The organism is Glaciibacter superstes DSM 21135 (assembly GCF_000421145.1).
GTDB classification, from domain to species: domain Bacteria; phylum Actinomycetota; class Actinomycetes; order Actinomycetales; family Microbacteriaceae; genus Cryobacterium; species Cryobacterium superstes.
The window spans coordinates 56823-114493 of record NZ_ATWH01000011.1; the positions used below are offsets into that span (position 1 = coordinate 56823).

Genomic DNA, 57671 nt, shown 5'->3' on the forward strand with positions numbered 1-57671 from the left:
CCTCCCGACCGATCAGACCACGCTCGACGTGCGCGTCCTGAACCCCACCGCCTCCATCGAACGAAGCCGCGATGCGCTTGCGGGTTCGGTCTCCTCGGTACTGGGCGACTCTGCTACCTTCACGTCGACCGGCATGGTCCTCACGCAGCTGGGCGACGTCTCCGGGCTCGGCACCGAGCCGGCACTCACCTACTTCGGTGAGCTCGACGACATCTCCGACCACGCCTCCATCGTCGAGGGAGCCTGGGCAGACGCCGTTGCTGTTCAAACGGATGCCGCGCAATCGGATGCCGCGACAACCGATGCCGCGACAACCGATGCCGCGACAACGGATGCCGCGGTGCCCGTTGCGCTGCCCGAGTCGGCCGCACGCGCCGTCGGCCTCACCGTCGGCAGCACGCTCGACGTCGCCTTCGGCACCGGCACGACCACCGCCCAGGTGGTCGGGCTCTACCGCGCAGACGACCCGACGGACGACTTCTGGACCAACGACGTGTTGCACGGCGAGGGCAACGACCCACAGTTTCCGCGGCCAGGCGTGCGTTTCTACGATCCGATGGAGGCATTCGGGCCACTCATCGCCTCGCCGGGAGCAATCGATGCGGCCGATGTCCCGGTGTCGTTCATCGACATCGCCTATGCTCCTGAGTTCGCCGACACCACCGTCGACCAGCTGGCGCCGTTGATCGATCGGCTGCGAACCGCCGGTATCGACATCCCGAGCCAGGCCGGAAGGCTCGGCGAGAGCATCTTCGTCTCCTCTCCGACCGCTGATGCGGTTACTGCCGTCGTGTCTGGTCTCGTGGTCACCCGCTCCACGGTGGTGGTCATCAGCCTGCTCCTCGTCGTACTCGCGCTGGCGGCCATGACCCAGACCGCCCGGGTATTCACCGATGCCCGCGACACTGAACAGCAACTCATGCGGTCGCGCGGGGCGTCTGCCGCCCATGTGCTCGCGCTCGGAGCCGTGGAGGCCTGCGCGATCGGCGCTGTCGCAGTGCTGGCGAGCCCTCCGCTGGCACTACTGGTCTACCGGCTGCTGGCGATACAGCCCCCGATGGTCGCTGCGGGCATGCCGACGGACGTCGCGATCTCGCCGATCACCTGGCTGACGGCATCCGTCATGGCCGTTCTCGTCGTCGTGGTGCTGGTTGCCCCGGTCGCCCCGCTGCCGTGGCGACGCGAACGCACCATCGTCGACGGGGCGCAATCGAAGACCCGCCAGCGCCGGCTCTCCGGCTTCATGAGATCAGGACTCGACCTGGGGCTCATCTTCCTCGCAGCCATCGCCTACTGGCAGCTGTGGTTGTACCGCACCACGATTGGCGGCGGGGCGTCGCTCGCCGTCGATCCGGTGCTCGCTGCGGGGCCGGCGCTGGTGCTCCTGGCCGGCGCACTGCTCTGTGCGCGACTGATCCCGGTGGCTGCACGCCTCATCGAGCGGGCAGGATCCGGTGCGCGCGGGATGGTGCTGCCGCTGGCGTCGTGGGAGATCGGCAGGAGAACGCAGCGGGCGACGGCAGCGGTGCTGCTGCTGAGCCTTGCCCTGGCGGTTGGCACGTTCAGCCTGTCGTTCCTGACGACGTGGCAGAACTCACAGCGCGATCAGGCAGCTCTCGCGGTCGGCGCCCCGGTTCGCGCACTGGCCGATCCGGCCACAGCGAGCGAGCAGGCCGTCGATCTCGCGGCCGGTGCGCAGGGTGAGGCGCAACCGGCGATCCACCGTTCCGCGCGCGTTGCCGGCCCGGACGCAGCGAGCGGCGTGGGCGAGCCCGCCGCTGGTGTTCCGGCGCAGGTGCTGGCCCTCTCCTCTGCCGCCAGGAACATGATCGCCGACGGCCGGGTGGGCGACGAGGGTGGCAGGAAGCTGGCTGAGTCGCTGGCCGGGGATGCGGCGGTGTCCGGCGGTGTTCAATTGCCGGGAGATGTAGACAGGCTCTCTGCAACCGTTCAGATCGGCGACACGGCAACCGCGCTGCCGGGCGTCAATGCCGAAGTGCGGGCGATCCTTGAAGGCGCGAGCGGGCTGCTCACCACGGTGAGCTTCGGCGAGGTCGAAGCCGACGGCGAAGTCCACGCGGTTGAAGCTCTGGTGGGCGTGGGGGCAGAAGACACGGGGGAAGAGAACACGGGGGATGAGACGCCGGATGCGGCTGGATCGACTCGTGCGGAGCAGCTGCGCTTTGTCGGGCTCCAGACCGTCTTCACCGGAACCGACCCAGGGGACGCCGTGCCCGACGAGGCGGAACTGACCGTGCTCTTCGGAGACCTCGGGGTCACGCAGCGGGGATCGATGTCCGTCCAACCGGTGCCGTTCGATGCCGATGCGGCGTCCGATGCCTACCCAGCATGGTTCGGCACCAGCGGAGACGCGGCCGACCGGCCGCCCGTGCCGGGGCAGGCCGGTAGACAGCTGTCGCTCGAAGTGCTGATCCCTTCCACCGTCGATTCGCGACCTGCGTCGTTCGCCATGGTGGGCTGGAAGCCTGTCACCGAGTTGGCCGCCGTTGTGCCAACGGCTTTCGCTTCCACCTTCAACGTCGACACCGGTTCCCAGCTCACGTTGCGGGTGCAGGGCCAGCTGGTGCCGATCCGGCTTGCGGGCACGGTGCCGCTCGTTCCCGGTGCCGCCACGGTCACCGAGCTGGCGACGGCGGGAGCAAACATCCCGGCGGCCGACAGCCGTGACGCAACCGTGGTCGTCGACGAATCCGCCCTGTCGAGGGCGCTTGCCCAGGCTGGGCTCTCCGGGCCGTTCGTCGACGAATGGTGGATCGACGTCGCTGCCGGGCAGGGGCAGGCGTACACGGATGCCTATACGGATGCGCGCAGTGAAGCGCGCCCGGCCGATTCCGCGGCCGGCACGCAGACGACCAACCTGGCGGCGGCATCCGTCGTCAGTCGTGACGGGCTCGCGCGGCAGTTGCAGGAGTCGCCGCTCAGGGTGGCGACCCAGGCGGCGCTCTGGCTCGGAGTGATTGCCGGCGCGCTCCTCGCGGCCGTCGGCTTCATCGTCAATATCATCGCCGCATTGCGCGCTCGTCGCCTCGAACTCGCGCACCTCCAGGCGATCGGTACCTCGCGTGGGGCCCTGTCTGCACTCCTGGCTCTCGAATCGCTTCTGCTGTGCGCACTCGGCACGGTCTTCGGGATCGCCATCGGGCTGCTACTGGTGTGGCTGGTCGGCCCTCTCGTTGCACTCTCACCGGACGGCACGACTCCGGTGCCGGCCGTGGTGATCGACATCCCGTGGGCGCAGCTCGCGCTTCTCGCCCTCGAAGTGGGCGCGGTGCTCGCTGTCGTCGTGGCACTCACCGCCATCGTGCAACGATCCACCCGCCCCGCCGAACTGCTGCGCGAGGGAGGCGAGTCATGAGGCAGGCTGTGACCCTGAGTGCCCGTCGCGCTCGCCGCGATCTGGGACTGGTCGTGGTGTCTGTGCTCCTCATCGGCTTCCTGACTCTTCTCGCGGCAGCACTGCCCCACCTTCTTCAGGACACCCTTGATGACGGTGCGCGGGAAGCCGTGGCGGCCGCGGGCCCGCAGGCGGACATCGTCGTCACCACAACAGTAGGCACGCCGAACGCATCGACACCGGTAGCGACGCCTGAGCAGGTCATTCAGCTGGCGGGCGAGCTGAAGGGCCGGATGCCGCAAGGGCCAGACGGCACAGGTGGGTTGGCGGAAGCTCTCGGCGACCCGACCGTGACGATCCTCAGCCAGGAGACGCAGGCGACAACGCCCGGTGCCGATCCCGCGCTGGCAGGCACGCGACTGTCCATCCAGGTCGGAATGCTGACATCGGCCCAATTGCACGGACTCACCCTCGTGGATGGGGCACTGCCGGCCGATGCTGCAGGCGAACGGGAAGTGGTGCTTTCCTCTGCGGCTGCGGAAGCGGCATCCGTCGGTGTTGGCAGTGTCCTCAGCGTTCCGCAGGCCGTGGAGCCAGGAACTTCCACGCCGAAGACGACCGACCTGACCGTCGTTGGCATCGTTCAGCCGGCGGCCGATGCGCTCGCCGCCGGTGTCGTTGTGGAAGATGCCAGAGAATGGCTGGATATGCCGCGAATGTGGGCGCCCTCCGACCATTCAACATCCGTTGCCGGAACGTCGGCGGGCATCGTGGTGCTGACCTCACCGCTGGGAATGGAGCTGCTCGGCGCCGTGACCACCGATCCGTCGGACGCCACCATCCGCTTGCCGTTCGTGCCCGACGTGTTCACCGCGGCGCTCGAGGCACGGGTGGCTGACGACGTGCGCGCACTCGACCTGGGAAGTGACGAACTGGCCGGTGATTTCACCGCGCCTCTGGGCGTGCGAAGCGGGTTTGCGGATGCGCTCGCCGATTTCCCCGGGCAGGCAAAGGCGGCCATCGCCCAAATGTCGCTGATGATCGCCGGCGTGCTCGGAGTGGCTGTGACGGTCATCGTGCTTCTTTCGCGGCTCCTCGTGCTGCGGCGCACAGGGGATGTCTCGCTGGAACGCGCACGGGGCGCATCCCTGGTGTCTATCGGAATGCGAACGCTTGTTGAATCGATCCTGGTGAGCCTGGTCGGCGGCGGGATCGGCGTTACCGCTGCCGCCGTGTTCATCCCGGGAATGGAATACGACCTTCTGTCGATTGCGGCTGTGCTTCTTGTTGCCGCGCTGACACCCGTTCTGCAGACGCTCGTGGTGGCGCGCGGCAGCTGGAGTGCCAGCCGAAGCCCGGCGAACGCGTCGGCGCGATCCGGCATCGCGCGGGTCGCGCTGGCACGGCGGCTCGCCGGAGAGGTCACCATGCTGGTGCTAGCCGCTGGGGCGCTGTTCGCGGTGCGAAGCCGCGGACTCCTCGGGACTCGAACGGATGGCGTCGACCCACTCCTGGCCGCGGCACCACTGCTGCTCGCACTCGCTGTCGCGCTCATCCTGGTGCGCGTCTATCCGCTGGTTGTGCGCCTTGTCACGCCGTTCGCTCGGCGCACCAGAGGCGCGCTCGGACTTCTGGGGGCGGTGCAGGCCGAGCGCGGTCTCGCGGTGCTCCCGCTCCTCGCACTCACCCTTGCTGTTGCCCTCGCGGTCGGCGGTGGACTGCTGGTCGACACCGTGCGCTCCGGCCAGGTCGACGCCTCCTGGCAGAGCGTCGGCGCAGATGCGCGCGTCACGGCATCCGCCACAGCACCCCTCACAGAAACGGATGTCGCCGCTGTCGCCGCCGAACCCGGCGTCACGGCCGCGGGGTCGATGCAGGCCAGGGGTGCGTTCAACTCAGCAGCGTCCATCTCGCCTGCGTCGTCAGCCGGGTCGTCACCGGTCTTCGTGACCGTGCTCGCCGTCGACCGAAACTACGCCGACGTCGTTGACGAACTCCGCGACGAACCCGGAGGGGGGCCCGGCTCCGATGTGACCGATCTGCGGGAGCTGGCCGCGGCGTCCGTTCCGGAGCCATCGGGGGAAGAAGATTCGCTGCCGGTTCTCGTGGACGAGCGGCTGACGGAGCGACTGGATAGCTCCGAGCTGGTCATGAGCTACGGCGGGCACAACCTGAAGCTGCGCGTGACAGGCACGGTCGACGCCGTTCCGGGTTACCTCGACGGGCCATTCGTATACGCCGATCTCGATTCGCTGTCTGCCGTCAGCACGGTGCCGCTTGTGCCTGACACGCTGCTGGTCATGGGACCGGGAGCCGCGGCCGCTGTGGAGAGTCTCGGTGTTACGGAGGATGATGTCATCCTGCGCACCGCCTGGGTGGACGACCAGCAGGGTGACGCATTGGTCGCCGGAGTGCACAGGATGATGGTGCTGTCTGTCGGGGCCGTATCCCTGCTCGCGATCATTGCGCTCATCGCCAGTGTGCTGGCGAGCGCAGGCGCGCGCGCACGGTCACTGTCGCTGCTGCGCACCCTCGGTCTCCGGGTGCGGCTGGGGTGGTGGCTTGCATTCGCGGAGACAGCGCCGATGGTTCTCGCGGCACTGTTAGGCGGCATCCTGGCCGGGGTGGGGATGGTGGTGATCCTGGGGCCGTCGCTGGGCCTTGGAACACTCGCGGGCGGCCGGGCGCCAGACCCGGTCGTGTCGCCGGTTGTGATCCTCAGCGTGATCGCCGGCGCTGTGCTTGTGCTTCTCATCACGATGGTCGTCGAGGTTGCCGGTCATCGCCGGGATCGATTGAGTGAGGTTCTTCGAGTGGGAGAGACGATATGACGATTGCGAACACGGGTATCGATCCGAGCTACGGTGAGGGTGCCCTGATCGTGTGCGACAACGTCGTGCGCACCTACCAGTCGGAGCAGATCGAGGTGCAGGCGCTGCAGGGCCTCGACCTGCTGGTCTATCCGGGCGAGACGATCGCGATCGTCGGTGCCTCCGGCTCCGGCAAGTCGACGCTCCTGAACATTCTCTCGGGTCTCGATGTGCCGACGGCGGGCCAGGCGAGGGTGGGTGAATGGGACCTGCTGAGGATGTCTGCCGCGGATCGCCTGGTCTACCGGCGCGACGTTGTCGGATTCATCTGGCAGCAGACGGCACGCAATCTGTTCCCGTACCTGAGCGCGGCCGAGAACGTGGCGCTGCCGATGTCGTTCGCTGGCGTGGCGGCCGGTGAACGCCAGCGACGCACCGCCGAACTGCTCGACGTGCTGGGAATGGGGGAGAAGGCCAATCGTCGACCAGGGCAACTCTCCGGCGGCGAGCAGCAGCGGGTGGCGATCGCCGTGGCGCTGGCCAACCATCCGCAGGTCTTGTTCGCCGACGAACCGACCGGCGAACTCGACGTCGCGACCGGGGAGGAGGTGCTGGCCGCATTGCGTTCGGCCAACACCCACCTCGAAACGGCGGTGGTGATCGTGACCCACGACAGGGCGGTGTCAGACCAGGTGCAGCGCACCGTTGCCATTCGTGACGGGCGCACCGCATCCGAAGTCGTGCGGCACACGCACGTTGACGAACAGGGCGTCTCAGCGGTGATCGCGAGGGAGTACGCCGTGCTCGACCGAGCCGGACGCCTGCAGCTGCCCGCAGGCTACCGCCAGTCGCTCGGGCTTCGCGGCCGGGTGCGTCTTGAGCTCGAGGAAGACCATGTGGGCGTCTGGCCGACTGAACGAAAGGAGGGCGGCGCATGAGCGAGATAGCTGAGGATGCTGTGGCCGGCGACGCGCCGACGAGCAGGATGGCACGGCACAGCGCACCGATGGTCGTTGTCGAGCATCTGAGCCGCACCTATGACTCCGGAGCGGATGCCGTCCACGCGTTGCGAGACGTCTCGTTCGAGATTCCGCGCGGGAAGCTGGTGGCGCTGGTCGGCAGGTCAGGGTCTGGCAAGACCACACTGCTCAATTGCATCGGTGGTCTCGACCAACCGACATCCGGCCGCGTGATCGTCAACGGCACCGACGTGACCTCCCTCGATGAAGGTGGGCGCACCCGGCTGCGGCGCGACGATCTGGCGTTCGTGTTCCAGACCTTCGGACTGCTGCCGATGCTGTCGGCGGCAGAGAACGTGGGGCTCCCACTGCGACTGCAGAAGCTCGACAACGCCACACGCGCCGACCGCGTCGCACACCTGCTTGATCTCGTCGGCCTCTCTGGTCAATCGATGCAGCGTCCAGGTGAACTGTCGGGTGGACAGCAGCAGCGAGTGGCAATCGCGCGAGCGCTGGCCAACTCGCCGCGTCTGCTGATCGCCGATGAACCGACGGGGCAACTCGACTCCGACACTGGCGCGGCGATCATGGCGCTGCTGCAGTCGGTGGTGGCGTCAGAGCACACCACAGCCATCATCTCCACGCACGACGAGACACTGCAGGCGATGGCTGGGGCGAGCCTCCACCTCGCGGACGGCGTCTTGATCTGAACTGCTCGTCTGAATTCCGCCAGCACTGAGCGTCGCCAGCACTGGGGCTCGCCGTCACCGGCCCGATAAGCTTGACGGTGGTCGCTGCAGACCCAGCTTGGGGATGCCGACAGCGAGAGTGAGCGGTCGATGAGGTTTCGGTGGAGGCGGCGAAAGCCCGTGCCGATGAAGCTCTTCGATTACTCGACCCTTCCAGACGCGGAACCGGCCGCACTTGAGGAACTCGTCGATGAGGGCATGATGCTCGCCGAGTTCGCGGCGCGTCTTGCGCTGAAGAACCAGATCGTCATTCGCGCGCTCACCGACCCAGAACCGTACGACCCTGAGCACTATGCCGACCTGGCGCGAAGCGTGCTGTCCGAGCGGGCGAGGGAGTCGGAGGGATCTGCGGCGCTCGCCGGTGCGGCCCGCAAGGCGGCCGCAGGCAGGGAGGGCCTCGGCGACCACCACCATGACTACCGGGACGGCGACTACGCGAACCTGCGCAGGAGGGAGAACACCCATGCTGCTGTCGCCGATCGCCTGTCAAGCCGAATGAACGACGCCGACTACCTGGCCGCCTTCGTCGAGCGGGCGCGCGACGATGCCTGGGCCGACGTCAGCGGTGCCATCACCGCGAGGCTCGACCGCGAATGGGTCGCGCCGGTGCTCGATGCGGCCGGAAGGCGAGAACGCGACAGGCGAATGCACCAGCTGCGACGTGAAGTCTCACAACTGGTGCGGGAGCACCACCGCGCGGGGTGACAGGGGCAGCGCGGGATGGCCAGCAAGTGGGTAGCGCCATACTCTGCTAAACTCGTGAGGTTGCCGTCTAACGGCCGCGGATTAAGAGAGCTCAGGCATCCTGCCCCGGGCACCGCGCAATGAGAGATAAGGGGATTCCATCTATGGCACTCGAAGCAAATGTCAAGAAGGCGATCATCGAAGAATACGCTACCCACCCAGGTGACACCGGATCTCCTGAGGTCCAGATCGCGATGATGACTCAGCGCATCAAAGACCTCACCGAGCACCTGAAAGTGCACAAGCACGACCACCACTCACGTCGTGGCCTGCTTCTGCTGGTTGGCCAGCGTCGCCGTCTGCTCGGCTACCTGACTGACGTGGACATCAACCGTTACCGCTCGTTGATCGAGCGCCTCGGACTGCGCCGCTAAGAAAGCGCGCCGCTAAGAATGCGCGCCGCTAAGTCAGCTCGCCGTCAGCGCAGTCTTCGCTGACACCGCGAACTTCTTACAAACGGGTCGTCACCTTTTCGGTGGCGGCCCGTTCTGTGTGTCCCGCCGGAATAAGCCGGGCGAAGCGCGGGTTCGCACAGGGGATGACAACTTCACTCAGCCTCTCGGTGCTCGACCTTATTCCCGTGCGCAGCACTCAGAGTTCGGCGGACGCGCTCGCGGCATCCGTCGCCCTCGCGAAGCGCGCAGACGACCTTGGGTTCACGCGTTACTGGGTCGCTGAGCACCACAACATGCCGTCGGTGGCTTCGACCAACCCGCCCGTGTTGATCGGCATTCTCGCGTCGCAGACCAGCCGAATCCGGGTCGGCTCCGGCGGCGTCATGCTTCCTAACCACGCGCCGCTGGTCATCGCAGAGCAGTTCGGTCTGCTCGAAGCCGCCTTCCCCGGTCGCATCGATCTCGGGCTCGGCCGTGCCCCGGGCAGTGACCCGATCATTACCGCGCTGCTCCGCTCCACCGGCGCGGTGAGCGAGGTCAACGACTTCCCACGCAACATCGGCGACATCACCGCACTGCTGCACCCGGAAGGCGCGGCATTCGAACTGACATCGGGAAAGTCCTACGAGCTGCGCGCCACACCGTCGGCGCAGACCGTGCCAGAGGTGTGGCTCCTCGGATCCAGCGAGTACTCTGCGCACCTGGCCGCCGAGCGGGGGATGCCCTATGTCTTCGCCAATCACTTCTCCGGCGACAGCACCACCCACGCACTGAATGTCTACCGGCGTGAGTTCACCCCGTCGGAAACCCTGGCCGCGCCGCGCACCTTCCTCACTCTGAACGCATCCGTCGCCGATACGGCAGAGGAGGCCATGGCGCTCGCCCTGCCGCAGATGCAGCACATGGCCAAGCTTCGCTCCGGAGTGCCGCTCAGCGCCCTCTCCACTGTCGAAGAGGCGGCGGCGGCCGAGTTGACGCCCGCCCAGCGCGAGATGATCGAACGGATGAGTGCGAACTGGATCATCGGCGACGCCCAAACCGCAGCCTCCCGCATCCGTGATCTCGCCGGGCAGTTCGGCGTCGACGAGGTCATGCTGCAGCCGGTCGCGTCCGCGCACGCCGCCGACGGTCCGACGACGACGCCGGGTCGCATTCGCGCGCTCGAGCTCCTCGCTGCTGAGCTCCTTCCCTGACCGGCGGCGATCTTCAGGCGGATACGGCAGCATAGAGGGGATGCTGCACCGCCACCCGATCCTGTCCGTCGTCACGCTCGTCTACCTGGCGTTCGTGGGCTGGGTCACGCTCAACCCGCAGCCGTCTCAGACATCGAGCAACGGCTGGCTGCTCAGGGCGCTCGGGTTCTTCGCTCGCCATGACTCCACCGACTGGATCACCTACAGCCTCGTCGAGTTCATCGCCAACATCGCCATGTTCATTCCGATCGGCGTCTTCTTCCTTCTGTTGTTCGGGCGACGGAAGTGGTGGCTCGCCATTTTCGTGGGTGTCGTCCTCACCTGCTTCATCGAGTTCGTCCAGCTGTTCCTCCCGGCCAGGTATCCCGATGTGAGTGACCTCGTCGCCAACTCGACCGGCACCGTCATCGGGGTAAGCCTCGCACTCGTCTTGACGTCTTTCACCATTGCGCGCCGCACCTCACGCCGCCGTGATTCATCGGACCGAGCCCCTATGCCGCGCGGCGGAACTGCGCCAGAGTAGAACTATGGGTTCCCAGAGTGGCTTCACAAAACGACTCTCAGACGCGCCACCCCATTTTTTCGAGGCCGAAGTCGCGGGTCTCGCTTGGCTGAGCGTGCCAGGGGGAGTGCGCACGGCATCCGTCATCGGTCTCGAGCCTGGCCACCTGGTGCTTCAGCACGTCGACGAAGTGCAGCCGAATCGGAATGCCGCGCGCGAGTTCGGCGCGCAGCTTGCCATCACCCATCGGGCCGGCGCCTCAGCATTCGGCGCTCCGCCCGATGGCTACGACGGACCGCTCTACATCGGCAACCGCCAGCTGCCGGCCGCTCACGAGGCCACCTGGGGCGCCTTCTATGCACGCGACCGGGTGCTGCCCTATCTCGAGATCGCACGCCGGGTGCGCAACATCTCCGATGAAGGCGCGCGCGCTGTACGCGAGGCGTGTGACCTCGTCTCCTCCGGCGCCTTCAACGACGATGAGCCGCCGGCCCGCCTGCACGGCGACCTGTGGAACGGCAACGTGTTGTGGTCAGCGGACGGTGTTGTACTCATCGACCCAGCCGCGCACGGCGGGCACCGCGAGACGGATCTGGCCATGCTGGCGCTGTTCGGCTGTCCATACCTCGATGACGTGTTCGGCGGTTACGAGTCGAAGGCACACCTGCGCGCGGGGTGGGCGGAACGCATCCCGCTGCACCAGCTGCATCCGCTCGCCGTGCACGCTGCCGGTCACGGCGCGAGCTACGGCCGGGCGCTCCACGAGGCAGCTACTGCGGTACTCGAACTCGCCTAAAACGCCGCCGCCGCACGCGCCGCCCCACGCGCAGCACCCGCGCATCCGTGCTGGAGTGCGAGAGTGGGGCCGATAGCGCTGCTGCGCCGTACCATGGAATGCCCCGGGGAAGACCCCCAACGGGGACGAACGAATGGATGGCACTCACCGATGAGCCTCAGGCGCACAAAGAGCATTGAAGACTCCCTGTCCGACTCGCTGGAGAAGGGACACAACCTCAAACGAACGCTGGGGACCTGGGACCTCATGATCATGGGAGTGGCCGTAGCGGTCGGCGCCGGCATCTTCTCCGTCGGCGCCAAGGCCGCCGGCAGCTACGCCGGCCCGTCGGTCACCCTCGCGTTTGTGCTCGCGGCCGTCACCTGCGCCCTGGCCATCATGTGTTACGCCGAGTTCGCCTCCGCCGTGCCCATCGCCGGCTCGGCATACACCTTCACCTATGCCACCCTCGGCGAACTCCTCGCCTGGATCATCGGCTGGGACCTCATCCTCGAGATGTTGACAGCGGCTGCGGTGATCGCCAAGTACTGGGGCATCTACCTCAGCGAGGTCTTCCGGCTCTGGAACTGGGACATCCCAGACACCGTCAGCGTCGGCGGGGTCGGCATCAGCTGGGGCCCGTTCATCATCGTCGCCATCTTCACCGTTCTGCTGGTGCTCGGGACCAAACTCTCCGCCAGGGTCACCAGCATTTTCACGATCATCAAGATCGCGATCGTGCTCTTTGTCATCATCGTCGGCGCGTTTTTCATCAACGCCGCGAACTACACGCCCTTCATCCCCGCCGAAGTGCCGAAGGAGGGCGGAGCGAGCGATGTCTGGACCCAGTCCCTGTTCTCCTTCATGACCGGCGCAGCCCCAGCGCAGTACGGCATCTTCGGCCTGCTCGCCGGAGCCTCCCTTGTCTTCTTCGCGTTCATCGGGTTCGACGTGGTGGCGACATCCGCTGAAGAGGTGAAGAACCCGCAACGCACACTGCCGCGTGGAATCTTTGCCGGCCTGGCCATCGTCACGGTGCTTTATGTCGGCGTCAGCCTGGTGCTGACCGGCATGGTGCCGTACACCGTGCTGGCCGATGATCCGGATGCCTCGCTCGCCACCGCCTTCATCTCGGTCGGCGCGGACTGGGCGGCGCAGGTGATCTCCGTCGGCATTCTGGTCGGCCTGACCACCGTCATTATGGTGCTGCTGCTCGGCCTCTCCCGGGTGCTCTTCGCCATGAGCCGCGACGGCCTCCTTCCCCGCTGGCTGAGCGTCACCAGCGAAAAGCGTCGCACGCCGGCGCGCATCCAGATCATCTCTGGCACGCTGGTCGCGCTGATCGCCGGGCTGACGGATGTCGGGGTGCTGGAAGAGATGATCAACATCGGTACTCTTTCAGCGTTCGTTCTCGTGAGCATCGCCGTTGTGGTGCTGCGGCACAAGCGGCCAGACCTGAAACGCGCGTTCAAGGTGCCGTTCTCGCCATACCTCCCGATCCTCTCCGCCGTGCTCTGCCTGTGGCTGATGCTGAACCTGACCACCTTGACCTGGGTGCGTTTCCTGGTCTGGCTGGTGCTCGGCTTCATTATCTACTTCAGTTATGGGCGCGGCCATTCGCTCGTCGGGCTCAAGGCGAAGGGCATCTTCGACGAGACGATCAGGGAGGAAGCAGTGCGAGAGGAGCATCCGGGAAAACTCGGGAATAGCTGACGTTACTTCGTCGTTGATGAGGATATGCATGCAAACGCATTGAATGCGTTGCAGTGAGCAAACCAGGAGCGAGAGGCGAGAAATGCAGTTCGGAATCTTTACCGTCGGCGATGTCACGACCGACCCAACGACCGGACGCACCCCGGTCGACGCCGAGCGTATCAAGGCGATGCTGACTATCGGCAAGCATGCCGAGGATGTGGGCCTCGACGTCTTCGCCACCGGTGAGCACCACAACCCACCGTTCGTGCCGTCGAGCCCGACGACCATGCTCGGTTACCTCGCGGCGCAGACAAGCAGGATCATCCTCTCGACCGCCACCACGTTGATCACCACCAGCGATCCGGTCAAGATCGCCGAAGACTTCGCCATGCTTCAGGTCATCGCAGACGGCCGCGTCGACCTCACCCTCGGCCGTGGAAACACCGGACCGGTGTACCCGTGGTTCGGGCAAGACATCCGCCAGGGCATCCCATTGGCGCTGGAAAACTACGCGCTGCTGCGACGCCTCTGGGACGAGGAAGTGGTGGACTGGAGCGGCGAGTTCCGCACGCCCCTGCAGGGCTTCGTCTCGACGCCTCGCCCCCTCGACGGTGTTCCACCTTTCGTCTGGCACGGCAGCATCCGTAGCCCCGAAATCGCCGAGCAGGCCGCCTTCTACGGCGACGGTTTCTTTTCCAACCACATCTTCTGGCCGGCAGAGCACACCGCGAAGATGATCGCCTATTACCGCCAGCGCTTCGAGCACTACGGCCACGGGACCGCCCAGCAGGCGATCGTCGGCCTCGGCGGCCAGGTCTTCATGCGCAAAAACTCGCAGGACGCCGTCAACGAATTCCGTCCGTACTTTGACAACGCACCGGTATACGGGCACGGCCCGAGCCTGGAGGACTTCACCTCCCAGACGCCCCTCACCGTCGGCAGCCCGCAGGAAGTCATCGATCGCACGCTCGGTTTCCGCGACTACGCCGGCGACTACCAGCGCCAGCTCTGGCTGATGGACCACGCCGGCCTGCCGCTGAAGACCGTGCTCGAGCAGCTCGACATACTGGGCGGCGACGTTGTTCCGGTTCTCCGTGCGGAGTTCGCCAAGGACCGCCCGGCCGATGTGCCAGCGGGTCCGACCCACGAGTCGCTTGTGGCCGCCGCCGCGGTGAAGGCACAGGCACAGACACAGACACTGGCAGGGCGAGCCACGATCAAGGCTGCACCCGGCGCCGCATTCGGCCTGAGCGTCGTGGACCAGAATGTCGACCCGAGTGTCGAGCCGGCACCCGTTGACACCACCAAGATTGACACCACACAGAAGGGAGCGTAGTCATGACCGTTCGCACGCTCGCCGTCGTCTCGGCCGGCCTGAGCCAACCGTCGTCCACGCGCATGCTCGCAGATAAGCTCGCCGCAGCCACCGTCTCCCGGTTGGAGGAAGACGGCATCGAAACCCAGGTGCAGACGTTCGAACTGCGCGACGTCGCCCAAGACATCATGAACAACATGCTCACCGGTTTCCCGAGTCCGAAACTGGACTCGGTGATCGAGGCGGTGACCGGCGCAGACGGACTCATCGCCGTCACGCCGATCTTCACCACCAGCTACAGCGGCTTGTTCAAGTCGTTCTTCGACGTGATTGACAACAGGGCGCTGACCGAGATGCCGGTAGTGATCGGCGCGACAGCCGGAACTGCACGCCACTCGCTGGCGCTGGACTATGCACTCCGCCCGATGTTCACCTACCTGCACGCGGTCGTCGTCCCGACATCCGTCTATGCAGCCTCGGAGGACTGGGGAAGCGGGGCAGACACCGTGAAGACGTTGCCAGACCGGATCGATCGCGCGGCGGGCGAACTGGCGGCGCTGGTGGCCAGAACCGACCGCTCGCACCTGGTGCAGGATCCGTTCGCGCTCGACGCATCGTTCAGCCCCACCGGTGGTTTCCAGGCGCAGTAGAAACGCGCGGCTACCCGTTCTCTGGCGAGAGGGTGAGTGTGTCCTTGGCCTGGGCAGCGACCCGCTCCTGGCTGTACGGCCACGGCCGGGTCTCATTGTGCTGCCAGAGCGGGGTCTGGTCGGTGTAGTTCGGGTGGAACGCGTGCCCGGATGCCCCGGTGAGGTTGATCCAGGTCGAATCATCCCAGTCGGCGAGGCTGATCACCTGCCGCATCGACGGCACCCAGTCGACCACGTAACCCTGCGTGGTGTCTGACCCGTTCGCATTCACGACAGACGATCCGCCGCCGAGGGCGTACGGTCCGCGGTTGAACAGCCACTCGATCGGTGCAACACCCGACTCGCCGAAGCTGGCGTTGCGGATCTCCAGGGTGTGGATGCTGCCCCACTTCCAGTCTGTGGCGCTTGGGCCCATCAGTTCGGCTGCCTCCTTCGCCGAACGGGTGAGCACCCGTTCCAGCATGCTTTCCCGGTCGATCACACCGACGTTCGGGTTGTTCCAGCGTGGGGAATCCGGGTTGTCGAGCATCGCCGTGATGATCGCGAATGAGCGGTCGCCTCCGGTGAGCTCCGTTCCCTCTGGCAGCACGCCGTCGAACACATCCGCGAGGAGCTGACGCCAGACGACGTTGAAGTATGCGGCAGCGGCGCTGTCCGGGTCCAGCTCGTAGTCCCAGTCGTCGAATAGGGCCTGCGCCTGCCTGGCCGGGCCGTCGACGTCGACATCGCGCAGTACCGGAACCAGCCGGGCGGCGATCGCGCTGAAATTGTCGGCCTGGATCTCGCTCATCAGTTCGGTGGTCAACGGCGTGCCGGATGCGATCAGCTCTTCAAGGCGATCAGTGATGCGGTCGGCCCGGTAGCCCAGGTCCCAGTCCTGCGTGATCAGGTATGGGTAGTCGGCGCCGACCGGTGCGTTGTTGGCCGTCACGATATAGCCGCTCGGTGGATTGAACACCTGCGGCAGCTCCTCGAACGGGATGAACCCGGTCCAGCTGTACGCGCTCGACCAGCCCGGCACCGGCACGGTGCCGTCGCCAGAGCTCCGGATCGGGATCAGCCCTGGTGCCTGATAGCCGATGTTGCCGTCGACGTCGGCGTAGACGAGGTTCTGCGACGGCACCTCGAACAGTGCCGCTGCGGCGCGGAAACTCGGCCAGTCCGTTGCTCTGTTCATGGCAAAGATGGAGGCCGGTGTGCGCCCGGGGGTGAGTGCCGTCCACTGCAGGGAGAGCTCATAGGCGAACTCCGGCGCACCCTCCACGTCCTCTTCATCGAGACCGGCGGCATCCGGAAAGTCATTCGCGATGCCCGCATAGACCGAATCATCGGCGTCGGCCCCATCACCGCTGATGATCGGTCCGTGTTCCGTCGACCTGATTTCGATCTCGACGTCCTGCCCGCCCGCAACCGTGATGGTCTCGTTCCGCACGGTCAGCGGCTTCTCCACGCCGTCGTAGAGGTAGTTGTCACCCACAACCTTTTCGAGGTAGAGGTCCGCGACGTCCGGGCCCAGATTGGTGAACCCCCAGGCCACCCTGGAATTGTGTCCGATGATCACACCCGGCATACCGGAGAAGCTGTAGCCGGCGACATCGAATGGGCACTCCGCCGTGACCTCGGCGCAGCGAAGGCCCACCTGGTACCAGACCGACGGCATTGCAGGGCCGAGGTGCGGATCGTTGGCGAGGATCGGAGCGCCGGTGTCGGTGAGCGCGCCGGACACGACCCAGGAGTTCGACCCGATCTCGCCGCCTGCCGGCCCCAGTAGTTCCGGAAGACTCGCCAGGACCGTGCGCAGATGCGCTGCCGGTGTCGCTGCCGCCGTTGCTGCCACCTGCGCAACCGGTGCCGCAGCGGGTGTCGGCGTCGCCTCGGCAGGCGGCGCCGGTTGCCCGGCCGCAGGGAGGACCGGGATGGTGTTGCCCGCAGCAGGCCCGCCGACGATGGTCGGATGCGTGTCGTACGGGTAGCCCGGATGCAGCGCTGCGACGTCGGACGGCGGGAGCGTCGTCGTGAGGAGGGCGCGGTCGATCTCGTCGTCAAGATTGGAGCGCAGGTCCCAGGCCATCGCCTTCAACCAGGCCACCGAGTCGGCCGGCGTCCACGGCTCCGGCTTGTAGCCGGGGTTCTGGAGCCCGAGCACCACATACTCCAGCGAGAGGTCGGCTCCGTGGTGGGTCTCGAGGTAGGCATTCACACCGTCGGCATATGCCTGGTAGTACCCGAGGCTCACCGGGTCGAGCAACTTCACCTCTTCTTCGGCGATGGCACGCCAGCCGAGGGTGCGAATGAACGTATCGGTTTCGACCTGGCTCTGACCGAAGAGCTCGGAGAGCCGGCCGCTGGTCATGTGGCGGCGGAAGTCCATCTCCCAGAATCGGTCCTGGGCATGGACGTAGCCTTGGGCGGCGAACAGGTCGTCAGCTGTGGATGCGACGATCTGGGGAATGCCCGCATCATCGCGGTACACGGAGACGTCGGCGCTGAGTCCCGCTATGCTCGCGTCGCCCGAGAGATCGGGGAATGCCCGCATGACCGTCCAGGCGCCCACCGCGCCGGCCACGAGTGCAACACTGACGACGATGCCAAGCGTGATGAAGAGTGGCCGGAGTCGGCTGTGCCGTTTGCTGCGCGGTGCGTCTGTACCCACATCACTCCCTCGTGCTGTCAGTGATCGATCCTATCGATCCTGCTGCTGACCCCGTGGCCCCCGCTCCGGGGCCGCCGGGCCTCAGGCGTGCAGGTTCTCGTTCAGCTGGATGCCACTGCCACTGCGCGGGACGACTTCCACCGCGCCGGAGAGCGAGTTGCGACGGAACAGCAGGTTCGGGACCCCGGAGAACTCCACGGCCTTCGCGGTTCGCTTCGAGCCGTCCGGATTGGCCGCCGCGCCGACCACCACCACCTTCGTGCCTGCGGTGACATAGAGGCCCGCCTCGACGATGGTGTCATCGCCGATGGAGATTCCGATTCCGGAGTTCGCTCCGAGCAGGGCGCGTTCGCCAATCGACACTCGCTGGGTGCCCCCGCCGGAGAGAGTGCCCATGATGGACGCGCCGCCGCCGATGTCTGAGCCGTCCCCGACAACGACGCCCTGGGAGATCCGGCCCTCCACCATCGACGAACCGAGCGTGCCGGCGTTGAAGTTCACAAAACCTTCGTGCATCACGGTGGTTCCCGGTGCCAGGTGCGCACCGAGGCGAACCCGGGATGCGTCTGCAATGCGCACCCGGTCGGGTGTGACGTAGTCCAGCAGCGGCGGGAACTTGTCGAGACCGCTGGCCTGGATTCCGGCGCGCTTCAGTGACGCCCGCAACCGCTCGAAATCGGCCGGAAGCACCGGACCGACATTTGTCCACACGACAGACGGCAGATGGCGGAAGATACCGTCGAGGTTGATGGTGTTCGGCTGCACCAGGAGGTGCGAGAGAAGATGCAGGCGGAGGTAGGCATCGGAGACGCCGGCGGGGGCGGCGTCAAGCGTGATCTCGACGGTGACCGCTTCGATTCGCACATTCCTGCGCGCATCTTCTCCCGCAAGCTCGCCCAGTTCGGCAGGAACGATCCACCGATCGCGACCAGCCGGGAGCTCTCCGAGGGCGGGGGCGGGAAACCAGGTGTCGAGCATGGTTCCATCCCCGGCGACCGTGGCGAGCCCGTAGCCCCAGGCGTGGGTTGGCCGATGCGTGGGCCGCTGCGTGGGCTGATGCGTGGGCAGGGAGGAATCGTGGGGATGCTCGGTGGCCATGCCTCTAGATTAGTAGGGTGACTCAGAACCCACTCGCACCTGTACTCGACCCTGCCCTTGACCTGGCCGCCACCTCCATCGACCTCACCAGGCAGATCTGCGACGCCCAGTCCGTCTCGGGCAACGAGGGTGCGCTGGCCGACGCGATCGAGCACGCGCTCGCCGACAGCGCGCACCTCGAGATCATCCGCGACGGCGACACCATCGTGGCGCGAACGAACCTCGGTCGGGCGAAGCGAGTGGTCATCGCCGGTCACATCGACACCGTGCCGTTGAACAACAACCTCCCCACCCGGTTCGAGACCCTGGACGGGGTCGACTACCTGTGGGGGAGAGGCACTGTCGACATGAAGGCGGGAGTCGCCGTGCAGCTGAAGCTCGCCGCCGAACTCGCCTCTCCCGCCGTCGACGTGACCTGGATCTGGTACGACCACGAAGAGGTCTCCGCCGCGCTGAACGGCCTCGGACGCCTCTCCCGGAATCGCCCCGACTTGGTCGCTGCTGACTTCGCCATCCTCGGTGAGCCGAGTAACAGCCAGGTCGAAGGCGGCTGCAACGGCACCATCCACGTGGAGATCCGCGCACTCGGGCTCCGCGCCCATTCCGCCAGGGCCTGGGTGGGCGAGAATGCCATCCACAAGATCGCGCCGGTGCTGCGTATTCTCGCCGATTATCAGCCGCGCGAGGTCGAGGTCGACGGCCTGGTCTATCGCGAGGGGCTCAATGCCGTGGGTGTCAGTGGCGGAATCGCAGGCAACGTCATCCCCGACGAGGCAAAGGTGCTCGTCAACTACCGGTTCGCACCGAGCCGAACCGCCGACGAAGCTCTCGCGCACATCGAGGAGTTGTTCCCGGGCTACGAGATCACCGAAGTCGATCGCGCGGAAGGTGCGCGCCCCGGCCTCACAGCACCGCTCGCCCAGGAGTTTCTGGCCGCCGTCGGCGCCGAAGCGAGGCCCAAGTACGGCTGGACGGATGTCGCCCGCTTCTCAGCCATGGGCATCCCGGCCGTCAATTACGGGCCAGGTGACCCGCTGAAGGCACACGCGGACGACGAACGGGTTGCGCTCAGCCAGATCACCGAGTGCGAGAATGCATTGCGGTCCTGGCTGGACACTCCTGCCGGATGAGCGTGACGGCCCGGCCCGGCGATGACCCTGGCACCCGATCGTGAAAACACGGATTCCCGTCGGCTGGCGGGTACGGTACCGGCTGGTGCCGTGGTGGCTGAAGGTGATCGTGGTCTGGGCGGTGTCCCGGCTGGTCACGACAGCCATGGTGCTGACCCTGGCGAGTGTGCAGGGTCCGAATCCGTGGACAGGTGCTCACCCCGGATACGCCGACTTCGCGAACATCTGGGACGGCCGCTGGTACAACATCGTCGCCATGTCCGGCTATCCGTCCGTGCTCCCGCTCACCGCAGACGGGCACGTCACAGAGAACGCCTGGGCGTTCATGCCCGGGTATCCGGTCATCGTGCGCGGGCTCATGGAACTCTCCGGCCAGCCCTGGGCGCCGATCGCGGTCTTCGTTTCGCTCGGGTTCGGGCTTGCGACCGCCCTCCTCTTCTATCGGCTGATGGTGCGGGTGCTTCCCGGTCACGCCGTGCTGTTCTCCGTTGCGCTGTTCTGCTTCGCGCCGCTGTCGCCCCTCATGCAGTTCGGCTATGCGGAGTCGATGTACCTGTTCTTCCTGACCCTGGCGCTGCTGCTCCTGCTCGAGCGGCGGTACGCCCTGTTGTTCCCGGTGATAGCGGTGATGGCACTCACCAGACCGAGCGGTCTGGCATTCGCCCTGGCCCTCGCCCTGCACGTCGTGCATCGCTGGTTCACCCGTTCGAAGGATCCCTTCCCGGTACGCGAACGGATGCTGTCGGCATCCGTTTCCATCTTCAGCGGGATCATGGGGCTGGCGTGGCCGGTCGCGGCCTGGGTGGTGACCGGGTCGATCACGGCATACACCGACACCGAACTGGCCTGGCGTGCCCCGTACATCCACTACCAGGAGCTGATACCGTTCACCGCCTGGTTCCAGAGCGGCGTGTGGTGGCTCGGGTTGCCGCTCGGCATCATCGTGGTGGTCGCGATCATCCTCGCCTTCACACTGGTCATGCTGAGTCCGGCGGTGAAGCGGCTCGGCACCGACCTGCGGTTGTGGCTGCTCAGCTACGCGCTTTACCTGCTGGCCGTGTTCTTTCCGCAGTCGAGCACCTTTCGGCTGCTGGTGCCGATGTTCCCGATGCTCGGAGCCTTCGCCCTGCCGCGGTCGTCGCTGTACCGGTCGGGGTTACTGCTGGTCGCGATCGCCGGCCAGTGGGGCTGGCTGCTCCTGTGCTGGGGAGTTGACGGGGCCGACTGGACGCCACCGTGATGCGACGTGATCCAGCCGTCGCCCGTCGCACGCGGTCACGCACGCCGCGGGGATTACTGTCTGCGCCCAGAATGGTCGATAATGGTATCAAACACGAATGGAAGGGGAGTTCATGGCGGCCATGAAGCCACGGACCGGAGACGGGCCAATGGAGGCTGTAAAGGAGGGGCGCCTCATCATCGTGCGTGTACCGCTCGAGGGTGGAGGACGACTCGTCGTCTCTGTGAACGACGCTGAGGCCAAGGAACTCCACGACGCCCTCGCCGGTGTAGTGAACGCGGTCAAGTAGCGCCATCTGGGATTTGACGATCGGCTGTGCAGCCTGGCTGCACAGCCGATCGTCGCGTTAACGGATGCGCGGGGCGGCATTTCGGCATTGCCGATGAACGCGGTCGCCGTCGGACTCGGCCGCAGTAGACCTCGGCCGCAGTAGACCTCAGCCGCGGTCGAACTCTGCCGCGGTCGAATTCACGCCGTCGTCGAACTCAGAGGTTCAGCCTGGTGATCTGCAGCAGGCCATCGCCGACAGGTGAGAGGGCGCTGACCACGGCCGTCGAGGCACCGATCTCACTCAGCAGCGATCGGAATCCGGTCGCCACATCGTCGCGCCTCGCCGGGTCGGCGACGCGCCCGCGCCAGAGGGCGTGGGCGACCAGCACGGTTCCGCCAGGGCGAACGAGCCGAAGCCCATGCTCGACGTATTCGATGACGGACTGCGGGTCTGCATCGACGAAGACGATGTCGTAGGAGTTCTCGTTCATGCGCGGCAGTACTTCTGCCGCCTTGCCGGTGATGAGCCGAACGCGGTTGCCGGGGATGCCGGACTCGGAGAAGTTCGCCTTCGCATGCTGCTGGTGATCAACCTCGGTGTCGATGGAGGTGATCGTCGCGCCCGGCGCACCGGTCAGAAGCCACATTCCGGAAACGCCCGCACCGGTGCCGACCTCGAGGATCGTCCTGGCACCCGTTGCAGCGGCAATGACGGCCATCTGCGCCCCGACACCGGGGGAGACGGCATCGATCCCCAGTTCGAGCGACTGCTGCCTGGCGCGGGTCTGCGCGTCGGTTTCGACAACGGAGTCGTCGGAGAATTTCCAGTTCAGATCTTTGTCAGACACAGTTGCACTCCAGTTGGTGGGTGTGTAAAGACTACGGCCGTGCGGCGCGGGTCTTCGGATGCCCCGCCGGGAGCTATCCTGAGTGGATGTTCGGTCTGACCTTCGAGAAGCTCCTCATCATCGGGGTCATCGCTGTTTTCCTGCTCGGCCCGGAGCGATTGCCCCACTACGCCGCCCAACTCGGCCGCCTCGTGCGCCAGCTTCGGGACATGGCCAACGGCGCGAAAGACCGCGTGCGCGATGAGATGGGCCCCGAGTTCGACGACCTGGACTGGAAGAAGCTCGATCCCCGACAGTACGACCCGCGCCGCATCATCCGCGAGGCGCTGGCCGACGCCGACCCGCTCGCAGACGAGCCCGCGACCGTCTCCCGTGCGCCCAATCCGAACGGCGCCTACCTGCAGAAGAAGAACGGCGCGGCGCCGGCCCCGTTCGACTCCGAGGCCACCTGACGCGGCATGCGCACGTTGTGAGGTGCCAGCTTCTCTTAGTGTTGCGGGCGCCGCACCAGGACATGCTGGCCCCTCACGCGCGGGGACTGCGGTCAGCGCCGGCGGACGGCCTTCAGGACGCGCGCCAGCAGCAGCATCGGACCGGCAAGCCCTGCGAACTCCCGGCCGAGCCGGGGGAGTTGCAGCAGCCCCGTCGCGCGCGAGATGGTCATGGCATCGACGAACCTGAGCAGTCCCTCCGGGCCGTTTCTGCGCCCGAGCCCAGACTGTTTGACGCCGCCCATCGGAGCGTCGATCGAAGAAAAAGACCCGCGATAGCCCTCGTTGATGTTGACGCTCCCGGCCTCGATGGCGGCCGCGACGCGGAACGCTCGGCGCGGTGAACCCGACAGTACCGAGGCATTCAGGCCGAACGCACTGCTGTTCGCGGCCAGGATCGCTTCCTGGTCAGAGTCGACGATCGTCACAGACACCACAGGGCCGAACGTCTCGGTCGCAAAACACTCCATCTCCGGTGTGACCCCGGTGAGGATGGTCGGCTCGAAGAACAGCGGCCCGATGTCTGGCCTGGCCCTTCCGCCGGCCGCCACCGTCGCTCCACGCGACACCGCGTCAGCAACATGAGCGGAGACCCGGTCGAGCTGTGCCTGGGTGGTGAGGGAACCGACATCGGTCGAATAGTCGAACGCACCACCGAGCTTCAGACGGCCGGTCACCTCGGCGAACTCCCGCAGGAAGTCGGCTGCGACCGGGCGCTGCACGTAAATCCGCTCGATGGACACGCACAACTGCCCCAGCGAGGAGAAACAGGCGTACGCGGCATCCGTCGCCGCCTTTCTCGGGTCTGCGTCGTCAAGCACCAGCAGGGGATTCTTACCGCCGAGCTCGAGAGACGCACCGGTGAGATTCTCGGCAGCCTGGGCGGCGACGCGCTTGCCGGTGGCCGTCGAACCCGTGAAGCAGATGAAGTCGGCCTCGTTCGTGACCGCGCTGCCGATGGTCGACCCGTCGCCGGTGACGACGCTCCACAGCTGCTCTGGCACGCCCGCTTCGATGAACGCGCTGCGGAGGGCGAGGATGCTGAGCGCCCCCTGGTTGTCGGCCTTCTGCACGACCCCGCAGCCTGCGGCGAGGGCGGGAATGACGTCCATGGCCGCCAGACTGAGCGGATAGTTCCACGGCGTGATGACGCCGGCGACACCCTTGGGCCGGTAGCGCACCCTGGTGGTGACGACAAGGGGGATGCCTGCTCGACGGCGACCACCTCGCAGCACCGGCCTGGCGGCAAGCGCGTTGTAGCGGGTGACGCTCGCGACCTGGAAGATCTCCTCGAACGCCTGCCCACGGGTCTTGCCCGTCTCGGACTGCACGATATCCAGCATCCGCTCGCGGCGCTCCAGAACCAGGTCGTGCGCACGGAGAAGCACAGCCCGCCGGTGCGCGAAGCCGGCGCGCGCCCAGGCCAGCTGTTCCAGTCGAGCCCTGGCATAGGCATCCCGAACGTCGTTCTCACTGCTCACCGGAAGCTCGTGTAGCACGAGTCCGCTGAACGGCGCGATCACGGGAACGGTCTCACCTGAGGAGGAGACGATGTCGCGGTCGAGCGTGACGATGAGCTGGTTGTCGAGTGGAGAGGCTGGCATACCGGCAGTCTAAGACAGCGGTCAGTACCCGCAGTACGCGGCGACCCAACCGTAGATCTGGCTGCGGAGCGCGTTGCCGACGGTGAGTTTCCAGGTGCCGGACGGGCCGGCGGACGTCGTGATGGCGAACGGGAAGACCGTTCCGACCTTGTCTTCCGCGATGGCATGCGGGTCACACCGGGCGGGGCGGAGGTCGAGCGACACGGTCTGCTGCGGGCCGGTGCCATCGATCACGGTGGCGACGGGCCAGCCGCCGCCCGAAGGGGAATCGAGGAGGATGGTGGATCCGACGCTGTCGATGGTGACGCTCCTGGGTGCGCCGGTCGGAGTCAGCGCAAGATCGATCCAGGCGACGGATGCCGCGCCGATTCCCTCGATGCGGAGGATGTCGGCCGGGGTGACAGTGAGCACGGAATCGATCGCCTCGCCGAGGCAGTCCTCCGCGGCGATGCGGTCGATCGCGCCGGTGTCGTCGTCGGGGGAGGAGACGGTCGCGTCTGCCGTGCGGCCGTCGGGCATCCGCCACTCGACGGTGAGTGTCGCCGGCGCGCCGAGTTCGCCGCTGCACACCGGGTCGCCGAGCTGAACCCGGAGGTCGCGGGTGAGGCCGGGGCGCAGGAGAACTTCCCCGGTGAACATCGCCCGCCCGCCGAAGTGCGGCGAGGTGAACTCGGCTCCGGTGACGGTCAGGGCCTTGCTGCCGCCGTTGGTGACGCTGAGGTCCACAATGCGCGCTGCGTAGTCTGACCGCGGTTGGTACACACGCACCGTGACGCCTTCCGGCAGCCCGGCCGCGGCATCCGTCGTCTGGCTCGGCGCAGTGCCCTCGCCGGTGCAGGCAGCCAGCGCCAGAACCACACCCACGGCGACGGATGCCGCCAGCCGGGTGCGGAGGTTCACGCGACGTCGTCCTCGCATGGCGGACAGTCTAGAACAGCCCGCCGAGCCGTGACTTAAGCACGTAAAAGTGCGCTGGGAACGTGCTTAAATCACGGTTCGGCGAGACCAGATGCACGGCCAGCGGCGAGATCAGCGCGGTCAGCGGGGGGAGAACGGGAGACTCCGACCGGACAGACCACGGGCGCGCGTTGCGAGGCGAGTGGCGACCGCGCGGATGGCGATACTCGCCGGATCGTTCGGGTCGCTGAGCACGACGGGCACGCCGAGATCTCCTCCGGAGCGCAGGGGAACGCTGAGCGGCACCTTGGCGAGCACCGGAACCTCAGCGTCCTGCCCAGCGGACAGTCGCCTGGCAACCTCGTCGCCCCCGCCAGATCCGAACAACTCGAGCACGGTTCCGTCGGGCTGGGCGAGCCCCGACATGTTCTCGATCACGCCGAAAACGCTCTGGCCGGTCTGGCGCGCCACAACGCCGCTGCGTTCAGCGACGTCTGCGGCGGCCGGCTGCGGCGTCGTGACCACCAGCACCTCGGCGTGCGGAAGCAGCTGCCCGACCGAGATGGCCACATCGCCGGTGCCTGGCGGCAGGTCGAGCAGCAAGACGTCGAGATCGCCGAAGTACACGTCAGTGAGAAACTGGTTGATCGTGCGGTGCAGCATCGGTCCGCGCCACGCCACCGCGGCCTTCGGGTCGTCAATGAACATGCCGATCGAGATGACCTTCACGTCGTACGCGATCGGCGGCAGGATCATGTCGCCGACCTGCGTCGGCTTCACGGCAAGACCGTTGCCCTCAGGCGTGGAGTCGACCAGGCCGAGCAGACCGGGAATCGAGAATCCATACACGTCGGCGTCGATCACACCGACCCGCAGTCCCTGCGCGGCCAGCTCCACGGCCAGGTTCGCCGTGATCGTTGACTTGCCGACCCCACCCTTCCCGCTGGTGACCGCATAGACGCGGGTCAGCGAATCAGGCCCGAACTGCACTCCTCTGGCGACCTTGCCGCCGCGGAGCCGCTCGGTCAGCGCCTGCCGCTGCTCGCGCGTCATCACCGAGACCTCGACCGTCGCGTTTCCGCTGCCGGAGACAGACTCAGCCGCCTCGAGTACATCACTTTCGATGCGACGCGCCGCCGGGCATCCGGCAATCGTCAAACGGATGCCGACACGCACGTGACCGTCGTCGGTCGCCGTAACGCTGCCCACCATGTCGAGCTCGGTGATGGGCCTCCGGATCTCCGGGTCGATCACCCCGGCCAGCGCGACGCGAACCTTGGCTTCTCTCGACCGGGCGACCGACTCAGAGGTCAACCGGCCCACGCTCGCTGTTGCGTGCCGCCCCGTCTGCCGCTGCCCTGGGGCTGTCAGGTTCTTCCTCACCCTGCCGCTCGTCGAGCGATTCGAGCAGGCTGCGCAGCTCAGCGCGGATGAAGTCCTTCGATGCCATGTCTTTCACCGCGAGCCGGAGCGCAACGACCTCACGCGCGAGGTATTCGGTGTCTGCGAGGTTGCGTTCCGCACGCTGCCGGTCCTGTTCGATCTGCACCCGGTCGCGGTCGTCCTGGCGGTTCTGCGCGAGCAGGATCATCGGGGCGGCGTACGACGCCTGCAAGGACAGCACAAGGGTCAGCGCAATGAAGCCGAGTTCGATCGAGTCGAAGCGCAGGTGAATCGGGGCAACGGTGTTCCAGAGGATCCACGCGATGGTGAAGCCCGTGAGCCCGAGCAGGAACCACGGCGTGCCCATGCCGCGTGCGATCGACTCGGTGAAGCGGCCGAAGCGGTCACTGTTGCCACCCCGACCACGGCCGATCAGCGCATTGCTGCGCAGGCCCTTCGGCGCGTCGAGGCGGACATCTGACTTGTTAACCCTTGCCATGTCCACTCCTCCTTCCGCCCGGGAGCTGGATACTGCCGGTCATCAACTGTGTTCTCTCCGCCGCCCGGCGCTGAACGTCGTCGTTGCCGTCACGGCTTCGCCAGTCGTCAGGCAGCAGGTAGTCGAGGACGTCGTCAATCGTCACCACCCCGACGAGTCGGTGGTTCTCGTCGACCACGGGCACGGAGACGAGGTCGTAACTCGCCAGGATGCGGGAGACCTCCGCCGCCGAGGTGTCTGCGGTGACGGGTTCGAGACCCGCGTCCAGCAGCGTGCCGAGCCGCTCATGGGGCGGGTAGCGCAGCATCCGCTGGAAATGCACCATGCCGAGGAATCGGCCTGTCGGTGGTTCGTACGGCGGCAGTGTCACGCAGATCGCCGCGCCGAGCGCCGGTGCCAGGTCATGGCGACGGATGAGGGCCAGGCCCTCTGCGACGGTGGCGTCGGCCGAGACGATGATCGGCTCCGTCGTCATGAGCCCGCCAGCCGTGTCCGGTGCGTAGGAGAGCAGGAAGCGCACGTCTTCCGCCTCCTCCGGCTCCATCAGGTCGAGAAGCTGCTCGCCACGCTCCTCTGGAAGCTGCGCGATGAGGTCTGCGGCGTCATCCGGCTGCATGTGGTCGAGCACGTCGGCCGCGCGGGCGTCGCCGAGGGTGGTGAGGATGCTGACCTGCTCGTGCTCCGGCATCTCCTCAAGGGCGTCGGCGAGGCGATCGTCTGAGAGCTCGCCCGCGACCTCGAACATGCGCTCCTGCGGTAGGTCAAGGAGGGTATTCGCCAGGTCGGCCGGCTTCAGCTCGGAGTATGTCGCGATCAGCTGTTCTGCCGACTGTGCTTCGCCCGCCGTGGTCTTCTCCCGAACCTCATTCCAGGTCACAAACGCGGTCGTGCCCTTCGCGAACGGGGAGCCGCCGACCTTCGGGCGCCTCACGAACAGCTGGCTGACCGCCCAATCGCCCTGGGGAGAGGCCTCAATGGCGACGTCTTCGATGGTGGCTTCGCCCGAACCGTCGTTGAAGAGCATCTTGCGGCCGAGCAACTCGGCGATCACCCGTACCTCACCGCCGCGCTGCTCGAACCGGCGCACGTTGATGAGACCCGTGGTGATGATCTGGCCACTGCCGATACTCGTGACCCGATTGATCGACACGAACACCCGCCGTTTTCCGGGGATTTCGACGATCAGGCCGACAACGCGGGGCGGGTCGCTTTTTCGGTAGACCACCAATACATCGCGCACCTTGCCCACGCGGTCGCCCGCGGGGTCGAAAACGGTGCACCCGGCCAGTCGGGCGACAAATACTCTGGTGGCACTCACAGTACAAATCTAGGCCACCGGGCGGTGATTTCCGGCCCCCGTGGGAGAATGGCGGCATGAGCAGTCAATCTCCGTTCGGTGGCCGCAGGGGCGCCAGGTTTCCCACACTTCCCAAAGGGGACGTCGTGCAGACGTACGAGACCTACCAGGAGGCGCAGGCCGCGGTCGACACTCTGGCTAAGGCCGATTTTCCGGTCAAGGAACTCTCGATCATCGGCAGTGACCTGAAGACGGTCGAGCGGGTGACGGGCAAGCTCACCTGGGGCCGCGTCGCGATTGCGGGCGCGGCATCCGGAGCCTGGCTCGGCGTATTTTTCGGCCTGCTCTTCTTCATCTTCTCACCCGCCGGAGCCGGGCTGCCGTTCCTTATCGCCGCCGTGCTGATCGGCGCCGGTTTCGGAATGCTGTTCGGCGTCGTCAGCTATTCGATCAACCGCCGTCGGCGCGACTTCACCTCTGTCATGCAGGTGATCGCCGGGGGGTACCAGGTCATCGTCGAGACCAGCCTCGTCAACCGCGCACGCAACGTGCTGGCCGGCCACGGCGAATCGGCAGACGCGCAGACGGCGACGGATGCTGCGCCGGCGCCGCATCCGTCAGACCCGCCGCGTGGCCTGCCGTCGCAAACGGAGCCGCCTGCAGCGACGCCAGAGACCGAAGACCCGACGCCCAGTGATGTTCCGGCCGGTACGCCGCCGCCTGAGGCGCCTCCGCGTTACGGTGAGCGCCCCGGCAGCTAGCCGCAGAACTGATTACCCGCCGAACTGATTACCCGCCGAGGCGCGCGATCCAGGCCTCTACGTCGTCTGCTGTGCGCGGGATGGCTGCCGAGAGGTTCTCCGCCCCCTCTGCTGTGATCAGGATGTCGTCTTCGATGCGCACGCCGATTCCGCGGAACTCCGCCGGAACCGTCAGGTCGTCCGGCTGGAAGTAGAGCCCGGGCTCGATGGTGAACACCATGCCGGGTTCGATGACGCCGTCCATGTACATCTCGCGCCGCGCCTGCGCGCAGTCGTGCACGTCGAGACCCAGGTGGTGGCTGGTGCCGTGCACCATGTACCTGCGGTGGTGCCCGTTGTCGGGCTCCAGGGCTTCCTCCGCAGTGACCGGCAGCATGCCCCAGTCTGCGACGTGCCGCGCGATGACCGCCATGGCCGCTGCATGTACCTCGCGGAACACCGCGCCGGGCCTGGCGACGGCGAATGCGGCATCCGCTGCCTCGCGCACGGCCTCGTACACCTGGCGCTGCACATCGCTGAACCGGCCGTTGACGGGCAGGGTGCGGGTGATGTCGGCCGTGTAGTAGCTGTCGATCTCGACGCCGGCGTCGATCAGGATCACGTCGCCCGGTACAACAGGACCGTTGTTGTGGGTCCAGTGCAGGATGCAGGCGTGGGGTCCGGATGCGGCGATCGTGTCGTAACCGACGGTGTTGCCGTCTGCGCGAGCGCGGGTGTTGAAGACGCCCTCGACCAGGCGCTCTCCCCGTTCGTGCGTGCTCGACCTGGCGAGGTCGGCGATCACGTCTTCGAAGCCGCGCGCCGTGGCGGCGACGGCGAGGCGCATCTGCTCGATCTCCCAGGCATCCTTGACCAGACGAAGCTCTGACAGGTCGCGGGCCAGCTGTTCGTCTGGGTCGTGTTCCCCGTTGACCTCAAGGCTGAACGGCGAATCAGAGGCGTTGGTGCTGAGTGCACGCTCTGCCGCGAAGCGGAGCCTGGCCTCATCGACGCTCTCGGTGAGTGCCGGGTCTGCCTCGCGATTGACGAGAGTCTCGCTGTTGATCGTCTCGAGAACACCGTCGAACTCTGCGATGCCGCGCACGGCGAGGTCGAGGTCGCTGGCGACCTGCTCGATAGACGGGCGCGGCCCGATCCAGAACTCGCCGATCTCGGGGTTGGCATAGAACTCGTCTGAGTCGCGTCCGGCGCGCTCGCGGAAGTACACGGTGGCGTCGTGGCCGTTCGGCGTTGGCTCCAGCACCAGCACGGCGCCCGGCTCTGAGTCGCTGCCCCAGCCGGTGAGGTGGGCGAATGCAGAATGCGCGCGGAAGGCGTAGTCGGTATCGTTCGAGCGTTGCTTCAGCCGGCCGGCCGGGATGATCAGGCGCTGGCCTGTGTATTTCTCAGACAATCGCGCCCGGCGCGCGGCGGCGAATGCGGCGGACTCGCGAGCAGGGGGAAGCACATCGCTCTGTGGCGCCCACTGGCTGGAGATGTAGTCCTTGAACGTGTCGGACGCCGGTGTGGTCGACCGGTTCGAATTCGGCCGCTTCTCATTGTTGTGGTCAGCGGCGTGCTGGGCGGGGGAATCGATTGTATCGGTGGAATCGGCCATGCCTCCATTGTGGCACCCGGGTATCCGTGACGGCTGAAACCGGCCTCAGATCATTCGCCGTCGTTCGGGGTCAGCCGAGCGACGATGGGCCGGTGGTCGCTGCCAGCCGCGTCGCTGGTTGCGATGACGTTCATGCTCGCGACCCGCCAATTCGAGGTGGCCAGAACGTGGTCGATCGGGCTGCCGAGCAGCGCGGGTGCCGCCGTCGGCCACGTGCCGACGGCACCGGAGCCCGCAGTAATGGCGGCATCGCTGCATGCGCCGAGCACGGCGGGGGCGGATGTCTCGAGGCCGGCCATGTGATCGACGGTCGCGTTGAAGTCCCCGGCCATGATCACGTCTCCTGTCGCGCACCGTGTCGCCAGCCAGTCGAGGTCTGAGCGCCAGTTCGACATCTCCCACTGGATGGGAGCCACGGCGTGCACGGCGATGATGGTCGGCCCGTCGCCGTCCGTCGGCGTTGCCACGACCGTCGGCAATACGTTGGTGTTTCCGGGAGGCCCGGAACCCGGTTCGGAGCTGACCGTGTATTCGCCGAGGCCAGGGCTGACCAGCAGGGTGGTCGACCGCGCCTTGGAGACCTGGTCGAACGCGATTGTGTGCACCCACATCGGTCGCCCGGCTTCGCGCATCAACTCGGCCACGGCGACGCCGGTCTCTTCTGTGGTCTCCGGGAGAGTGACGACATCGGCCTGCTGCTCGATCGCCAGCTGAGCAATGGCGTCCGCGCCGGTCGCATCGCCGAGTGTGTTCCAGCTGAGCACGGTCACGTCGCTCGCGTTGCCTCCCTGGGCTGCGCCGACCGTTCCGCTGTGGACTGCGGCCGCTGAAGCCACCTCGACCTGGCCTGTTCCGATGCCGCGCGAGAGGAGGATGCCGGCGTTCGCCACAGCGAAGACGAGCAACAGCGCTGAGAGGGCGAGGAACATGCCGCGCAGGGGACGGATCAGCGAGAACAGGAGGAGCACGACGATTGCGGCGAGGGCCACAACTCCGGCCAGGGCACGCAGCGAGACGATGTGGGCGAACACCCAGCTGTTCTGAAGCCCGACCAGCTGCGGCCAGGCGACAACAAGTAAGAGGGCGGCGGTGATGATAAGCACCAGGGCGCTGAGTATTCGGCCGCTGCGGATTCGGGTGATCATGGCTGAATCACCCTAGGCGAGGATGCTGTGCGGAGGCTCCGCCCAGGCTGCGGTGGCGGACGCATCCGCGCAAGTAGCATGGTGGGATGGCAGGTGTGCGGAAGTTCGAGGGTCCCATCGACCTGCACACCCACTCGAGTGTCTCAGACGGCACGGAAACGCCGGCCGAACTCGTGCAGGCCGCGGTCGCATCCGGGCTCGGAACCGTCGCGCTGACCGACCATGATTCGACGGCGGGCTGGGCGTCGGCGGCCGAAATGGCTCGGGAAGCCGGGATCACTCTCATTCCCGGCATGGAGCTGAGTACCAGGGTGCAGTACTCCAGCGTGCACCTTCTTGCCTACCTGTTCGACCCGGCGAATTCTGCGTTGATGGACGAGACGGCCCGTATCCGCGAGGCCAGACTCACGAGGGCGGAGGAGATGGTGGCCAGGATCGGCGCAGATTACGCGCTCACCTGGGATGACGTACTCGCTCAAACCAGAGACGGAGCCACCGTCGGTCGGCCGCATATCGCAGATGCGCTGGTCGCTCGAGGTCTCGTTCTTGATCGATCCGAGGCGTTCAACGGCATCCTGCACTGGAGCGCCGGGTACTATCAGCCGCACTATGCACCAGACCCGCTCCAGGCGATTCAACTGGTGCGGGCGGCAGGGGGAGTGCCGGTGCTTGCGCACCCGGCCACGCGCGGAGCAGCGGAGCTTGTGCCGGAGAAGCGACTCGCGAAACTCGTCGACGCCGGGCTGTTCGGGCTGGAGCTCGATCACCGGGAGAACAAGCCGGAGGCGAAAGCGCGGCTGGCCGGGTACGCCGTCCGGTATGGCCTTGTCGTGACGGGGTCGAGCGACTACCACGGTTCAGGCAAGCCCAACCGGCTCGGTGAGAACACGACGTCGCCAGAGGTGCTCGACCAGATCATCGCCCAGGGCACCGGCGCCGAGCCCGTCTACCCCTCCGCGCCCTAGTCGCCCCCGCCCGCGCGTTCCGCCTCGAGCCCTAGCACTAGGTGCCCTGAGCGCTGCTCGCCGCGCGTTCGGTCGATGCCGCGCCCCTCCGATCTGCGCCATGCGCCAGTTGCGCGCGGATGCGCCACGCGCGCATGGTACATTCGCGCGTACTTGGCGCGTCGAGGAGCATTGCACTATTCCTCAACAGGTCTTGGCGCACGGCGATTCTCCACAGATTGCTGTGGAAGTTCGAACTCCCGCGTTCGCGCGCTGCACAGTCGTTGTATGACTCAGGCGCAATCCCAAAACTTCGCGGATGGACTTATCCTTGCATCCGATCTCAGCTCGGCTTTCGGAAGGGATTTCCGTCTTCGCGACCGGGTAGACCGTGGAGAACTTGCACGCGTGTCGCGAGGGGTGTACTTCGATGCGGGCAACTGGCGACAGCTGAATCCTGATCAGCGGTACGAACTGCGCGTGCGGGGCGCGGGTCTCCAGCGTCGTGGAACCGCTGTGCTGTCGCATCAGTCTGCTGCGGTTTTATGGGGGTTGCCGCTCCTTCGAGCCTGGCCAACCGACGTCCACTTCCTTACTCAGCGCTCTGCAGGGGGCCGCTCGAAACCGGGAGTGCGACGCCACGCGCTCGGGTTCGATCCTGCGGATGTGACGATGATCGACGGACTTCAGGTCACTTCGGTCGCACGCACGGTGGTGGATCTCGCAGCGACTGTCGATCTTAAATCGGCCGTCGCCGCAGTGGACCGTGCCCTGTTCGTTGCCAAGTTCGGGCGGCACCCGGTCTTGGCAACGAAGGCAGATCTCCTCACGACATGGGAACGCATGCTTCCCTTCCCGGGCTCGGCTCGGGCGCGAACGGTGATCGAGTTCGGAACAGAGTACTCAGGCTCCTCTTTGGAGAGTGGCAGCAGAGTCAACATCGCACTCTGTGGCTTCCCAGAACCGGAACTCCAGCGAGTATTCATCATCGATGGAACCGAGTACAACACAGACTTCTACTGGCTGGACTATGACGCCGTCGGCGAAGCAGACGGAAAAGGGAAGTACTTCGATCCGAGGATGCTCGCTGGACTGACCCCGGAAGAGGCCTTGTATCGGGAGAAGCAGCGCGAAGACGCCATCCGCAGGCGGGTGAGTGGGTTCACGCGATGGGACTCGCCGGTTGGTATGAGTCAGTATCGACTGCGGTTGCGGCTACTCGAATTGGGCCTTCCGACCGGTCGCCCCAGGCTGTTTCTGCGATGACGCGCCAGTAGCGCGCGGATGCGCCACGCGCGCATGGAGCATCCGCGCGTAACTGGCGCGTGGCGAGGAAGGGGGCGGCAGAGCCCTTCCGCGCAGGGCGTGAGACGGCGGCCGGCTGGCGCGGCGAAACTGAGGGCGGCCAGCTGGCGCGGCGAAACTGAAAGCGGCCGGTAGAGGGCCGAGAGGAGCGGATCAGACGGCGCCGGTGCTGCCGGACTGAGGAGCACGGCGGCGCGTGCGACTGCGACGGCGCGGGGAGCTGTTGCCGTCGTGATGCTCCACTCCGCCACCATCGTGGGTGCCTGCGGCGGGCGTCGCGGCCGGGGCATCCGGGTTCGTGCTCTGGCCGACCCGCGTGCGGGTGCGCGTGCGTCCCGAGCGTTCGCGGCCATCGCCTGAGCCTGAGCCTGAGCCGGACGCTGAGCCCGACCCAGAGCGTTCACGGGATGGACGACCGGAATCCGGGCGCCCAGAACCCGAATGCCCAGAGCCTGAGCGACCAGAGCCGGAGCGGCTGCCGACCGGCGGGCCATCCTTGATCGGGGTCGCCCGCAGGCGTCCCTTTGCTCCGGCCGGGATGTTCAGGTCGGCGTAGAGGTGCGGCGACGAGGAGTATGTCTCGACCGGCTCAGGCTGCCCGAACTCGAGCGCGCGATTGATCAGGGCCCACTTGTGCAGGTCGTCCCAGTCGACGAAGGTGACGGCGATGCCGGTCTTGCCCGCGCGACCGGTGCGGCCCACCCGGTGCAGGTACGCCTTGTCGTCTTCTGGGATGGTGTGGTTGATCACGTGGGTGACGTCGTGGACGTCGATGCCGCGAGCCGCGACATCCGTTGCCACCATGATGTCTTTCTTGCCGGCCTTGAACGCGGCCATCGCGCGTTCGCGCTGCTCCTGGTTGAGGTCACCGTGCACGGCGGCCGCGTTGAATCCGCGGTCGTTCAACTCTTCGACCAGCTTGGCGGCAGCGCGCTTGGTGCGCGTGAAGATGATGGTCTTGCCGCGTCCTTCTGACATCAGGATGCGTCCGATCACCTCATCTTTGTCCATGTTGTGCGCACGGTAGACGAGGTGCTCGATGTTGGCCTGGGTAAGGCCCTCGTCTGGATCAGTGGCACGGATGTGGATGGGTCGCGTCATGAAGCGGCGCGCCAAGGCGACGATCGGGCCGGGCATCGTCGCAGAGAACAGCATGGTGTGGCGGGTAGCCGGGGTCTGCGAGAACAGTTTCTCGATGTCGGCGAGGAAACCGAGGTCGAGCATCTTGTCTGCCTCGTCGAGCACCATCTCGCGCACGTTCGCCAGGCTGAGCAGCCGCTGGCTGGCGAGGTCGAGCAGGCGACCGGGGGTTCCGACGACGATCTGCGCGCCGGCCTTGAGCTGCTCGATCTGGCCCTCGTAGGCCTTTCCGCCATAGATCGACACGATCGTCGTGTCGCGGTTCTTGGCGGCAAGCTCGAGGTCTTCTGAAACCTGAACGCACAGCTCGCGCGTCGGCACAACGATGAGTGCCTGCACGCCAGGCTCAGGGTTCAGCCCGAGACGTTGGATCAGTGGAAGGCCGAAGCCGAAGGTTTTGCCGGTTCCAGTCTTTGCCTGGCCGATGATGTCTTGCCCGGAAAGCGCGAGTGGAATGGTCTGGGTCTGGATGGGAAACGGTTCGACGATGCCTTTTTCGGCGAGTGCGTCAACCATGTCCTGGTCAATATTGAGTTCGGAGAAAGTCACGAATGAATGCCTGTCATTACTGGGAGAAAGGGCTGCGCCCGTCTTCTGCCTCAGGCGCACGACCACCGATCCGTTGCCGGTGGCGTACGGCCAGCTTATCGGTCGCCTTCTGTGAACTGACCACGTGACACGGTACAGGGGCGTGCGCAATGGGGCCCGGCGTTCGCGCTGGCCATAAACTGAGCGGGTGGTCACGTGGTTTGGGCGCCAGAAGCGCATCGAGATCCCCCGGTTGAAGCCCAGGGGCGAGGCCTTGCCGACGACGCGCGTCGACCTTGGCGAGCTCACGCCAGAGCTGCTTCCGTACTTCGGCCAGGCAGCGTATTTCGAGCTGGGGCTGTTCCAGACCCTCGCCCAGGTGGTTTCGACCGCACCTGCGCTGGCCTCGAAGGAGAATCTGGCCCCCGCAGCCGGCGTGGCCCTCACTCGGTACGAAGGCCTGGTGGCCGAGATCCGCCGGCATGGCGGCGATGCAACGGATGCGATGGCAGCGTTCCAGCCGGCGCTTGACGAATTCAGCCACGCCACTCGAGGTTCGGACTGGGCAGAGCTGCTGCTCGGTTCGTATCTGACTGCCGGACTGCTCGAGGACTTCTTCCTCAGCCTCTCCGACGGACTCCCTGCCGACGCGCGTCACCGTGTTGCGCAGATTTTTGGCGGCGGCTCGATTGAAGCGGTTCTGGTCGCCGAGCTCACGGCGTGCCTGGCAGCCGACCCCACGCTGGCGTCGCGGCTGGCGATGTGGGGCCGCCGACTCGTTGGCGACACCCTGCTGATCGCCCGTTCAGCCCTGCACGTTTCCGGCGACCTCGCCGCTCACGAAGCACGGGTTGAGTTGCGGATCGAGCCGGTGTTCACCGAATTGATCGCTGCCCATACACGTCGCATGGACGGCCTCGGACTTACCGCCTGATCACCGGGAGCGAAGCGGGGAGAAGAGTGAAGAGCGCCGCAGCGACCGGTCAGGCGCTCGTCTGTGCCTCAGCCCGTGCCCCAGTCTTGACCAGTGTGTGCAGCATCCGTTCGTCGCCGCGTGCACGCGTACGCACGATGAGGAGCTTGGTGACAACCGCGACGATGGCCGCGAGACCGAGCGAGATCCACCAGATCCAGCCCTCGTCCCACTTCAAGCCGAGCCAGGTCAGGGCGACCCAGAAAACGGATGCCGCGGCCGTCGCGATCGCCGGCAGCAGCACCGAACCCTGGGTGGAACGCCCGGGCAGGATGTAGCGAGTGCCGAGCCCGAGAATGGCTCCGCCCAGCGCGACGAACATGAGTTCCATCGTGGGGGCCTAGGCGACGAAACCGACGCGGCGAGACTCTTCTGAGCCCAGCTCGACGTAGGCGACTCCGGCGGTCGGGACGATATAGATGCGGCCCTTGTCATCGGAAAGCTTCAAGTAGCCGGTCTGGCCGGCGAGGGCTGCAGCGACCGTCTCCTCGATCTCGTTAGCGGGCTGCGACGTTTCGAAACCGATCTCGCGGGGGGAGTTGAAGATGCCAATGCGGATATCCACCAGGTACGCCTTTCGTTGCCTACCCGCTCAGATTACGGCAGAACCGCGGGTGCGCCCGACGGCGTTCACTGTCGGCGCAACCGGCGGCAGTGTCTGTGGCTCGCGCTAGCGTTAAAGCGTGACCAGACAGCCAGCAGACATCGTCGATGTCCCCCTCTTCGACGGCCGGGAATTCGAGGAGCCCGTTGTTTCGAACAACCCCGTAGAGAACAATCCCGTAGAGAACAATCCCGTAGAGAACAATCCCGTAGACAAGCATCCCCTCGACGACGCACAGCGGGCCGTGCTCCGAATTCCGAACGGATCGTCTGCCGCCGTGATCGGCGCACCGGGAACCGGCAAGACGACAACACTGATCGAACTTGTGGCCGACCGTGTGCTGAGGCGAGGCTATTCGCCGTCTGACCTGCTCGTCATCGCTCCCACTCGCACCGGTGCGACCACCCTGCGCGACCGGATTGCCGTTCGGCTCGGTGTTCCGACCAGCGGGCCGCTCGCACGCACCGCGAACTCGATCGCGTTCCAGATCGTCCGTGACGCGGCTGTGCAGGGTGGTGACTCTTCTCCGACCCTGCTTACCGGCGGGGAACAAGACCAGATCGTCACCGACCTGTTGCAGGGTCATCTCGAAGAAGGGATGGGTCCAACGTGGCCGGAACATCTCGGCCCAGAGGTCAGGGGGCTGCGTGGGTTCCGCACCGAGCTCCGCGACCTGATGATGCGTGCAGTCGAATACGGTGTCTCGTCGGAACGGCTGGCCGCGCTCGGCCGCGAACACGATCGCGACGAATGGGTGGCTGCGGCAGAGTTCATCCGCGACTATGAAGACGTCAAGGACCAGTCGAGGGAAGGCCAGTTCGACTCGACTGAGCTTGCCGTATACGCCGCAGCCATTGTGCGGGCGGCGCCCGGAGGTGGCGGTGGCGGTGCCACGCCTGCCGGTCCGGTGGGAGCCGGCCACCTGACATCCGTTTCGGCGGCAACCGGCCTGCTCGGCACCGGCCTGCTCGGCACCGGTCCGCTCGGTTCGTTGGGCGACCTGCGACTCATCGTGCTCGAAGACGCGCAGGAGGCAACCCAGGCCACGCTCACGCTGCTCGCCCAGTTCGCGGCCAGAGGCGTCGCCGTCATCGCGTTCGGCGATCCAGACATCAGCACCGGATCGTTCAGGGGCGCCCATCCGGATGCCCTGGGTCGCCTCGGCTGGTACCTGGGCGTCGCCGGCGTGGCCACCCACATTCTTGGCACGGTGCACCGGCACGGGCACGCCATCCGGGCCGTCGTGCAGGAGGCGACAAACCGCATTGGAGCTGCATCGGCCGGACGCCAGCGCGCAGCGTCGCTCAGCAACGCGAGCAGCGGGCACGCGGAGGCCAGCGGGCTCGCGACGGCCATGGTCGCCCCCAGTCCCGCCGATCAACTCGCCATCATCGCCAGGCGCCTGCGGGAGCGGCACGTGCTGGGCGGCATCCCGTGGGACAGGATGGCCGTCATCGTCAGAAGCGGTTCCCTGGTTCCCTCCATTTCGAAGGGTCTCGCCGCACTCGAGGTTCCGACGCAGGTCGCGACCATCCAGTCTGCCCTTCGCGACGAACCGGCCGTTGCGGCGTTCATCCTCGCGCTCGATGTGGTCTTCGCCCGGCGTCCGCTCGACGGCGAAACGGCGAACGCGCTCCTTGCCGGACCTCTCGGAGGGCTCGACCCGATCACCCTGCGCCGGTTGCGCGCGGCACTGCGCCAGCAAGAGCTCTCCGGGGAAGGGGACCGCGGAGCGGACGAACTGTTGGTCGAGGCACTGACTGTTCCCGGTGCGCTCGCCACGATCGACACACGAACAGCGCGGCGGGCTGCGGCGTTCGGCGACAGCCTGCGCGCAGCATCCGTCGACCAGCGTGACGGCGCCACCATCGAAGAATTGCTCTGGGGTCTGTGGGAGCGCAGTGGACTCGCCGCGTCGTGGTACGAACAGTCGAACGGCGCCGGGATCGTGGCCGACGAGGCCAACCGCAATCTCGACGCGGTCGTCGCACTGTTCTCCGCCGCCCAGCGTTTTGTCGAGCGAACGCCCGGTGCCCCGCCCGTTCTGTTCCTCGAGCACCTGGTCGACACCGACGTGCCGGAAGACACGCTGGCTCCGCGCGCACTGGGCGATGCCGTGACCGTGTCGACGACCAGTGGCACCATCGGCCAGGAGTTCGAGATCGTCGTCATCGCCGGGGTGCAGGACAACGTCTGGCCAGACCTGCGTATCCGCGGCTCGCTCCTCGGCGCCGGTGATCTTGCCGCGCTTGTCACCGGAGGCAACCCAGACACGGAAGACGCCCGGACGGCGGTCCTGCACGACGAACTGCGCATGTTCGCGCAGGCGGCCTCCCGCGCCAGCGCCGAACTGCTGGTGACGACGGTCAGCAACGAAGACAACCAGCCCTCCGTGTTCCTCCGCCTGCTCCCGGAGTCGCAAACGGAGATCGCGGACCGCTACCCGCTCTCGCTGCGGGGCATGACGGGTCGGCTGAGGCGTGACCTGACAGCGTCACAGCAGTCGCCTGAACGGGTGAAGGATGCGCCGGCGACACTCGCGCGCCTCGCCAGGGAGAAGGTGGCAGGGGCGGATCCCGCCGAATGGTACGGACTCCGTGAGGCCAGTACCACCCTGCGACTGAACGAACCGGATGCCGGGGACGGCCCGGTGCGCGTGTCGCCGTCGAAGATGGCGTCATTCGAGACCTGCCCGCTGCACTGGCTGATCGACACTCTCGGTGGCGGCACCAGCAATTCGGCCGCGAACCTCGGCACCATCATCCACACCGTGATGGAAGAAGCCACGTCGGCCGAGAACGCAGACCTAGACGTAGTGAGCGCAGACGCGCTCTGGCGCGGAGTCGAGGCACGCTGGGGAGAGCTCGTCTTCGAATCGGAGTGGCAGTCGCAGGTGCAGAAGAACGATGCACGCAGGCTCACCGACCGACTGGCGTCCTACCTGGCCGACTTCGAGCGGGCAGGGTCGACGCTGCTGAGCGCTGAGGGACACTTTGAGCTCGCCATCGGAGAATCAGGGCACGGCGCTGCCGTGCTGAGCGGCACCGTCGATCGAGTGGAGAAGCTCGCAGACGGACGCGCGGTGATCGTCGACCTGAAAACCGGAAAGAGCGATCCCAAGACCGACGACGGCGTCGTCGATCACCCGCAGCTGGGTGCCTACCAACTCGCATTCCATGACGGCGCGATCGACGGTATTCCTCCCGGTTCCGAGCTCGCAGGGGCTCGGCTCGTCATCGTCTCGTCTGGCACGGCAAAGAAGAATTACCGCGACCCGACGCAGCAGGCTTTCAGCCCGGAGGAGCTCGACAGCTTCCGCCGAAGGGTCGCCGACGACGCCGGCGGGATGGGCGGATCAACCTTCATCGCAGAAATCGCCGATCATTGCCTGGATCCGTGGTCATTCGGGTCTTGCCGCATCCACGTCATCAGGCAGGTCAGTTCATGAGCGAAGAATTCGCGGGGGCGCCCGTCGGTGCTGTATCTGTCACCACTGCACCTGCTACTGCTGTGCAGATCGCCCAGGCCCTGAACAAACCCCTCCCGACGATGGAGCAGCAGGCCGTCATCGAAGCACCGCTCGAGCCGGTGCTGGTCGTTGCGGGGGCGGGCAGCGGAAAGACCGAGACGATGGCCAACCGCGTGCTCTGGCTGCTTGCCAATGGTCTCGTGAGGCCAGATCAGATCCTCGGTCTGACGTTCACCCGCAAGGCGGCAGGTGAGCTCGCCAGCCGGATCAACGATCGGATCAGCCAGCTCGACGATGCCGGCCTGATCCGCCGTCCAGTCGAGGTGCACAGCCCAGCCGGAATGCACAGCCCAGCCGACGTGCACAACCCGATCAACAGCACACCAGACGCCGCTGACCTCTTCGACAGGCCGACAGTGTCCACCTACAACGCGTTCTCCAGCCGCCTTTTCAGTGACAACGCACTGTTGCTCGGTCGAGAGCCGGAGTCCGTGCTTCTCTCTGAAACGTCTGCGTGGCTGCTCGCCAGGCGGGTGGTGATCGAATACGGCGACCGTCGACTGGTTCCCTACGGAAAGAAGCTCGAGGCTGTGACGGATGCGGTGCTCGAGTTGAGCAGAAACCTCGCAGAGAATCCGCCCCCGCATCGTGCCGGCGAAGTTGCCTCCGGTCACGATCTCGCCGGCCTGGCCGAGAGCTTCCAGTACCTCGAAGGCCTCCCGTACGGACGGGCAGGCAAGTCCACGGCATACGCATCGGTGATCGACTCCATTGCTGCCATCGCACCATTGCCTGTCCTCGGCGAACTGGCTGGGCGCTACCAGGAGGAGAAGCGCCGGCTCGGGCTCATCGAGTTCTCCGACCAGGTCGCCCTCGCCCTCCAGGTCTGCCGCACGATCCCGAGCGTCGCCGCGCGCAGCCGCGAGCAGTACCGGGTGGTGCTCCTTGACGAATACCAAGACACCTCCGTGCTGCAGACCGAGCTGCTTGCGACTCTCTTCGCGCAGCATCCGGTGATGGCCGTCGGTGACCCGCATCAGTCGATCTACGGTTGGCGCGGAGCGTCTGCCGCGAACCTGCTGGGGTTCGCATCGGCCTTCGGGGGCGGTGACGGGGGCGGTGACCGCGGCGGTGTCGAGGCCGGTTCACAGGCCGGTTCGAATGACGTTTCAGCGGTGGAGGCAATGTCCCTCTCCTACACCTGGCGCAATCCAGTGACGGTGCTCTCCGCCGCGAACACGCTGGTCTCCCCGCTCAGTGACGCACTGCGCGCGCGTCCGAACGGCATCCAGGTGGACACCCTCAAGGTGCCAGAGGGCGCGGCACCAGGCCGGGTCGAGGGGGAGATGCTGGAGACCATCGCAGACGAAGCGGCACGCATCGCGCGGTGGTTCGCCGAGCGCCTGCCAGAGGGCACAGAACGCACCGGAGCGATGCTGTTCCGCGCCAGGCGCGACATGGACTTCTACGCGGAGGTGCTCAGGGAACACGGCGTCAGGGCTCACGTACTCGGGATCGGTGGGCTCCTGTCGACCCCGGAGATCGCCGACCTGGTCAGCGTGCTGCGGGTAGTCAACGACCCGTCGGCGGGAACGGAACTCATCAGGGTACTCACCGGCGGTCGCTGGCGAATCGGACCGCGCGACCTGAAGGCGCTCTCCGGTGTCGCCCGCTGGCTGGTCTCGCACGACTGGGCACAGAAAGCGGTCAGCGACGAGATGAAAGCGCGGATCACGGCATCCGTCGCGGAAGAGGACTCGAGCTCTCTCGTCGACGCCCTCGATTTTGTGTCGACGGCGCCGGAGGGGCACACCCAGCTCGCCGGTTTCAGCCACGAGGGCCGGGTGCGCCTGCGCGATGCCGGTCGGCAGTTCGCCTGGTTCCGCTCCCGTGCGGGGCTCGGGCTCCTCGACTTCGTGCGGTTGATCGAGCAGGAACTCCTGCTCGACGTCGAGCTGGTGGCCAACGAATCCCGTGGACTCGGTCTCGCGAACCTCTATTCGTTCCACGACAACATCGAAGCGTTCCTGCGCAGCGACGAGCTCGGCACTCTGGGCAGCTTCCTGCGGTGGCTGAAGCGGGCAGAGGCCTGGGATGACATGGGCCCGCGCACCGAGATGTCGGAACACGGCACGGTGCAGCTGCTCACTATTCACGGGGCCAAGGGCCTCGAATGGGATTACGTCGCCATCCCCGCCCTGACCGAGAACTCCCTGCCCGCGCAGGCCAAGGAAGGCTCAGGGTGGCTGCGGTTCGGTGAACTCCCATACCCGTTCAGGGGAGACAGGGATGAGTTGCCGGCACTGAGGTGGAAGCACCACAGCACCCAGGCCGAATACGACGAGGAGTTCACCGGGTACAAGACGCAGTTGAAAGCGCGGCATGAGGCAGAGGAGCGTCGCCTCATCTACGTCGCAACGACCCGCGCGCAGCGTGAACTGTTACTCACGGGTTCGTTCTGGGCAGCCGGCAAGCGCCAGCGAAAGCCCAGCCGCTACCTGGCCGAACTCGCAGCCGCAGGTCTGATCGATCCGCTACCGGAGAAGAGCGCCACCGACGACAAGCCAGATATCGTCGGCGACGGAACCGAGGTCTGGCCGTTCGACCCGCTCGGCACGCGGCGTCGAAGGGTCGAAAACGCGGCCGCGCTGGTTGAGGCGGCAGCGGCTGCCAGTGTGGAGAACGGAGCGGATGCCGAGACCAGGTGGTCTCGTGAAGTGACCCTGCTGCTCGCAGAGCGCGCATTGCGCCTGGCCGGTGCCTCCATCACGGCCCTGCCAACGCGTATTCCCGCGTCGCGCTTCAAAGACTATGTCGACGATCCCATCGGCGCGGCCAGCGCGCTCCGCCGACCGATGCCGCAGAGGCCATATCGGGCGACGCGCCTTGGCACGCTCTTCCACTCGTGGGTGGAGCAGCGTGCGGGGGGCGCGTCGTCCGGAGACCTGGTCGATGCCGGCCTCGCGGAGTTCGATTTCGACATAGCCGGCATCGGTGAGGATCGCCTTGATGGTGGCGGTATCGACGAATCGGGGGAAGTCAGAGGCACCGATGACCCAGAAACCGTACAGTTCGAGCGGTTGAAGTCGACGTTCGAACGTTCCGCGTGGGGAGCATTGAAGCCAGAAGAGGTGGAGATCGAAATTCATCACGTTCTCGCCGGAGCGGTATTCGTCTGCAAACTCGACGCGGTGTACCGCACACCGACCGGTTACCAGGTCGTCGACTGGAAGACCGGCAAAGCGCCAAAGAACGCGGCCGACCTCGAATTGAAGCAGACGCAGCTTGCGTTGTACCGGCTCGCATACGCGCGCTGGAAGGGGATCGATCCAGAAACAGTCGACGCGGTGTTCTACTTCGTTGCCGACGACACGGTCGTCGCGCCGGAGCGGCTCTACTCCGAAGAAGAACTCGTGTCCGCCTGGTCGGCCGTGCGTGAGTCGGCTGGGCGCGACTTGGCTGGGCGTGGCTCCGCTGCCTTGGTGCCCCGTGCGGGTGCGACGGGGGTGATCACTCCGGTGTCGGCGAATTCAGACAGCTTGAACTCTGAGACGTCATAGGAGTCGGTCTGCATCGAGGCATGCAGGTCGCGGGCTCCGGTACGCGGAGTCGTCTGGAGCATTGCCTCGACGTCTGAGACCTCCAGGATCGGACCGGTCTCCGGTGACAACGGATGCATCGTTCGACTGTGCACTGTATCCACCAGTCCGTCCAGCATGGCCACAGCATCGTCGACGATGGACTGGTCCTTCGTGTCTGCACCGTGCAACAGCCAGCGGGCCAACTCGAGTTCCGCATAGAGCATGGCCCGGCGGGTGATCTGCTGGTCGGTGGCCTGGCGCGCGGCGGCATAGGCAGCCACGGCCGTTTCTGCTGCGGAACCACGGGCGCCGAGCAACCAGTGCAGGTCGCGCGCCGGGTCGCCGACGGCGAGAGCCGACCAGCCGAGAACACCGGATACGGCATCGTCGGTGATCAGGAACGACTCTGCCGACAGGGAACCGTGGATGACAGTCGGCGGAAACTGCCAGAGGCTCTCGTCGTCGGTCGCCTGCTCCCAGCGCCGCAGCAGGGCGGCGGGCAGGGATCCGGTGCGATCGGCTCGGCCGATGATGTCGATGACGCTCTCGCGGCATTCCTGGGCGCTCTGGATCGGCAGGCCGGCGCTGGCGATGAATGCGGTCGGGAGCCCGTGGATGGCTGCAATGGCACGGCCGATCGAGCCGGACACGCCCTCGTGGCCGGTGAGTGCATCCGTGTCGAACGAGTCTCCTGGAAGCAATTCGTAGACGATCGCCCTGCTGGTGCCATACGGTGCCTGGCCGACAAAGCTCGGAACGTCGAACGGGAGCCGGCTCCGGTTGCCGTCGGTCAGGGCGCGGAGCGCCACCAGGTCGGCTGACTGCTCGGTTTCGGCTATCTGGCTGCGCGGAACACGGATGATGAATTCGCGTCCGTCACGGCCGACGACATGGGCCGAATCGAACATTCCGTGGGTGCCGCGACTGTGCGTGCGGGCGCGTGCGACGTCGAGGCCGGCAACAGCGGAAGTGGCCAACGCGGCTAGAGTGAGGGGGGATCTGGCCATGCCTTCTAGGGTAAGTCGAGTTCCCCCCGGCGCGGTTGTTCGCCACGCCTCCACCCGTATTCGGCACGCGTTGCCTGAGACCGAAGAGGTCACCATGTCGTTTGCGTTCACAACGCGGCTGCCGCTGTCGCGTCACGAGGTCGACCGCGATCATGCCAGGCGCGGCGCGGACGGCTTCCTGGAATCGGTTCGTGCCGATGCCGCAACGCGCAGCCTGCTGCTCTGGAAGGGCAAAGCCCTGGTGCGGGAAGCTCCGCTGAGTACGCACGACCGGATAGAACTCGACCTTCGTCCGCTCGAAACCGTGCCGACCGGAGACTTCAGCCTTTATCTCGGACTGTCGCTTGCGCAGGATGCTGCAGAGCCGGCCGGGACCCCTCTTCTCGCCGTGATCCTCGGGGATGAGGACGCGGTAGCGGTGGAACCGGATCCACATCGCTGGATCGGGCTCCGCGACGCGGCCACCGCTACATCTGACCGCGACGCCGGTGCTTTCACCGAGGCGCTGGCGATGGTGAATTGGCACGCCTCGCATGCACACTGCCCGCGTTGCGGCGCAGCGACCCTCGTTGAGGACTCCGGCTGGACCAGACGGTGTCCCGTCGATGGCAGCCAGGTGTTTCCGCGTACCGATCCGGCAGTGATCGTGCTGATCGAAGATGCCGACGAGCGAGTGCTGCTCGGTGCGAACGCGATGTGGGAACAGAACCGGTATTCCCTCCTGGCCGGCTTCGTCGAGCCAGGGGAGTCACTCGAGGCCGGTGTGATCAGGGAGATGTATGAGGAGTCCGGCCTCGTGGTCACGGACCCGGAGTACCTCGGTTCCCAGCCGTGGCCGTTCCCCGCTTCGGTGATGTGCGGATTCACGGCACGACTCGCCGACGGGCAGAACCCCGACGACGTGGTGCCAGACGGTGAGGAGATCATCGACCTGCGCTGGTTCAGCCGAGACGAACTGCGGGCAGAACTGGGGGGAGTCATTCTGCCAGGTGCCTCGTCGATCGCGCGCGCCATGCTCGAACGCTGGCTCGGTGAGCCCATCGAACTCCCCGGAGAGACACACCGATGAATGCGCCAGGTGACGCCGGCCCCGACGCACTGCTGGATGGTCTGGACGACCAGCAGCGTGTAGCAGCGGAGGCGCTCATCGGCCCAGTGTGCATGCTTGCCGGTGCCGGAACCGGCAAGACCAGGGCGATCACGCATCGCATCGCGTATGGCGTGCTCACCGGTGTTTACGCACCCAACCGGGTGATGGCACTCACCTTCACGTCGCGCTCTGCCGCAGAGCTGCGTGGGCGGCTCCGCCAATTGGGCGCAGGCGGAGTGGCGGCTCGCACCTTCCACGCCGCCGCGCTCTCGCAACTCAACTACTTCTGGCCACACGTGGTCGGCGGCCAGGTACCACGCATCCTCGACGGCAAGGCACGACTGCTCGGCCACGCCGCAGAACAACTGAAACTGAAGCTCGACACGGCCACCCTCCGCGACCTCGCCGGCGAGATCGAGTGGCGCAAGGTGTCTGGACTGAGTGTCTCGCAGTACGAATCAGAGATAACCAAGCGGAGCCTGCCTGGGCGCCTCGATGCCGGCCAGTCCGTCGAGATGCACCACGCGTACGAGCGGTTGAAAGACGAACGAAAGCAACTCGACTTCGAGGACGTGCTGCTCGCCATGGCCGGAATGATTGAGGCCGAACCGTCTGTCGCCCTGCAGGTGCGCGAGCAGTACCGCTTTTTCATCGTCGACGAGTACCAGGACGTCTCGCCGCTGCAGCATAACCTCCTCTCCCAGTGGCTCGGCGACCGCAGAGACCTGTGCGTCGTCGGAGATGCCAGCCAGACCATCTACTCCTTCGCCGGGGCACGCAGCGACTACCTGCTCGACTTCCCGAAGCGATACGAGGATGCGACCGTGGTGCGGCTCGAACAGAACTACCGGTCGACCGGGCCCATCGTTGCCACCGCAAACCAGTTGATGCGTGGCCGCCCCGGTGCCCTGTCGCTGCAGGCGGTAGCCACAGAAGAAGGGCCTCCCCCCGCCGTTTCTGACTATCCGACCGACATGGCAGAGGCCCGCGGGGTCGCCCAGCGCATCCTCGAGCTCATCGAGGCGGGCACCAGACCTGAGCAGATCGCCGTGCTCTACCGCGTGAACGTACAGTCGCAGGCGCTGGAGACGGCGCTCGGGGATGTCGGCGTGAGCTACCTGATCCGGGGATCGAAGCGTTTTTTCGACCTCCCGGAAGTCAAACAGGCGGTCATGTCGCTTCGCGCCGCATCCGTTTCTATCGTGGGGGAGCCTCTGTTCAAATCGGTGAGCGACGTGCTGCGATCGCTCGGCTGGCGGCAGAACCCTCCGGAGGCGCCCGGTGCCGTGCGGGATCGCTGGGAGTCGCTCAATGCACTCATGGGCCTGGTCGACCAGGCCGCGCCCGGGACGACATTCAGGCAGTTCACCGACGAGCTGATGGAACGCCAGGCCGGCCAGCACGAGCCGACCGTCTCTGCGGTGACCCTCGCGACGCTGCACTCGGCGAAGGGCCTTGAATGGGATGCGGTGTTTGTCGTCGGTCTCTCAGAAGGTCTGGTGCCGATCAGTTACGCGAGCACGTTCGAACAGGTCGATGAGGAAAGACGGTTGCTCTACGTGGGAATCACGCGGGCAAGGAAGCGGCTGGCGCTGAGCTGGGCCGCCGCCGGCCAGCCGGGGCAGCAGCGCGCGCGCAGGGAGCGGTCGCGGTTTCTCTCCGAGATCGGCGTCCGCACCGCGCGGGCGGCGGGGGTGCGGTGAAGATCGCGATCACGGGTGGCACCGGTTTTGTCGGCCGCCACCTGGCCGAGCGGTTCGATCCGGACGACGTGGTCGTCGACTCTCGACGCACCGGGGTCGATGTTGACGATGTCGACGCGCTGACGAAGGCATTCAACGGATGCGACGTGGTGGCGCACTGCGCAGGCATCAACCGGGAGATCGGCGCACAGACCTACGACCGGGTGCACGTGCAGGGAACCAGGGCGGTCATCGAGGCGGCTGAACGGGCCGGCGTGAAGAAGATCGTGATGCTGAGCTTCCTGAGGGCCAGGCCGGCATGCGGCTCGGCCTACCACGAGTCGAAATGGGCGGCAGAGGAACTCATCCGTGCTGCTGGGCATGACGGGGCCGGGCAAGGCGGGGCCGGGCTCGACTTCACCATCCTGAAAGCCGGCATGATCTACGGGCGCGGTGATCACCTGATCGACCACCTCAGCCACACCGTGTTCACTCTCCCGCTGTTCGCCACCGTCGGTCTTCGCGAGAAACCGATCCGGCCGATTCCGGTCGGTGACCTGATCGACATCCTCTATGCCGCATCGACGGGGCGGATGCCGCGTGAGACGGTGGCGGTGACGGGGGCCGAAGAATTAATGCTCAGCGACGCCGCCAGGCGCCTCGCACGGGTGGTCGGCCGACGATTGTGGGTCATTCCGCTGCCGGTGTGGGTGCTCTACGTCATCGCGCAACTCACCGAATGGACGATGAAGGTCCCGTTGATCGCCAAGGCCCAGGTGCGCATGCTGGCGGAGGGAGTGGTCGACGCGGCACCGCCCGCGCCTGGCGTTCCCGCCGATCTCGCGCCCCACACCCGGTTCACCGACGAGCAGATCCGCCTCGCGCTCCCCGAACCGGGCGGATTCGGCCTTCGCGATCTCCTGTTCAGGCGGTGATTCTTGGCGGGCGCTGATGGGTGTCAGGGTGATGCGTCAGGCGCTCCTGCGTGACGAATCGGGCGTGAGGGTGGCCAACCCCGGCAGGACGCCGCATCCGCACCTTTCATGCACCCGATGCACGTGCCGGGTGACGTGACCGTTTGGATCGACGCCGAGTGAGTGTGCCCTGAGCCGGTTGGTGCGGCCGGCGAGGTGGTCATCGACCAGGGCGGCAACCCTGGCCACGACGTCGAGGCTGAGCCGCACCGATTCGGCGGGCGGATGCCGCGTGAGGAGCTGGGCCGCGATGGCGGGCCAGGCCGGATCTGTATCTGCCCGTTCCAGTTCGACACAGAACAGGCAGGGGCTGTCGCCGGGTTCTACCATTGGGCCGATGCGGGCGCCGTTGTCGCCGAACAGCACGGGCAGGTGGGGGATGTCCCGGCGCAACCAGCGCCGATGTCGTTCAGGGTCGAACACGTAGTAGCCGAACAGGACCACCAGGTCTGCTTCATCGGCTTCACCATCAGGGCAGACCGGGATGCCGAGCTCGCCGAGGGCGCCGCGCAGCCGGTTCGCGCTCTGGCCCGCTCCGTCGATGTGGACGGACTTCACGATGGCGCGTGCCGCCTCGATTGCGTGGTGCCGCTCGTGCGCGGGCGCGACGAGGGCCGGTCGGAGCTGTTTCAAGAACGCCGTGATCGTGGAGTGGTCCGCACCGGCTTCCTCGCCCAGCATGTACAGTCCGCTCCGGGGGACACCCGCCTGCAATGCAAACAGCATCACTTCGATGGCCGGCGTGACCCTGTCGACGACCGCAACCGGTCGGTCGATGCCGAGCTGAATGGTGTCGGGTGAGCGCCAGACCAGCGGATGCTCCGGGTTCAGTTTCAGGATCATGCGCACGATCATGCACCCAACACCGGGGTCCCCGCAGAAGTTATCCACAGGCCAGGGGTACCCGCGTCGTCCCGAAACCCGTCACGGCATCATGACCGCTGCCACGACCACCTGTTCATCGCGCAGCAGCCTGGGGAACACCCGCAGTTAACCCGGTGCCGATTGCCTGAGTACGGTCGCCCATCGCGGCCGTGACCATCAGGGGAAGGCTCACCATCACCATGAATTCACTTCGAAGTCGGCGTACGGCTCGCGGGTTGCTCGCGATCGTCGGTGCCACCGCCATTGCGGTCTGCGGCGTTCTTGTGCCGGCGGCGGCATACGCGTCCGCGGAAGAACCTGGCGGATCTGCCAGACGCGACGTCGACTGCGCGCATCCATCACCGACGGCCCGGCGAAGAATGTCATTTTGGTCATCGGTGACGGCATGGGTGACTCCGAGATCACGATCGCCCGAAACTACGCGGAAGGGGCTGGCGGAAACTTCGAGGGCATCGATGCACTTCCGCTCACGGGCTCGTACACCACCTACTCGCTGTACAAGACCGGGCATGAGAACGCCGGCAAACCGGACTACGTTCCCGACTCCGCGGCCACCGGTACCGCATGGGCGACCGGCACCAAGTCATACGACAACGCCGTGTCCGTCGACATCAACGGCACACCGCACGACACTCTCCTGGAACTGGCCCGCGCCAACGGCCTGCGCACCGGAAACGTCACGACGTCTGAGATTCAGGATGCGACTCCGGCCGTTCAGATCGCACACGTCGATGCGCGTTCCTGCTACAGCCCCAGCCGGGTTGAGCAGTGCGGCGACGACGCCCTCGACAAGGGCGGCCTCGGATCGATCAGCGAGCAGTTGATCGACACCAGGGCCGACGTGACGTTCGGCGGCGGAGCCTCGTACTTCGAGGAACAGGCCATCGCGGGCGACTACGAGGGCCAGAGCCTGTTCGAGCAGGCAGAAGCGCGCGGTTACCAGGTCGCCAACGACGCTGCCGCACTTGCGGCAGTGACGGAAGCCGGCGCCCAGTCCCCGGTTCTCGGCCTCTTCAGCCCGAAGAACATGCCGACGCGTTACCTGAGCACGCCGGCCACCATCGGCGGCGCCGACCTTCCGCCGGTCACCTGCGAGGCCAACCCAGACGCACTCCCGGCCGAGTTGCAGCTGAACAGCCTGACCACCAAGGCCATCGACCTGCTCGACAACCCGGAGTCTGAAGCCGGCTTCTTCCTGCAGGTTGAGAGTGCGAGCATCGACAAGCAGAACCACGCGTCGGATGCCTGCGGCCAGATCGGTGAAACCGTGCAGCTTGATGAGGCGGTCAAGTCGGCCATCGACTTCGCGAAGGCCGATGGCGACACCCTCGTCATCGTCACGGCTGACCATGCCCACACCAGCCAGATCGTCGACAGCACCCCTGAGCACACCTTCAGCATTGCGCTGAACACCGCAGACGGCGCTCCGATGAAGGTCAACTACGGCACCTCCACGACGATCACGGGCCAGCAGCACACGGGTTCACAGCTTCGGATCGCCGCTTACGGTCCAGGTGGAGCCAACGTCGTCGGCCTCACCGACCAGTCAGACACCTTCTTCACGATCGCGAACGCGCTCTCACTGAACCGCGACCTCGCGTCACTGAGCGCCGGTGCGGGGCTCACCCTCCCGAAGACCTCGTTCGCTCCTGGCGAGGAGTTCCAGGTCAGCGCCACCGGGTTCGCGGGCGATCGCCAGCTGAGCGGCGTTGTCGAGTCGGAGCCGGTTTCCCTGGCACGCACCGACGTGATCAACGGGGCCGTTGCCTACACGGTCACTGCGCCGACCGAAGCGGGGGAGCACACGGTCACCCTGACCGGTGCACAGACGGGCGCTGAAGTTGTCGCCAACTTCTCGGTGACCGCAGACGGCCAGCCGGTGCCGAACCCCGAGCCGAGCGAAGGTGCAGCAGCTCCTGGTGCGGGCAACGGCGGAGGGCCCATCGACCTCGCGTCGGCCGGCGCCGTCGTGCTGCCGTTCGCCCTGGCCGCTGCGATCATGCTCGGACTCGGACTGATCGCCCTCCGTCGCCGTCGTGGGGCCATCGGCGAGCACTAACAGCGCATCGAAACGGGCGGGCGCCAACCGGTGTCCGCCCCATTTCGCTGGGATCCAGAGCGCGGGCATCCGTTCGAAATTGACGGACAATCTCGTTATTCGGGCCTCAATTGGGCCGATTCACCGGGGTTCGCGCAAAATATCCGTCGATTTCGCAGAAGCTACTCCTCGTGAGGCCGCTCGGCGCCGTCATCGCGCAGCAGGTCTTCGAGCGCCTGGTCGACGTCGTCGAGCGCCGGTTCCTCTCCCTTCGAGAGTGAGGTGAGCCGGGTCAAGAGTGCCTGCGGATCATCGAGATCTTCTGCCGTCGGCAGGATGTCAGGGTGCGCCCAGAGTGCGTCGCGGCCTTCGTTGCCGACGGCATCCGTCACCGCTTGCCACAGAGCGGCCGCATCACGCAACCGGCGCGGGCGGAGCTCGAGGCCGACCAACGTCGCGAAAGCCGACTCTGCCGGCCCGCCGGACGCCCTGCGGCGCCTGACGGTCTCAGCGATCGCACCCGACGAGGGGAGCCTGGTCGTCGCCTCGGCCGTCACAACGTCGACCCAGCCCTCGATGAGGGCGAGCATGGTCTCGAGGCGGGCGAGGGCGGCGAGCTGGGCGTCGCTCTTCGGTGGAATGAGCGAACCGTTGACCATCGCCTGGCGAAGTTCTTCAGGGTTGGAGGGGTCGAAGCCCTCTGCCAGCTCCTCGAGGCGGTCGGTGTCGATGCTAATGCCGCGGGCGAATTCGGTGATCGACGTGATGAGGTGCAGGCGAAGCCAACGGGCGTGACGGAACAGCCGCGCGTGCGCGAGTTCCCGCACCGCAAGGTAGATCTGCACCTGGTCTGTCGGAATGTCGAGGCCTTCACCGAACGCGGCGACGTTCTGGGGGAGAAGCGCCGCCTGCTGCTCATCGAGCAGCGGAATCCCGATGTCGCCACCGGAGACCACTTCGCTCGACAGCTGCCCGACGACCTGGCCGAGCTGGATCGCGAACAGGGTGCCGCCGAGGCTGCGCATCACCTGGCTCGCATTCTGGATCATGCCCTGCATCTCTTCCGGTGCCTGCTCGGTGAGAACACGGGTCAGCGAGTCGGAGATGCTGGTTGCAACGGGTTCTGCCAACTGTGACCAGAGCGGCAGGGTCGCGGTGACCCACTCCTTGCGCGTCATCAGGCGTGGTTCGATGGTCAGTTCTGCCACCGAGATCACGTCGTCGAGCCACAGCGCCGCGATGTGGAAGGCCTGTTCGAGTTGGGTGCGCTGCTCGTCGGTTGCGGTGAGCTGTCCGGCCGCCGCGCGCTCCTGGCCTTGCTTCAGGGCGATGCTCCAGTCGATGCCGCCGGTTCCGTTGCCCTGCAAAGCGCCACGAAGTTGGCTCATCAGTGCGGCAACACTGGCCGGGTCATTCGGCAGGCCGGCTGCACCGGCGAGCTGGCTTGGGTCGATCGACGAGTTTCCGGAGAGCATTTCGCGCAGCATGTCCTGGAACTCATCGGCATTCTGGCCATCTGGGTTCTGGTTGTCGTTCTGATCGTCGTTGGGGTTCTGACCCTCGCCGGGTCGTGAGTCGTCGGCCACTTCAGGCACCTCTCAGTTACGTGCTTCTACGCTAGCCCGAGAAGCCTCGTCGGAACTGGGAAATGTCCTATGCTGAAGGGCTTCGGTGTCCGCCTGTCGCGAACACTTCGCCGCACCAGATAGGACACGCGTGGCCCTCTTCTCCGATGACAGGATGCCGGATGGACGGATGCCCGCCGAACGAGCGCACATTACCCGACGCGGCGGAGGGGCCGGCCGGACCGGTTGGATCGTGCTGTGTATTGCGATCGCGATCGGCCTGATCCTCGCCGTTGCGCCCGCTCCCTATGTCATCGACAAGCCCGGGCCGGTCTACAACACGCTCGGCACGGCAGACCATGACGGTGAAGAACGGCCGCTGATCAGCATCCCGGATGAGAAGGTGTATCCGACGAGCGGCAGCCTCGACCTGCTGACCGTCTCCCGTGTGGGCAACCCGGACACCAGGCCGAACTGGCTCGCCGTGATGGGTGCCTGGCTGGCGTCGAGCGAGGCCGTTGTGCCGATCGACGTGGCGTATCCGCCCAGCGTGACCACCGAACAGCGCGAACAGGCGAACGAGGCGTTGATGGTCGACTCCCAGCAGGACGCTATCGCCGCAGCGCTGACGGAACTCGGCTACGACTACCCGACGACTCTGACTGTGGTGTCCCTGTCGACCGACTCTCGTTCGGAGGGCATCATCGAACCCGACGACCAGGTGGTGTCGGTCAATGGTGAGGCGGTCGCAGGCGTCGAGGAGCTTCGTGAGGCGTTGAACGACAACGGCGCGGATACGGAAGCCACGATCGGCATCATCCGCGACGGGGTGGAGAAGGACGTCATTGTCACGCCCGCCGACGTGGGCGGCGCCGTGGTCGCCGGCATCAATGTCGGCGTCGAATACGACTTTCCCATTGACGTCGAACTGCAACTCGACCGGGTCGGTGGCCCGAGTGCGGGCATGATGTTCGCGCTGGGCATCATCGACAAACTCACGCCGGGGAAGATCCAGGGCGGAGAACACGTCGCCGGTACCGGAACCATCGACCAGTCGGGAAAGATCGGGGCCATCGGTGGCATTCGACAGAAGCTCTACGGGGCGAGGGACGCCGGCGCAGAGTGGTTTCTCACACCGGAATCAAACTGCAATGAAGTGACCGGCCACGTTCCAGACGGTCTCACCGTTTTCGCGGTTGAGACGCTCGACGACTCGCTTGCGGCCCTCGAAGCGATCCGCACGGGCGAAGGTGCGAGCGAGCTGCCGACCTGTCCGGTGGACTGACGGCACGCTCGGGTCTTCTTTCGTGGGGGTTCTCCCAGCAGCGTTTGTCTAGGATGGAACTCAGACGTGTTCCAACGCACAGACGTGTTTCAACAAGCAAGAGGCGACGTACGTGACATCAGCATCAGCCGACCGCGCTCCCAGACGGAGCAGAGCCCCTCTCGCGATCACGATCGCGGTGATCGCCGCACTGGTGATCCTCTTCTTCATCTTCTCCGGCTTCTACGCCGACATCCTCTGGTTCGACCAGCTCGGGTTCCTGAGCGTTCTGACGACGCAGTGGCTCGCCGGCGCTGTCATGTTCCTCATCGGGTTCGTCGCGATGGCCGTGCCGATCTGGCTGAGCATCCAGCTCGCCTATCGTCTGCGTCCCGTCTACGCAAAGCTCAATTCCCAGCTCGACCGCTACCAGCAGGTCATCGAGCCGCTCCGCCGCCTCGCGATGTACGGTATCCCGGCGCTTCTCGGATTGTTCGCCGGTGTCGCGGCGTCGACGAACTGGGAAGCCGCCCTGATGTGGCTGAACCGCACCGAGGTCGGTAAGACCGACCCGCAGTTCGGCTTCGACATCTCCTTCTACCTGTTCGATCTGCCCTTCTTCCACGCGGTGCTCGGATTCGCGTCCGCCGTCGTGTTCATCTCGGCAATCGTGGCCGCGGCCACCAGCTACCTCTACGGCGCGGTGCGAATCAGCGGGCGTGAGGTAGTGATCTCCAAGTCGGCGCGGATCCAGATCGCCATCACCGCTGCCATCTACCTCCTGATCCAGGCCGTCAGCATCTGGCTCGACCAGTACTCAACGCTGACGGACACCAACGACCTGATCACCGGCGCGGGGTACACCGATGTGAACGCCACGATCCCGGGCCGCGCCATCCTGGCCGGTATCGCGGCCGTGGTGGCTGTTCTCTTCATCGTGACGGCGATCATCGGCCGCTGGCGGCTACCGGTCATCGGCACCGTCCTGCTCATCGTCTCGAGCCTGCTGATCGGCTCGCTGTACCCGTGGGTGGTGCAGCGCTTCCAGGTCGACCCGAGCGCGAAGACGCTCGAGGCGGAGTACATCCAGCGCAACATCGATCTCACCAGGGACGCGTACGGGCTCTCCGATATTGAGGACATCCCGTACAACGCGTCGACGACCGCAGAGCCGGGAGCATTGCGGGCAGACGCGGAGACGACCGCCAACATCCGTATTCTCGATCCGGCGCTGGTGTCAGACTCGTTCGCCCAGCTCGAGCAGTTCAAGCAGTACTACCAGTTCCCCGGAAACCTCGACGTCGACCGCTACACGATCGACGGTGAGTCGCAAGACACGGTGGTGGCCGTGCGAGACCTCAATCTGGCCGGCCTGAACACCGGTAACACGTGGGTGAACAGCACACTGGTGTACACACACGGTTATGGCATGGTCGCGGCGTATGGAAATCAGCGCTCGGCCGACGGACAGCCGGTGTTCCTCGAATCCGGCATTCCGACGACCGGTGCGCTCGGTGAGTTCGAGCCGCGCGTGTACTTCGGTGAGACATCGCCCGAGTACTCGATCGTCGGTGGTGGCGACGACAGCAAGCCGGTTGAGCTCGACTACCCGGCAGGCGAAGACGGCGCGCAGCAGACGTACACGACCTTTGAGGGCGATGGCGGGCCGAAGCTCGACAACGCGTTCAAGAAGCTCGTGTACGCGCTGAAGTTCCAGTCGGAGCAGATCTTCCTCGCTGATTCGGTCAACGACAAATCGCAGATCATGTACGACCGTGATCCGGTCACGCGGGTGCAGAAGGTCGCCCCGTACCTGACCCTCGACTCCGACGCGTACCCGTCGGTGATCGATGGCAAGATCCAGTGGGTCATCGACGCGTACACCACGAGCGCGAACTACCCGTACTCGACGCCGGTGAGTCTCTCAGAGGCCATCACAGACACCGAGACCCCTCCGCAGCCGTTTGCGCTCGACCACGTGAACTACATGCGCAACTCGGTCAAGGCCACGGTTGACGCCTACGACGGTTCGGTGACCCTGTACGCCTGGGACGACGAGGACCCGATCCTCGAGACCTGGCAGAAGATCTTCCCGTCGACGCTCAAGCCGATGAGCGAGATGAGCGGTGACCTGATGAGCCACGTGCGGTACCCGGCCGACCTGTTCAAGGTGCAGCGCGACATCCTGGGCCAGTACCACGTGACGGATGCCGGCTCCTTCTACTCGAGGGATGATGCCTGGATCACGCCGAATGACCCGGTCTCGCCGTCGACGAACACGACGCTGCAGCCGCCGTATTACCTGACGATGCAGGTGCCGGGGCAGGACGAGCCGACGTACTCGCTGTACTCGACCTTCATCCCGGATGAGTCGGGGGAGACCAGCCGGAACGTGCTGACCGGTTATCTCGCGGTCGACGCTGACGCCGGATCCACCGACGGTGAACGTGCGGAGGGGTACGGGAAGCTGCGAATGCTCATCCTGCCCGATACGGTGACGGTCCCAGGTCCCGGGCAGGTGCAGGCGAAGTTCAACGCCGACCCGACGGTCTCGACAGAGCTGAACC

At 66.1% G+C, this 57671-nt stretch carries 43 protein-coding genes and 1 pseudogene (2 of these 44 cut by a window edge); 28 read left to right on the forward strand and 16 right to left on the reverse strand.

All coding sequences use genetic code 11. The annotated features are described in order from the left end of the window. From K323_RS0115495 to K323_RS0115550, 12 genes are all read left to right on the forward strand, one after another. Positions 1–3376, forward strand: the 3' portion of a protein-coding gene (locus K323_RS0115495; RefSeq protein ID WP_022886183.1) for an FtsX-like permease family protein. It extends 221 nt beyond the left edge of the window; the window shows 3376 of its 3597 coding nt (coding positions 222–3597); its start codon lies beyond the left edge, outside the window; the stop codon is at positions 3374–3376. Then, a complete protein-coding gene (locus K323_RS0115500) occupies positions 3373–6186 on the forward strand; it encodes an ABC transporter permease (RefSeq protein WP_022886184.1) in 2814 nt (937 codons plus the stop codon). Before K323_RS0115495 ends, K323_RS0115500 begins: the two co-directional genes overlap by 4 nt. Beyond that, positions 6183–7103 (forward strand): ABC transporter ATP-binding protein, encoded by a 921-nt coding sequence (locus K323_RS26550; RefSeq protein WP_022886185.1) that lies wholly within the window; start codon positions 6183–6185, stop codon positions 7101–7103. Before K323_RS0115500 ends, K323_RS26550 begins: the two co-directional genes overlap by 4 nt. After that, a complete protein-coding gene (locus tag K323_RS0115510) occupies positions 7100–7834 on the forward strand; it encodes an ABC transporter ATP-binding protein (RefSeq protein WP_022886186.1) in 735 nt (244 codons plus the stop codon). The genes K323_RS26550 and K323_RS0115510 overlap by 4 nt, the downstream gene beginning before the upstream one ends. A gap of 165 nt (positions 7835–7999) precedes the next feature. Then, positions 8000–8578 carry a hypothetical protein gene (locus K323_RS26555; protein WP_022886187.1) on the forward strand — a complete coding sequence of 193 codons (579 nt, stop codon included), beginning with the start codon at positions 8000–8002 and terminating at the stop codon, positions 8576–8578. A 143-nt stretch (positions 8579–8721) separates the two neighbouring features. Next, complete coding sequence (rpsO, locus tag K323_RS0115520; protein ID WP_022886188.1) at positions 8722–8991, forward strand: 30S ribosomal protein S15; 270 nt, start codon at positions 8722–8724, stop codon at positions 8989–8991. A 164-nt stretch (positions 8992–9155) separates the two neighbouring features. Further along, complete coding sequence (locus K323_RS0115525; RefSeq protein ID WP_022886189.1) at positions 9156–10205, forward strand: LLM class flavin-dependent oxidoreductase; 1050 nt, start codon at positions 9156–9158, stop codon at positions 10203–10205. A 40-nt stretch (positions 10206–10245) separates the two neighbouring features. Further along, positions 10246–10728 (forward strand): VanZ family protein, encoded by a 483-nt coding sequence (locus K323_RS0115530; RefSeq protein ID WP_022886190.1) that lies wholly within the window; start codon positions 10246–10248, stop codon positions 10726–10728. A gap of 4 nt (positions 10729–10732) precedes the next feature. Then, entirely contained in the window at positions 10733–11503 is a 771-nt protein-coding gene (locus tag K323_RS0115535; RefSeq protein WP_022886191.1) for a fructosamine kinase family protein, read from the forward strand. 150 nt (positions 11504–11653) lie between these two features. Next, on the forward strand, positions 11654–13195 hold the full coding sequence (locus K323_RS26560) for an amino acid permease (protein WP_022886192.1): 1542 nt from the start codon (positions 11654–11656) through the stop codon (positions 13193–13195). Between the two features lie 82 nt (positions 13196–13277). Continuing rightward, positions 13278–14513, forward strand: coding sequence for an LLM class flavin-dependent oxidoreductase (locus tag K323_RS26565; protein ID WP_022886193.1), 1236 nt, complete (start codon positions 13278–13280; stop codon positions 14511–14513). A 2-nt stretch (positions 14514–14515) separates the two neighbouring features. Further along, positions 14516–15142, forward strand: a complete 627-nt coding sequence (locus K323_RS0115550) for an FMN reductase (protein ID WP_022886194.1) — start codon at positions 14516–14518, stop codon at positions 15140–15142. A gap of 10 nt (positions 15143–15152) precedes the next feature. On the opposite strand, the gene K323_RS0115555 is transcribed toward K323_RS0115550, so the two are convergent. Further along, a complete protein-coding gene (locus K323_RS0115555) occupies positions 15153–17795 on the reverse strand; it encodes a penicillin acylase family protein (protein WP_022886195.1) in 2643 nt (880 codons plus the stop codon). 81 nt (positions 17796–17876) lie between these two features. Further along, positions 17877–18893: a 2,3,4,5-tetrahydropyridine-2,6-dicarboxylate N-succinyltransferase gene (gene dapD / locus K323_RS0115560; RefSeq protein WP_026851713.1), complete on the reverse strand. Its 1017-nt coding sequence runs from the start codon at positions 18891–18893 to the stop codon at positions 17877–17879. Between the two features lie 17 nt (positions 18894–18910). Here dapD and dapE point away from each other — a divergent pair, with 17 nt between their 5' ends. The 3 genes from dapE to K323_RS26570 all read left to right on the forward strand — a co-directional run bounded on the left by dapE (position 18911) and on the right by K323_RS26570 (position 21552). Next, positions 18911–20023, forward strand: a complete 1113-nt coding sequence (dapE, locus tag K323_RS0115565) for a succinyl-diaminopimelate desuccinylase (protein WP_051147393.1) — start codon at positions 18911–18913, stop codon at positions 20021–20023. 40 nt (positions 20024–20063) lie between these two features. Then, a complete protein-coding gene (locus K323_RS0115570) occupies positions 20064–21263 on the forward strand; it encodes a membrane protein (RefSeq protein ID WP_026851715.1) in 1200 nt (399 codons plus the stop codon). Positions 21264–21375: 112 nt separating this feature from the next. Further along, positions 21376–21552 carry a DUF3117 domain-containing protein gene (locus K323_RS26570; protein ID WP_081882276.1) on the forward strand — a complete coding sequence of 59 codons (177 nt, stop codon included), beginning with the start codon at positions 21376–21378 and terminating at the stop codon, positions 21550–21552. A 196-nt stretch (positions 21553–21748) separates the two neighbouring features. Here the strand turns inward: K323_RS26570 and K323_RS0115580 are convergent, their stop codons facing one another. Further along, positions 21749–22381, reverse strand: coding sequence for an O-methyltransferase (locus K323_RS0115580; RefSeq protein ID WP_022886201.1), 633 nt, complete (start codon positions 22379–22381; stop codon positions 21749–21751). Between the two features lie 86 nt (positions 22382–22467). Here K323_RS0115580 and K323_RS0115585 point away from each other — a divergent pair, with 86 nt between their 5' ends. Next, a complete protein-coding gene (locus K323_RS0115585) occupies positions 22468–22833 on the forward strand; it encodes a sec-independent translocase (RefSeq protein ID WP_022886202.1) in 366 nt (121 codons plus the stop codon). A 92-nt stretch (positions 22834–22925) separates the two neighbouring features. Here K323_RS0115585 and K323_RS26575 read toward each other — a convergent pair whose 3' ends face one another. From K323_RS26575 to K323_RS0115610, 5 genes are all read right to left on the reverse strand, one after another. Next, complete coding sequence (locus K323_RS26575; RefSeq protein ID WP_022886203.1) at positions 22926–24476, reverse strand: succinic semialdehyde dehydrogenase; 1551 nt, start codon at positions 24474–24476, stop codon at positions 22926–22928. Positions 24477–24497: 21 nt separating this feature from the next. Further along, positions 24498–25394: a hypothetical protein gene (locus K323_RS0115595; protein WP_157509459.1), complete on the reverse strand. Its 897-nt coding sequence runs from the start codon at positions 25392–25394 to the stop codon at positions 24498–24500. A gap of 120 nt (positions 25395–25514) precedes the next feature. Then, positions 25515–26687, reverse strand: a complete 1173-nt coding sequence (locus K323_RS0115600) for an Mrp/NBP35 family ATP-binding protein (protein WP_026851716.1) — start codon at positions 26685–26687, stop codon at positions 25515–25517. Then, the gene (locus tag K323_RS0115605; protein ID WP_022886206.1) at positions 26677–27255 is read right to left on the reverse strand and encodes a DUF1003 domain-containing protein; all 579 of its coding nucleotides are present in this window, start codon (positions 27253–27255) and stop codon (positions 26677–26679) included. The genes K323_RS0115600 and K323_RS0115605 overlap by 11 nt, the downstream gene beginning before the upstream one ends. Continuing rightward, on the reverse strand, positions 27242–28573 hold the full coding sequence (locus K323_RS0115610; protein ID WP_022886207.1) for a magnesium transporter MgtE N-terminal domain-containing protein: 1332 nt from the start codon (positions 28571–28573) through the stop codon (positions 27242–27244). The genes K323_RS0115605 and K323_RS0115610 overlap by 14 nt, the downstream gene beginning before the upstream one ends. A 56-nt stretch (positions 28574–28629) precedes the next feature. On the opposite strand from K323_RS0115610, the gene K323_RS26580 reads away from it, so the two are divergent. Further along, complete coding sequence (locus K323_RS26580; RefSeq protein WP_022886208.1) at positions 28630–29313, forward strand: YflT domain-containing protein; 684 nt, start codon at positions 28630–28632, stop codon at positions 29311–29313. Between the two features lie 28 nt (positions 29314–29341). On the opposite strand, the gene K323_RS0115620 is transcribed toward K323_RS26580, so the two are convergent. Both K323_RS0115620 and K323_RS0115625 read right to left on the reverse strand, forming a co-directional pair. After that, positions 29342–30910, reverse strand: coding sequence for an aminopeptidase P family protein (locus tag K323_RS0115620; protein WP_022886209.1), 1569 nt, complete (start codon positions 30908–30910; stop codon positions 29342–29344). A 50-nt stretch (positions 30911–30960) separates the two neighbouring features. Next, positions 30961–32055, reverse strand: coding sequence for an endonuclease/exonuclease/phosphatase family protein (locus K323_RS0115625; protein WP_022886210.1), 1095 nt, complete (start codon positions 32053–32055; stop codon positions 30961–30963). An 86-nt stretch (positions 32056–32141) separates the two neighbouring features. Between K323_RS0115625 and K323_RS0115630 the strand changes: the two genes are divergently transcribed. Next, positions 32142–33020, forward strand: coding sequence for a PHP domain-containing protein (locus K323_RS0115630; RefSeq protein ID WP_022886211.1), 879 nt, complete (start codon positions 32142–32144; stop codon positions 33018–33020). A 609-nt stretch (positions 33021–33629) separates the two neighbouring features. After that, the gene (locus K323_RS29010; protein ID WP_022886212.1) at positions 33630–34265 is read left to right on the forward strand and encodes a hypothetical protein; all 636 of its coding nucleotides are present in this window, start codon (positions 33630–33632) and stop codon (positions 34263–34265) included. 192 nt (positions 34266–34457) lie between these two features. Here the strand turns inward: K323_RS29010 and K323_RS0115640 are convergent, their stop codons facing one another. Continuing rightward, a complete protein-coding gene (locus K323_RS0115640; RefSeq protein ID WP_022886213.1) occupies positions 34458–35993 on the reverse strand; it encodes a DEAD/DEAH box helicase in 1536 nt (511 codons plus the stop codon). A 187-nt stretch (positions 35994–36180) separates the two neighbouring features. Between K323_RS0115640 and K323_RS0115645 the strand changes: the two genes are divergently transcribed. Continuing rightward, positions 36181–36906, forward strand: a complete 726-nt coding sequence (locus K323_RS0115645; RefSeq protein WP_022886214.1) for a ferritin-like fold-containing protein — start codon at positions 36181–36183, stop codon at positions 36904–36906. A 49-nt stretch (positions 36907–36955) separates the two neighbouring features. Here the strand turns inward: K323_RS0115645 and K323_RS0115650 are convergent, their stop codons facing one another. Next, positions 36956–37276 carry a hypothetical protein gene (locus K323_RS0115650; RefSeq protein ID WP_022886215.1) on the reverse strand — a complete coding sequence of 107 codons (321 nt, stop codon included), beginning with the start codon at positions 37274–37276 and terminating at the stop codon, positions 36956–36958. A 9-nt stretch (positions 37277–37285) separates the two neighbouring features. Further along, entirely contained in the window at positions 37286–37510 is a 225-nt protein-coding gene (locus tag K323_RS0115655; protein WP_022886216.1) for a DUF3107 domain-containing protein, read from the reverse strand. A gap of 118 nt (positions 37511–37628) precedes the next feature. On the opposite strand from K323_RS0115655, the gene K323_RS26590 reads away from it, so the two are divergent. Then, the gene (locus K323_RS26590) at positions 37629–40997 is read left to right on the forward strand and encodes an ATP-dependent helicase (RefSeq protein WP_022886217.1); all 3369 of its coding nucleotides are present in this window, start codon (positions 37629–37631) and stop codon (positions 40995–40997) included. 101 nt (positions 40998–41098) lie between these two features. Continuing rightward, a pseudogene (locus K323_RS26595) lies at positions 41099–44401 on the forward strand (ATP-dependent helicase); the annotation flags it as partial. Between the two features lie 11 nt (positions 44402–44412). On the opposite strand, the gene K323_RS30555 reads toward K323_RS26595, so the two are convergent. Then, positions 44413–45606, reverse strand: coding sequence for a phosphotransferase (locus tag K323_RS30555; protein WP_084697377.1), 1194 nt, complete (start codon positions 45604–45606; stop codon positions 44413–44415). 94 nt (positions 45607–45700) lie between these two features. Here K323_RS30555 and nudC point away from each other — a divergent pair, with 94 nt between their 5' ends. The 3 genes from nudC to K323_RS0115685 are packed head-to-tail and all read left to right on the forward strand — an operon-like array spanning position 45701 to position 49313. Next, positions 45701–46675 (forward strand): NAD(+) diphosphatase, encoded by a 975-nt coding sequence (nudC, locus tag K323_RS0115675; RefSeq protein ID WP_022886220.1) that lies wholly within the window; start codon positions 45701–45703, stop codon positions 46673–46675. Next, positions 46672–48399 (forward strand): ATP-dependent helicase, encoded by a 1728-nt coding sequence (locus K323_RS0115680; protein ID WP_022886221.1) that lies wholly within the window; start codon positions 46672–46674, stop codon positions 48397–48399. Before nudC ends, K323_RS0115680 begins: the two co-directional genes overlap by 4 nt. Then, a complete protein-coding gene (locus K323_RS0115685; RefSeq protein ID WP_022886222.1) occupies positions 48396–49313 on the forward strand; it encodes an NAD-dependent epimerase/dehydratase family protein in 918 nt (305 codons plus the stop codon). The genes K323_RS0115680 and K323_RS0115685 overlap by 4 nt, the downstream gene beginning before the upstream one ends. 36 nt (positions 49314–49349) lie before the next feature. Here K323_RS0115685 and K323_RS26600 read toward each other — a convergent pair whose 3' ends face one another. Next, positions 49350–50195, reverse strand: coding sequence for a hypothetical protein (locus K323_RS26600; RefSeq protein ID WP_157509460.1), 846 nt, complete (start codon positions 50193–50195; stop codon positions 49350–49352). A gap of 319 nt (positions 50196–50514) precedes the next feature. On the opposite strand from K323_RS26600, the gene phoA reads away from it, so the two are divergent. Next, positions 50515–52296, forward strand: coding sequence for an alkaline phosphatase (gene phoA / locus K323_RS29015; RefSeq protein WP_425402284.1), 1782 nt, complete (start codon positions 50515–50517; stop codon positions 52294–52296). A 161-nt stretch (positions 52297–52457) separates the two neighbouring features. Here the strand turns inward: phoA and K323_RS26610 are convergent, their stop codons facing one another. After that, positions 52458–53762, reverse strand: a complete 1305-nt coding sequence (locus K323_RS26610) for a zinc-dependent metalloprotease (protein WP_084697403.1) — start codon at positions 53760–53762, stop codon at positions 52458–52460. Between the two features lie 229 nt (positions 53763–53991). Between K323_RS26610 and K323_RS0115705 the strand changes: the two genes are divergently transcribed. Together K323_RS0115705 and K323_RS0115710 are read left to right on the forward strand one after the other, a co-directional pair. Continuing rightward, positions 53992–55125, forward strand: a complete 1134-nt coding sequence (locus tag K323_RS0115705; protein ID WP_026851720.1) for a YlbL family protein — start codon at positions 53992–53994, stop codon at positions 55123–55125. 112 nt (positions 55126–55237) lie between these two features. Further along, a protein-coding gene (locus tag K323_RS0115710) for a UPF0182 family membrane protein (protein ID WP_022886227.1) crosses the window boundary here: on the forward strand, positions 55238–57671 show its 5' portion. It continues 503 nt past the right edge of the window; the window shows 2434 of its 2937 coding nt (coding positions 1–2434); the start codon lies at positions 55238–55240; the stop codon falls past the right edge of the window.

Excerpts from the sequence above, each read along its gene's own strand:
- K323_RS0115500 (WP_022886184.1), top strand. The coding sequence starts at position 3,373 with ATGAGGCAGGCTGTGACCCTGAGTGCCCGTCGCGCTCGCCGCGATCTG.
- K323_RS26550 (WP_022886185.1), top strand. The coding sequence starts at position 6,183 with ATGACGATTGCGAACACGGGTATCGATCCGAGCTACGGTGAGGGTGCC.
- K323_RS0115510 (WP_022886186.1), top strand. The coding sequence starts at position 7,100 with ATGAGCGAGATAGCTGAGGATGCTGTGGCCGGCGACGCGCCGACGAGC.
- K323_RS26555 (WP_022886187.1), top strand. The coding sequence starts at position 8,000 with ATGAAGCTCTTCGATTACTCGACCCTTCCAGACGCGGAACCGGCCGCA.
- rpsO (WP_022886188.1), top strand. The coding sequence starts at position 8,722 with ATGGCACTCGAAGCAAATGTCAAGAAGGCGATCATCGAAGAATACGCT.
- K323_RS0115525 (WP_022886189.1), top strand. The coding sequence starts at position 9,156 with ATGACAACTTCACTCAGCCTCTCGGTGCTCGACCTTATTCCCGTGCGC.
- K323_RS0115530 (WP_022886190.1), top strand. The coding sequence starts at position 10,246 with ATGCTGCACCGCCACCCGATCCTGTCCGTCGTCACGCTCGTCTACCTG.
- K323_RS0115535 (WP_022886191.1), top strand. The coding sequence starts at position 10,733 with ATGGGTTCCCAGAGTGGCTTCACAAAACGACTCTCAGACGCGCCACCC.
- K323_RS26560 (WP_022886192.1), top strand. The coding sequence starts at position 11,654 with ATGAGCCTCAGGCGCACAAAGAGCATTGAAGACTCCCTGTCCGACTCG.
- K323_RS26565 (WP_022886193.1), top strand. The coding sequence starts at position 13,278 with ATGCAGTTCGGAATCTTTACCGTCGGCGATGTCACGACCGACCCAACG.
- K323_RS0115550 (WP_022886194.1), top strand. The coding sequence starts at position 14,516 with ATGACCGTTCGCACGCTCGCCGTCGTCTCGGCCGGCCTGAGCCAACCG.
- dapD (WP_026851713.1), bottom strand. The coding sequence starts at position 18,893 with ATGGCCACCGAGCATCCCCACGATTCCTCCCTGCCCACGCATCAGCCC.
- K323_RS26570 (WP_081882276.1), top strand. The coding sequence starts at position 21,376 with ATGGCGGCCATGAAGCCACGGACCGGAGACGGGCCAATGGAGGCTGTA.
- K323_RS0115585 (WP_022886202.1), top strand. The coding sequence starts at position 22,468 with ATGTTCGGTCTGACCTTCGAGAAGCTCCTCATCATCGGGGTCATCGCT.
- K323_RS26575 (WP_022886203.1), bottom strand. The coding sequence starts at position 24,476 with ATGCCAGCCTCTCCACTCGACAACCAGCTCATCGTCACGCTCGACCGC.
- K323_RS0115595 (WP_157509459.1), bottom strand. The coding sequence starts at position 25,394 with ATGCGAGGACGACGTCGCGTGAACCTCCGCACCCGGCTGGCGGCATCC.
- K323_RS0115605 (WP_022886206.1), bottom strand. The coding sequence starts at position 27,255 with ATGGCAAGGGTTAACAAGTCAGATGTCCGCCTCGACGCGCCGAAGGGC.
- K323_RS26580 (WP_022886208.1), top strand. The coding sequence starts at position 28,630 with ATGAGCAGTCAATCTCCGTTCGGTGGCCGCAGGGGCGCCAGGTTTCCC.
- K323_RS0115620 (WP_022886209.1), bottom strand. The coding sequence starts at position 30,910 with ATGGCCGATTCCACCGATACAATCGATTCCCCCGCCCAGCACGCCGCT.
- K323_RS0115625 (WP_022886210.1), bottom strand. The coding sequence starts at position 32,055 with ATGATCACCCGAATCCGCAGCGGCCGAATACTCAGCGCCCTGGTGCTT.
- K323_RS0115630 (WP_022886211.1), top strand. The coding sequence starts at position 32,142 with ATGGCAGGTGTGCGGAAGTTCGAGGGTCCCATCGACCTGCACACCCAC.
- K323_RS0115650 (WP_022886215.1), bottom strand. The coding sequence starts at position 37,276 with ATGGAACTCATGTTCGTCGCGCTGGGCGGAGCCATTCTCGGGCTCGGC.
- K323_RS30555 (WP_084697377.1), bottom strand. The coding sequence starts at position 45,606 with ATGGCCAGATCCCCCCTCACTCTAGCCGCGTTGGCCACTTCCGCTGTT.
- nudC (WP_022886220.1), top strand. The coding sequence starts at position 45,701 with ATGTCGTTTGCGTTCACAACGCGGCTGCCGCTGTCGCGTCACGAGGTC.
- K323_RS0115680 (WP_022886221.1), top strand. The coding sequence starts at position 46,672 with ATGAATGCGCCAGGTGACGCCGGCCCCGACGCACTGCTGGATGGTCTG.
- K323_RS26600 (WP_157509460.1), bottom strand. The coding sequence starts at position 50,195 with ATGATCCTGAAACTGAACCCGGAGCATCCGCTGGTCTGGCGCTCACCC.
- K323_RS26610 (WP_084697403.1), bottom strand. The coding sequence starts at position 53,762 with ATGCTGCGCGAAATGCTCTCCGGAAACTCGTCGATCGACCCAAGCCAG.